This is a genomic window from Pseudomonas sp. ICMP 8385, from assembly GCF_002699915.1.
Lineage (GTDB): Bacteria > Pseudomonadota > Gammaproteobacteria > Pseudomonadales > Pseudomonadaceae > Aquipseudomonas > Aquipseudomonas gessardii.
Genome location: NZ_LKBY01000094.1, coordinates 1 through 55315 on the forward strand (window position 1 = coordinate 1; position 55315 = coordinate 55315).

The window sequence follows — 55315 nt, forward strand, 5'->3', positions numbered from 1 at the left end:
ATTCGAAATCGGAAAAGCTCATCTGGCTCATAGGCGGCTCGGATCAGGTGGTCAGGCGTATTTCAGCACATTTGAAAACTTGTTCGGAGATTCCCTAGAGCCAAGTGTGTGTGAAAGGCGCAGGGAGCGCTTTGCCTGGGGAGATGGAGTTTTGCGCCGAAGTCTGGAAATTTGTCTTTGCGTCTGATTTAAGGGGCTGGGACCCGACACAATTCCGGTCATGTTCGACGACTTCGATGACTTTATGGATAGCGACCGGGCTCTATAACTTTTTAATTTTGAGCGTTCATCACATAAGTGGCGAATGCAGATCCTTCGCGGTTTTCCACAAGGCACTTTGGCCACGATATTTATCTTAAATACAAGTATTTCATAGGATTAACCTCTCCCATTCTGATATGGTTTTTTTCGACTATCTGAGCCTTTTTCGTGAATCAGTAGTCTATAAAGTGCACGCCCGATGTTCTTTAAAACAACAAAAAGCAGCCAACTAATTTTGGCGCTTGGGCACACTGACGCGCTCGAGAACTCAGACCATCTCAGGATCAGAAATAAAACCTTTCTTTATAAAAAGAAATGGCACAAATAACTATTCACTTGATTTGGAGAGGGCGCCGTGCGAAAGCTTGGCTTGGGCTTACTGGTAACTGGCGTTTTAGGGCAACTATCAGCTCTACTATGGACCTACACGTCCACAGGACCAACTTGTGAAAATAACGTCGACAATTCATACATCCAGCAAAAAGTGACAGACTTCGAGCACGTATTTGACGACATCGCTAATAAAGTTTGCGACAGAAATCAGTACAAATCTTCCCGACGAATTCACGCCCGCATTGAATACGCCCAGCCGCCATCGCGCACTAAAAGCCATTCAGCAACTGGAGTTGCCGGTAGCGCGTAAAGAAAACAATTTTGTCGTCATAGGCCCATATAAACATAAGCAGGACGCGGCTCGAGTCGTGAAAGAGCTGAGTGAAAGTCATGGCGTTCGAGGATGGATGATGGCAGGAAATTGACATAGTCCAATTTAGCGCTGGGCCGACCTTGAACAACCAGCTACTTATTGCATGCCACAAGAGAGCATTCATGATCGCAAAAGAACTTAGAGCCGAACTTGCCCTGAAGAAATTCCTGGACGCCAATCTATGGATTCAGCTTGAACTCAGCGAGCTGAATTACAGCCTCGCTGAAAACTGCGGGCTCTCGCCAGAAGAATATCGCCTTAAATTTCTGAAAGAAGCATTTGAAGCAGAAGCCGACGCGCACGGCTGCGATTGCTGGGACTTCATCCTGCAGTGGGCGGCCGAAACCAAGGAAGAACTTGAATTGATGCGCGAAGAACGCATGAAAGAGATTTATGACTTTATGGACAATTAATAGACGCTACAAATTTCGTAACCTTTAAAAGCTCAGAGTTTCAAGATGAAAGACTAACTTAATCGGCGGGAGCATTACCCAATACTCCCGCCCTCCTCTCGGTTCAAACCGCCGTATAACTATCAACCACACGCCGATACTGGCTGGGGGAAGCGCCGATGTGCTGACGGAAAAACCGTGTGAAATGACCTTGCTCGGAGAACCCGAGGTTCTCAGACAACAGGCCCAACGTGCCACTGCGCTCACGCTCCAGCCAGGCAAAAGCCCGGCGCATGCGCGCGTCGTTAAGCAGCAGGGTCGGGGTCATGCCGGTGTCTTTCTTGAACAGCGCAAAGAAGTGTGCCCGAGACAGACCACAGGCCCGCGCGGCGTTGTCGATCGGGTTCGGATCATCGAGGTGCTCAAGCAACCAGGCGGTGCCACGGCGCACGCGCGCATCCCGGAACTCACCTGTGTTGGGCGCACCCAGTAGCGACAAATGCCGCCAGCTGGAAAAGTCCTCGATCAGTTCGATCAGGAAGTCGAACAGCATGAACTCCAAACGCTCTTTCGGCACGATCCCACAACCATGCGCTTCGGCGACCAGGATGTCGGCCAGGGTGCGATTTCGACTCGACAGCTCGATGCATGATTGGGCAAAAAAGTCCGGCCGACCGCTGAGCGCCAGCGATTGCTGGGCAGTGGCCAGCCAGGCGGGCTCTATGTAAAGCGCCAGGATTAGCGTGGCACCGGCACCCGGCTGCGGATCGTAGAAATGCGGCTCCCAGGCGTTGACCAACACCGCGGTGCGATCACTGAGCGGAACCCGTCGACCGTTAACGTTGAAGTAAGTATCCTCGCCGGACACTTTGACCAGCACATGGCATTCGGAATGGGTATGGGTGACCAGCGAATGATCCATATTCAGCAAGGCGACCCGGCCAAACCTGCCGTGGAAAACCCGTTGGGCAATCGACATCAGATTCCTCCTCGCTTGAAGCGATATTGTTATCGGCCTCAATGCATATCATCGGGGCGCTTATCTATTTCTCAAGCCCGTCGATCGGTCCATGGTTCAGCCAGACTTGGCTGGCCACTATCGCGCGCGAATGACCGAGCGTCTACCTCGACTTTCGCAGCCCCCACGTTCGTCGGAAAAACCGCCTTACAAGGCATGGCGTTCTTTGCCGTGATAAACGCGCAGGATATCGGCCACCACCGCCAGAGCGATCTCCGCCGGGGCCTTGCTGCCCAGATCGAGGCCGATGGGCATGTGCAAACGGGCAATCTGTTCATCCGTCAGACCACCGATGCGCTTGAGCCGCTCGGCGCGCTTGGCCGAGGTTGCCTGAGAACCCATGGCACCGATGTAAAACGCCGGGGTGTGAACCGCTTCCATCAGCGCCAGATCATCGATTCGAGGATCGTGAGTCAGCGCCACCACCGCAGTCGCCGCATGGCAACCACCAGCGGCGATGTACATCGAGGGCAGCACGCGTTGCATCTCCACGCCTTCGAGCTGCACATGCTGCATCTCATCCCGGGGGTCGCAGGCGATGACTTCGCAGCCGATGGCGCGGGCGAAACTGGCGCAAACTTCAGCGACCGGCGACAGCCCGGCCAGAATCAGTCGCAACGCAGGGCCAACACTGATGCGCACCGTCTCGTCGACGACTTGCACCCGCTCGCTGCCGTGTCCGATGTCTGCGTCCAGGCGCAAGGCTCCGCTGCTCAACTCGACATGGCGCAGCAGACGCCGCTGACCCAGTAACGCCGCTTGCAGACTCTCCAGGTGCTCGATCCATTCGAGACTCGCAGCGCGGTGCTCGACCAGCACGATCAGCACGCCACCACAGGGTAATCGCAGACAGTGGCGTTGCTCGACGCTGTCGCCATAACTGACGATCTGCGCCGGTTCGCGTAATTCACCGCGCGTCAGGCTTTCGAGAAACTCCTCCTCGACGCAGCCACCCGACAGCGAGCCGACGTGTTCGCCCGAGCCATTGGTCACCAGCATCGCCCCCGGCGCACGCGGCGCCGAGCCATAGGTGGAGAGCACCGTACACAGCCACTGGGCCTGCCCGGCGCGAGCCCATTGCAGTGCCTGGTCGATCACCTGAACATCGAGATGACGCATGTTTTCTGTACCTCAAGCAAAGCGTGGTGCTGCAGACAGGGTTACGTTTACGGTAACCTGCGAGCAACCTTGTTCAATCGTTGATTCAACATGTCGCCACAACAATTTCTGCAACTTGGGCCGCTGCGCCTGGAATATCGCCAAATTCCTGCGGCTGACCCATCGCGACCGACGCTTGTGCTGTTGCACGAAGGCCTCGGCAGCGCCGATCAATGGAAAGACTTCCCCCAGCGCCTGGCCCAGGCCAGCGGTTGCGGTGTGGTCACCTACAGTCGTCAGGGTTATGGGCAATCGAGCCCGGTAACCCTGCCGCGTCCGCTGAACTACCTGAGCAGCGACGGCCCTCGTGAACTGCGGCAATTGCTCGATGCCTTGCAACTGCCGCAAGTGGTTTTGCTCGGTCACAGTGACGGCGCCTCCATTGTCCTCGCCTATGCCGCCGCCAATGATCCCCGCGTATTGGGCAGCATTGCACTGGCGCCTCACGTGATTGTCGAGACCGAGAGCCTCGATGGCATTCGCCATACCACCGAGGTTTGGCATCAGGGCGAATTGCGCGAACGCCTGGCACGCCACCATGGGACCAATGTCGACGGCGCCTTTCACGGTTGGAGCGACAGCTGGTTGCACCCGGACTTTTCCTTGGACGATCTCGAAGCGCAGTTGGCTTATATCGAAAGGCCGCTGCTGGTCATTCAGGGTCGCGAAGACCACTACGCCACGCCCGAGCAACTGATGGTCATCCAGCGACAGGTGCCTGGGCCGTGCCGCTGTGTGTTGCTGGATAACTGCCGGCACTTTCCCCAGACCGAAGCGACCGAGCGGACCTTGCAGCTGATCTGCGAATTCCTGGAGCGCCTCCCCGCCTGAATGCCCCGAATGTGACTCAACCATCGATCACCTCATCCAGCGTTGCTACGCGCTCCGGTCGTTCGCGCCAGCGACGGACGACACCCAGTTCGATATCGAACATATCCAGCACCCTTCCTACAGTGTGATCGATCATGTCATCCAGGCTGGTCGGCTTGGCATAGAACGCAGGCACTGGCGGCGCGATCACCGCACCGAGTTCAGCCAACTCGGTCATGCTGCGCAGGTGATTGCGGTGCAGTGGCGTCTCGCGAACCATCAGCACCAGGCGCCGGCGCTCCTTGAGCACCACGTCGGCGGCGCGGGTCAGCAGCGTTGAGGTCACGCCGCTGGCAATTTCTGACAGGCTGCGTATCGAACACGGCGCGATGATCATGCCCATGGTTTTGAACGAGCCACTGGCAATTGCCGCGCCGATGTCCTGATTGATGTAGCTAACGTCAGCAAGGGTCTTGATCTGAGACCAGGACATCTCGGTTTCATGGGCCAAAGTAATCAGCGCCGACTTGCTGACCACCAGATGGGTTTCAATCGGCGTGTCGCGCAACAGCTCCAGTAGACGTACGCCATAAACGGCGCCGGAGGCACCGGAAATTCCTACGATCAGCCGCTGCGGCCGGCTATTACTGGGAACGCTCATGGTCGCCTTCCTCTATCGGGCCTTCTTTGTAGAAATGGATGGCGTCGAGTGCGGTGGTCATGGTTTTGCCGATCATCTCGATGAACAGCATTGCCGCCGGGGTCAGTGGTCGACGGGCGTCGTGCACACAGACCATGCGCCGGCTGATCCCCGGCGCGGCCAGCGGATAGGCGCGCAACGCGCCTTCGTGCAATCCGCGATGCAAGACGGTTGCCGGCAGCACGCTGACCCAGTCGCTGCGACGCAAGAAGTCCTCAATGACCGCCAGATCGTCCACCTCCAACTGCGGGGTGACTTCAATGCCCTGGGCGGCAAGGTGCTGGTCGATGACCATACGCAGCCCGTGACGACGCGAGGGCAGCACCAGTTTGAATCCCGCCAGACTGGCCAACGGCAAGGGCAACGCTCCGTTAAGGCGATTGGCTGCACCGGTGGCGACCAGTAGCTCCTCATCGAAAATGTCGTGGCCGATCAGGTGCTCATGCTGAAAGCTTTGGTTGATGACCGCGAAATCCAGCACGCCGGTCAGGACCTTCGCGATCAACTCCTGGCTGTAGCCCGAGGTGACGCTCAATTCAACCTGTGGCTGATGCTCGACGAAATGCGCCAGGGTGCTGGCCAACGCGTTGTTGGCGGCAGACGCGATCAGCCCGGCACTGATGCGTCCGCCGATCTGGCCGCTACGGTCGATCAGGGCCTGACGCGCCGCCAGCAGCTGGCCAAGAATCGGCATGAACAAACGATAAGCCTGATCGCCGGCCTCGGTCGGCGCCATGCCCTTGGAGCTGCGCTCGAACAACGTCTGCCCGAGTTCTTCCTCAAGCCTGGCGATCTGCATCGACAACGCCGGTTGCACGATATTCAAGCGCTGCGCAGCCCGGGTGACGGAGCCTTCCTCATAAAGGCAGGTAAAATACTTCAGATGGCGCAGCTCCATGGTCACCCTCGCGTGCGCGCTCAACCGAGCGTGCCGACGTTCTGATAAATGTGTTTGAGCTCGCTGAAATCCAGCAGCGCATCGACGCCATGCAAGCGCCCCAGGCCGCTCTTGCGGTAGCCACCGGTTTCCGCCTCGGCGAACAATTTGTTGTGGTCGTTCAGCCACACCGTACCGTTGCGCAGTGCCCGAGCGACACGCCAGGCGCGAGCGCCCTGCCCGGTCCAGACACTCGCCGACAGACCGAACTCGGTATGGTTGGCGCGCGCTACTGCCTCGGCTTCATCTTCGAAGGACTCCAGCACCAGCAACGGGCCGAAGATTTCCTCCTGGCAGAAGAACGCGCCGCTGTCGCGGTGGGCGATCAGTGCAGGGGCGAGGAAGGCGCCCTGACTCAGCGCGCCATCCGGGCGGCCGCCGGCCAGCAGCACCTCGTCGCAACAGTCCAGCGCCTCGGCGATGCGCCTCTCGACCTTGTCGCGCGACTGCCAGTCGATCAGCGGGCCCATTTGCGTCGCCGCCTCCAAACCGTGGCCCAGGCGGATTTCGCCGAGCGCGGCACTGAGCGCACGTTTCATCTCGGCAAAACGGCTGGCCTGCACCAGCACGCGCCGTGCGGCGGTGCACTGTTGGCCGGAAATGATGGTTGCTGCTGCCGCCAGTTTCGGTGCGATAGCCTCGACGTCGGTATCCTCGAAGACCAGGCAACAGGATTTGCCGCCGAGTTCAAGGGACAGCTTCTTCATGGTCGCTGCGGCGTCTTGCATGATGCGCTGGCCGGTTGCGGTGGAGCCAGTAAAGCTGAGCACATCTACCAGCGGCGAAGCCACCAGGTACGCCGCGCCGACATGCCCAGTTTCAGCGAACAGGTTGACCGCGCCGGCCGGTAGGCCCGGTAGGGCGAATAGCGGCTCGAGCATGGCCGCGTTGAATAGCGCGGTCTGCGGCGCCGGCTTGATCACCGCGGTGCAGCCGGCCGCCAATGCCGGGGCGAGGGCGCGCACCAGCAGCACCGCCGGGGCATTCCATGGAATGATCAGCCCCGCGACCCCGGCCGGTTCACGCAGCATGTTGGAGAACTCGCCAGGCGCCACCTCCATCACATGGCCGGGATTGTGTCGGGCCAGACCGGCATAATAGACAATCTCGGAAATCGCCCCGGCTATCTCGCCGCGCGATTGCACCAGGGCCTTGCCATTCTCGCGGGTGAGCAGCTGCGCCAGTTCCTCCTGGCGTGCCTTGAGGCCTGCGGCCCAATCCAGCAGCAATTGCTGACGCAGGCGCGGATTCTGTGACCACTGCGGGTTGGCGAAGGCGCGCGCGGCGGCGGAGACCGCCGCTTGCGCCTCGGCTTCGCCGCCATCGGCGAAGCGGCCGATCAACTCGCAGCTGGCCGGGTCGAAGCTGTCCGCCCAATGTCCCGCGTCGGTCCATTGCCCATCGATGAAATGTCTGCTTTGCATGAGTCCTCCGGTATTCCGTGGGTCAGCGAGCAGCGGTCGACCACCAGAACCGACCGCTCATTGAGTCGCTGTCAGAGCTGGTGTTCGGTAGCCGCTTTGGACGCGCGCTCGACCTGCTGCGCATCAACGCGAGCCTGGTCCTCGGGTTTGCGCGCCGCATCCGACATGCCATTGAACAGCGTGCCCAGCACGCCCTTGTTCAAGTCGCTGGTGCCAAACAGTGCATCGCAGATCGGAAAGGTCAGGTTGAAATTGCGCGTGTGCATGAAGTCCGGGTTGTGATGCAGGACATGCATGCGGCGCACCGTGTTGACCAGCGGCATGGCATCGAGCAGCGGATGCTCGAGGTGCGACAGCGTGTGCAGGCCTTCGTACATCAGGAAGTAGGCCGCCATCGTCAACATTGCGATATAGCCGGCGTTGGCCGTCCATAACGTGCCCAGCAGCAGGGCCAGCGGCAGCGCGGCCATCACGAACAACACCGGAGCGAATGGGGGAAACAGCAGAGCGCGCCAATCCTGATGGCCGTGATAGTCCAGCGTCTTGTGCGAGAAGAACTGATGGTGGGTGGCGACATGCCGCTTGTAGGCCGGCTTGAGCCAGCTCCTCGGGCTGTGTAGCAAATAACGGTGGCCCGCCCATTCGGCCCAATTGCCGAACAGGAACATCGGCACTACCACCAGCAACCACTCCTGCCAGCTCGCATCGACAATCTGGCTGGCGCAGTACCAGAGCACCCCGCCGGTGAACAGCAGGGTGAAAGCCAGGTGCATTTCGCCGCGATACCAGTTGGGTGTGGACGCACGATAGCTCTCGCGGTATGCGTGCGAACGCTCAACGATTTGTTGTTCACGATTCATAACGGTTTACCCTTTCAATGAAATATCGGCTGCGCATGGACTCCCCCTATCAGTGGGTCACCGAGCCGCCGTCGACCACCACAGTCTGGCCGCTCATGAAATCGCTGTCGGCGCTGGCCAGAAACAGCAGCGCGCCGACCAGGTCTTCCGGTACCGCCTCGCGCTTGATGCAGCGGCTGGCGATGTTGTTGCGCACGATGTCGCCGGCCCAGGCGGCGTTGGCCTGGACGTTGGCGCTCATGGTCAGGCCGGGGGCCAGGCAGTTGCAGCGGATGCCGGCGTCGCCGACTTCGCGCGCTATCGAGCGTGTCAGGGCAATCACCGCGCCCTTCGACGCGACATACGCCGCCATCATCGGCGCGCCTTTGAAAGCCGTTGCCGAGGCAATATTGACGATCTTGCCGTAGCCCTGACGGCGCATCACCGGCATTACCGCCTTCGCGCACTCGAAGGAACCGCGCACGTTGACTGCCATGATCCGGTCCCATTCCGCCGAGCTGGTCTGCTCGAAAGGTTTGAGTTCCAGGGTGGCGAACAACGCCGCGTTGTTGATCAGCACGTGCACACCGCTGAACTGCGCCACGGCTTCCTCGACCATGGCTTGCACCGCGGCACCGTCGGTCACGTCGCAAGCGATTGCCAGGGCCGTACCGCCCTTGTTGCGGATCGCGGCAGCGGTTTCGTCAGGCGCCTTCAAATCGCAGAGCACCACCTTCGCGCCCTCGGCCGCCAGCGCCTTGGCGTAGGTGGCGCCGATACCTTGGGCCGCGCCGGTGACGATAGCGACCTTGCCGGTCAATCTGTTCATTGCCATCTCCTTCACTTGAAGTTGCCTTGGGTTTCCGGAATCACCACGCTGCCGATCAGGTAGATCACCGACAGGCCGGCGGCGAAAATCGCCAGTACCATGGGGATCTGCGCGGGGCTGCTGCTGAACAGGGACACAAAGGTCGGCATGGTTCCACCGAGGGCGAAACCGATGTTCCAGGACAATCCTGTGCCGCTGGCGCGCAGCTCGGTGCTGAAGCGTTCGTTGAGGAAGATCAGGATCGGCGCGATGATCGCCCCGCCCATGAAGGCGATGCCCACGCAATACAGCGCAGTGCGGGTCAGCGAACCCGGCTCGGCGACACCGAGGAACATCATCGGCAAGCTCACCAGGTTAATCACACCCAGTAGCATGAAGGTCTTCTTGCGACCGATCAGGTCACTCAGGTAACCGAAGGCCAGTGCTCCGACAATGGTTGCCACCGACCCGTACATGAGCATCTGCGAAGTTTGCGTATGGGGCACTTTGGCGACCACGTTGAGCAAGGTCGGCAGATAACCGCAGGCCAGGTAATACGTTGCTCCGCCGCCGAATGTAATCAGCAGATTGACCAGCATCACGCTGCGGTACTCGCGACCAAACAGACGCTTGAGCGGCGACACGACCACTACCGCCGGCCCCTTGGTCTTGCGCGCTTGTTGCAGTTGCTGCCAGACCGGGGTTTCTTCCAGATAGCGGAACATCACCAGCCCGAAAAACGTGCTGAGCAGCCCGCAGAAGAACATGAAGCGCCAGCCCCAGACGTCAAATTCATCCCCGGGGAAAATTTCCGACAACACCAGGTAAGTGAACGACGCCAACAGCGCGCCCATGCCGGCACCGGCACCACCGATCAACCCGGACATCAGGCCGCGATAGCGCGGCGAGATGGATTCGGTGCCGATGGTGTGAGTGGAGGCCACGATGCCGCCAACGAAAATGCCCTGAATCACCCGCAATAGCAGAAACAGTATCGGGGCCAATATGCCGGCCTGATGAATGGTCGGCAGCGCGCCAAACAGTGCCGTGGAAATACCGACGCCGACCATCGACACCATCAACGCTCGCTTGCGGCCGTGCTTGTCGGCATACGCGCCGAAGATTGCCGAACCCAGGGGGCGCACCAGCAGGGCCACGGCGAATGAGGCGTATACCGCGGCCAGCGACAGTGTCGGGGTGTCCGAGGGGAAAAACATGCGGCCGATGATCGGCGCCACGTAGAGCAGAATGAACAGGTCAAACAAATCCAGCGCCCAGCCGAATGTCGAGGCAAATGCCGCCAGTAAGGCCTTGCCCGGTGGAATCTGCGGTGTATCGATAGCGGCGCTGGTTGGCGATGCAGTTGTTGTTGTTGTTGTCGTGGTCATGGTTGCCTCACGCAAGACGTGTCTTGAGTTGGTTGGAACTATCGGAAACAGGCCGCTGAACACCAACGGCCGCCGGGTTCAATCGTGCGTCTGGAGCACGCGTTGCCAGTCTTGCGGCGCCGCGTGCGCTAGCTTGTCGAGTTCGACTTCCTGTTGGCCCGGCACCTGGATTCGTTTGAAGCGCATGGTCGGTGCCGACAGCGGCACCGTGGCGTCATAGCCCATCTTCGAGCCGACACCGTCACGGGTGGACGGGTCGAGTTTCGAGCCCTGGGATTCGTGGATCAGCACCAGGTCGCGGTCGGCCTGGAAACGGGTGGCAATCGCCCACTCGACTTCGGTGGGGTCATGAATGTCCACATCCAGATCCACCACGGTGACATGCTTGATGTCGTAGTGACCGCCCAGCGCGCCGAGGATGACGTTCTTGCCCTCGCCTTCGGAGCGTTTGTCGATCTGCACATAAAGGTGATAACGACACACTCCGCCCTTGCTCAGGTGCACGTCACGCACGCACGGAAAACTGCGGCGCAAGTGCGCGAGCATGGTCGCTTCGCGCGGGATGCCGCCGAGCAGCAAGTGTTCCAGGCCGCCGCCGACGATGGTGTGAAAGATCGGGTTGTGACGATGGGTTACGGCGTCGACTTCGATCACATGTCGCTCGGCGCGTTCGCCGTAGTACTGCGGAAACTCGCCGAACGGCCCTTCCATCTCCCGCGCCTTGGCCAGCAACCGGCCCTCGATGACGATCTCGGCGTCGGCAGGCACGCGAATCTGATGGGTCACGCAGCGCGTTACCGCCAGCGGACGGCCATGCAGAGCGCCGGCGATTTCCAGTTCGTCGTGATCGATCGGCACGATGGCCTGGGACGCCAGCAAGGTCAGCGGATCAGCACCAATTACCACCGCCACGTCCAGATCCTCACCCAGCGCCTCGACTTCCTGAAAGAAGGCCAGCGCATGGCGTGGCAGCAGCAATGCACCCAGTCGATTTGGGCTGCTCACCTGCAAGCGGTGAATCGAAACGTTCTGCACCCCGGTGCGCGGGTTGCGGGTAATCAGCAGGCCAGCGGTGATGTAAGGGCCGCTGTCGTACTCGTTGTGGGTGGGAATTGGTAGCAGTTTGTTCAGGTCGATCTCGCGATGCACCACTTGCTGACAAGCTGCATCGCTGACTTCCCGCCACGGCAGCGGATTGAGGCTGGCCGCCTCGAAACGCGCCAACACTTCAGCGGACTCCACGCCCATCGCCTCGGCCATCCACTGCCGGTCGGACAGCAGGCCGGAAACCACCGCAATCGAGTGGCCGCCAGGCTGGGGAAACAGTGAAGCGCTCTTGCCGTCCAGACGATTAGCAATCGCTGCAACGCCGAAACGCAGGTCCACGCCGGGACGTATCATTGCCAAACGCTGCTGGCGCTGCAAATGGTCGAGCCAGCCACGCAGGCTGGCGCCTGCTGGCAAGTCCCCGGCCATGTCGGCTTCGGGGGTGGAAAGGGTCACAGGCTGCATGGCCTTACCTCGTCATTATTGTTTTGGTGGCATGCCCGGTCACCCGGCGGCGGGTTAAAGAACGGCTGATAGAAGTCCTTGAGCAACAAGGTGGCGATGCCCATGGTTAGCGCGGCCATGGTGCCGAACAGCGCCCCGGCCAGTCCTGCAACGGCGATCCCGGCCATCCATTCGTGCATGTGCCCGAAAAATTGCGCAAAGGCCTGCAACGATGGAATCACCGTCGGGAATTCCTTGCCTCCGGAGGTGAAGTTTTTCGCGCTTTGTGTAGAGCGTCGAACCCAGAAACTGATCAACGCCAAGACCACCCTGTAGGCGGCCACGATGGTTAATACCAGCCAGCTAGAAGCCATAAGTGGAACTCCGATTTTTATATTTATTGGACGGATTTCGGTGCAGCCGATCTCACCCTACGAGCCCCGCAACGGGTTTTCTATTAACGAATATTGATGCGCCCTATCAGTTTCAGTGAAGGGGCGGCAGGCCCTGCTCCATAGGGAGGCACGCCGTTGCCGACATGCTCCCGGGCCTGCTCGCCGGTACGCATTTACTCGCCGGTGAACACTGCCGGACGCTTGCTGTGAAACGCTTCGACGCCTTCCTTGAAGTCCTTGGAGCTGCGCAGGCGGCTGTAGCAGTGACCTTCCATTTCGATCGCGACGGTCAGCGGCGCATCTTCGTTGTCGTTGATCAGTTTTTTCGCCGTGCGCTGAGCCAGCGGCGAGAAGCGCCGCAGTTCATCAGCCAGCGCATCGACGGTGTTTTCCAGTTCGGTATCTGGCACGACCTCGGTAGCAATACCCCAGGCATAGGCCTGGTCGCCCGTAATGCGCTTGGCGCGCATCACCATGTGTTTGGTGCGGGTGATGCCGATGATTTTCTGCAGGCGTGCGGAGCCTCCCGAGCCTGGGATCTGACCCAGGTTCTGCTCCGGCAAGGCGTAGCGCGTGGTTTGCGAAGCAACGCGGAAATCGCAGGCCAGGGACAATTCAAAACCGACGCCGAAGGTGTAACCACGGTTGGCGACGATTACCGGTTTTTCGCAACGTGCCGGTGCCGCAACGTTCCAGGCCAGCTTCGAAACGTGCTCCGGCGAAGCTTCAAGGAAACCCTTGATGTCGCCACCGCTGGAGAAGTGTTCACCCACCGAGCGCAGCACGATGACGCGCACATCTTTGTGTGCATCGAGGGCTTCGAAGACCAGGCGCAGTTGATCGCGCTGCCCCATGGAAATGACGTTCAACGGCGCCCGGTTGAGGATGATGTCAGCGCGCTCGCGGGACACATCGACTTCAACCTGGAAGCCATCGAACTGAGTGTCGAGAAATTGCTGGATCGCTTGTTGTTGCATTGGAGTGTCCTCTGGATGATTAGCTGATGGCCTTCAAGGCCTGTTCCTGAAATTGGGCCAGCAGCACGCGCCGCAGCACCTTGCCAACTGGAGATTTGGGAATCTGATCGATGAACTGGTAACGCCGTGGCCGCTTGAATTTGGCCAGGCCCGAAGCGATGCAATGAGCATCGAGGTCGCATTCCGACACCTCGGCGCGCAGCTTGATAAACGCTGCAATGATCTTGCCCCACTGCTCGTCAGGCAGACCGACCACCACCACTTCTTCCACTGCCGGGTGCAGAGAGAGCATGTTTTCGATTTCCGCCGGGCTGACGTTTTCGCCGCCGGTGATGATCAAGTCATCGACACGACCCGTGACGAACAGATCGCCTTCCAGATCGAAGTAGCCGATGTCACCGGTGAAATACCATCCGTCACGCAACGCCTTGGCGTTCGCCTCAGGGCGGTTCAGGTAGCCTTCGAACGCCTCGTCACTCGCCAGGTCGGCGATGATCTGGCCCTCCTCCAATGGGTTGGCCTGCACGTCCACCGTTTCAGCATCGATCGGTACCACGCGCACGCGCTGGTTCATTGCACTGCGCCCTGAGGAGCCGGGTTTGCGACTGGCCTGCTGGTCGATGGTGAAGGTGTAGATTTCCGAGCTGCCGTAATGGTTGACGAACAACTGCGGCTGGAACGCCTGCTCGACGCGACGCATCAAGCCGTCGCTCATCGGCGCGCCGGCAAAGCCGATTTTCTCCACACTGGCTACTCGCTCGCGGGCGAAGGCCGGGTGCTCGATGAGCATGTGGTAGAGCGTCGGTACGAGGTACAGGTTGCTGACCTTTTCCCGCTCGATGGCCTGCAGCGTGGCTTCCACGTCGAACTTCGGCACACAGACGAAATGCCCGTCGATCAGCGCCATGGACAGCAACGAACGCACGCCCATGGTGTGGTAAAGCGGCATGACACCCAGCGTGCACTCGCTCTGGCGGTAGAGGTTTTGCGCTACGTGGGCCACCGCCGCGGCGCGTTCACTACGGTGCCGACGGGGCACGCCCTTGGGCTTGCTGGTGGTTCCGGAGGTGTACAGCAGCAGTGAAAAGTCTTCGGCGTCGGCCTGCAAAATGATGTCGGAGGGGGTCTGCGAACACAGCTCCTCGAAACTCAGGTCGGTGTCGGCGGCACGGATACCGGCGGCGATCCGTGGCAGCCTGGTGGCGGCGCTGCAACCGGCCACCGCGGCCACGGTCGCGTCGTCGTAAGCCAGTGCGCGGATTTGCGCATCTTCGATGCAGTAGCCCAGTTCATCGGCAGTCGAACGCCAGTTCAACGGGGTCATGACCACGCCCGCAAACTGACAGGCCCAATGCAGGGTCGCCATCTGCCAGCGGTTCTGCATCGCTACCAGCAGTCGGTCACCCCGTTGCAGCCCAAGGCGTTGCAAGCCCCGCGCTGCGCTCTGGATATCGACGAACCAGTCTTCATAGGTTTTCTTCAACGCACCGTCACTGACCGCCACGGCGTGCGGTCGGCGTTCAACGGCAGCGAGAAAACTGCGTCCGAGATCGAACATTATTGTTATACCCCTTTGTTCGTTTGGCGCTGGGCAGCGACTTCGAGCACGGCCTGGACGATGCCGGTGTAGCCCGTGCAGCGACATAGATGCCCCGAAAGCATGTCGCGTACCTGGGTCTCGTCCGGGTTGGGTACCCGTTCGAGGAAATCCACGCAGGACATGAGAATGCCCGCAGTGCAAAAGCCGCACTGCAAGGCGTGATGACGGCGAAAGGCTTGTTGCAGGTCGCTCAGTGTGTCGTCGTCGGCCAGGGACTCGACGGTCTCGATACGCCGCTCGTGCCCCTGTACCGCGAGCATCAGGCAGGAACGCATGGCGACCCCGTCCACCAGCACCGTGCAGGCGCCGCAGACACCGTGTTCGCAACCGACATGGACGCCGGTGGCACCGAGGTCGTGGCGCAGGAAGTCGCAGAGTTGGGTCCGCGGTTCGGCCAGCGCTTCGCGGGAGCGGCCATTGAGTTCCAGGCGAATCAGAAAGGTTTGGTCGGCAGTTACACGCATGTTCAGACTCCTTCGATCATCTGATGACCCAGCTCGCGAACCAGTTGGCGGCGATAGGCGGCGCTGGCGTGCACGTCGTCTTGTGCATCGAGCGACCAGGCGGTTTGATTGAGCGCGTCAGGCAGCGCCGCACCCCGTGGCAGGCTGCGACGTTGCGGACGGTCGGCGACCCCGCCGATGCCGAGTTCGACCTGGTCCGTCCCGATGGCCGCGGCCAGGGAGACAATTGCAAAGTCGCCGTGGCGCATGGCGATTTCGCGGAAGCGATAGGTGATGCCTTCGCGCTTGAGCGGAAAACGCACCTCGACGACCAGCTCATCCGCACGCTTGTCGGTGGTGAGAATGCCTTGGAAGAAGTCGGCGGCCTTGACGATGCGCTTGCCTTTTTTGGACTCGAGAACGATCTCGCCGCCCAGTGTCACCAGGCACAGCGGCAACTCGGCGCTGGGGTCGGCGTGAGCCACCGAACCGCAGACCGTACCGCGATTACGCGTCTGGAAGTGGCCGATCCAGGGCATCGCCAGTGCCAATAAAGGCACCTCGTCCATCAGGGTCGAACGCGCCAGCAACTGCGCCTGTCGCACCCCGGCACCTACCGCCAGGCAATCCTTGCGCAGCTCGATATAGGCCAGCTCGGCCACATGATTGATATCGATCAGCAACTTGGGTTGAGCCAGGCGCATGTTCAGCACCGCCATCAGCGATTGGCCACCGGCGATGATGCGAGCCTCCTGGCCATACTCGGCGAGCAACTCAACCACCTGACGACGGGTTTCAGCCCGAACGTAATCGAAAGCAGCCGGTTTCATTGCGCACCCCCATTGCCAAACAGCGCGCCAAGCGAGGCGCGCAGTCGCGCCCACCAGCCGGTGGAGATGGCTTGGCCGCTGACCCGTTGCGACAGGCGAGTAAAGATTTGTCCGATGATCACTTTCGAGGCCCCTTGCAACATTCGGCCGCCGACCGCGGCGACTTTGCCGCTGACCGCCACCTGGTATTGGTATTCCAGACGCGTGTGGCCATTTTCCAGTTCGACGAAACGCACTTTGGCCTGGCCCTGGGCCGAACCCATCGAGCTGCTGCCGGAACCGGACAGACGCAACGAATGCGGTGGGTCCAGATCACTCAGGGCCACCTTGGCCTCGAAGCGCGCACGGATCATGCCGACGCCGACGGTGACGTCTGCGCGGTATCGGTTCTCGCCTTCAAGCACGAGGTCGTGGCAACCGGGAATGATCGCCGCCAGCGTCTGCGGGTCGAGCAAGGTATCGAAGACCTGTTGCGGCGAAGCAGGAATCACCACCGAGTCGTTGGCCCGCAACGCGGGTCCACCGGCAGGTGCTGCGTCCAGGTCTTCGTCGGGCTCCATACCGGCGGGCCGAGGGGGCTCGTCGATCCCGATGAGCGTGCGTACTTTCGATGGTGTCAGTGGCAGACGGATGTCCGAGCGACCGAGGGCGTCGGCCACCGCGTTGGCGATGCACACCGGCGTGCTCATGTTGTTGCCCTCGCCCACACCCTTGGCGCCCAGCGGGGTGAAGGGCGATGGCGTTTCCATGTGCAGGATCACCGGTTCGATCACTTCCGGTGCGGTTGGCACCAGATAATCGGCGAAGGTCCCGGAGAGGAAGCTGCCGTCCTCACCGTAGGCGAATTCTTCCATCAGCGCCGCGCCGAGGCCTTGGGTGAAGCCACCACGAATCTGGCCGTCGACCAGCGCGGGGTTGAGCAGGCGGCCGGCGTCATGGCAGGTGACGTAGCGATCGATGTGGATCTCGCCGGTCATGCGGTCGATTTCCAGACCACAGATGTCGAAGACAAAGCCGTAGCACAGCGAGCTATTGACCTGGTCCTGGTCGTCCGGGGCCACCAATTGCGGCGGGCTCCAGAACGCGGTTTCGCGCAGACCGCCACTTTCACCTTCCGGTAGCAGGCCCGGCGACCAGTGGGTCGCACCGGCAATCCGATGGAATGGCGCCACCGCCCCGCCATTGACCACAAAAATCTTGCCGCCGGCGAAACGAATATCTTCGGGACTGGCCTGCAATTGCTCGCCGGCAATCACGGCGAGGCGATCGCGGATCTTCAGCGCGGCCTTATAGACGGCACCGGCCACAGCGCCGGCGAAACGGCTGGAATAGTTGCCCGAGGCAATCGACCAAGCGTCCTTCTGAGTATCCAGCTCGACGTTGACCACGATGGATTCCAATGCAACCCCAAGCACTTCGGCGACGACCTGAGCGACGGTGGTTTGATGGCCCTGCCCTTGCGGTGCCGAGGACACATGCACACTGACGTCACCCAACGGGCCGACGTTGATGGTTGCGGTGGCGACAGCGCCGTTTTTCGGACCGGCCTTGCGCCGCTCTTCGGGTGTCATCGCGGTGGTGATGTAACCCATGTTGGAAATCGAGGGTTCAATGACGGCGGCATAGCCAATGCCATAGATTCGACCTTCGGCCCGCGCCTGATCACGACGTTTGAGCAACTCGTCGAGTCCACCGTCAGCCGCCGCCAAGGCAATGCCAGCTTGGTAGTTGCCGGAATCGAGCAACGCACCGGCGGCCGCGCGATATGGGAAGGCATCGGCCGGCACCAGGTTGCGGCGGATCACGTCCAACGGATCAAGCTTCAACTGCACGGCGATATGTTGCAGCAGCCGCTCCAGGGCGAAATATACCTGCGGGCCACCGAAACCACGGTTCAGGCCGGAAGGGGTTTTGTTGGTCAGCACCACGCGGTTGCGCACTTGCAGATTGCGGATCGCATAGGCACCCGTCAGGTTGCCGTGCATGCGGTAGAAAGTCGCCGGTTCAGGCGCTCTAAGGTAGGCACCACAATCGTCGATCTGGTCATAACGCAAAGCGGTGATGCGCCCGTCTGCTTCTACCGCCGCTTCAATTTCGGTCACCCGATTGGTCGCCGAAGAAGCCCCCTGAAGATGTTCCAGACGGTCCTCGACCCACTTCACCGGTGCGCCGACCTTGCGTGACGCCAGCCCCATCATCACCACGTAAGGGAAAACCCCTTGCTTGATGCCAAAGCTGCCACCGGAATCTTTCGGTGTGCGCAAACGCAAGCGGTTGCCAGGCACATTCAGAGCCCGGGCCATGACCGTGTGTAATGCATAGGGGCCCTGGAAATTGGCAAGCACGTCATAAATGCCGGTGGCGCGCTCGTACTGAGCCAACACCACATAGCATTCAATGGGTGTGCAGGAACTGCGCGGAAACTTCACTTTGAGCGAGACCTTGTGCGGCGCCTGCTCGAAGGCCTGCTCCGGCTCGCCATAACGAAAGCGTCGTTCGTTGACCACGTTGCTGCCGACGGCTTCGTGCAGGATAGGCGCCTGTTCGGCGGTGGCCCGTTCTGGATCGATGATCGGGGGCAGCGGCTCGTATTCAACGCGCACACCTTCGATGGCGTCTTCGGCCAGATAGCGGCTCTCGGCGATCACCACGGCCACCGGCTCTCCAACGTAGCGCACTTTGTCGACGGCGACGCACCAGTGCTCCATCGGCTGACGTACACCCACCGGAAATGGCAGCGCCCAGCGTTTGACGTCTTCGCCGACCAGCACGCCGTGCACGCCTTTCATCAGCAGCGCACTGGAAAAGTCCACCGAGGTGATCCGCGCATGAGCGTGGGGTGAACGGATGATCGCCGCATGGAGCGTCCCCGGCGGGATCGCAGCGTCATCGGCATAGCAGCCGAGACCGCGCAACAATGCGGCGTCCTCGACACGGGCCTGACGGGCGCCGATGTGGCCGGTCTGATTTTCGGTAGCAGGTTGGAAACTAGTCATTTTTTCGCGGCTCTTGTTGTTATGCAGCGCGATAGCGTTAGAGCCGAGTGTGTGAGAAAGGCGCAGGGAGCGCCTTGCCTGGGGAGAGGGAGTTCTGCGTTGGAGTCTGACAATTTGCCTTAGCGTCTGATTTACAGGACTGGGACCCGACAGAATGGCCGCTCAGGGAAGGGACGCGGGATGGCTCAGGAACGCTTCGATTTCTGCGTAGGGCATTGGTTTGGCAAAGTAATACCCCTGAAAAATATCGCAGCGACTGCCCTTCAGGAAATCCACCTGAGACGCCGTTTCCACGCCTTCGGCGACCACCGTCAGGCTGAGGTGATGGGCCATGGAAATAATGCCTTGGGTGATCGCGGCATCGTGATTATCGGTGGTGATTTCCTGGATGAACGAGCGGTCAATCTTGATCTTGTCGATGGGCAAACGCTTGAGGTAGCTGAGGCTGGAAAAACCGGTGCCGAAATCATCAAGCGCAATGCGCACCCCCAACATCTTGAGCCGGTGCAAGGTTTCAATTGCCTGTTCAGCGTTATGCAACAGAAGCGACTCGGTGATCTCCAGCTCCAACTGCTCACCACTGAGACCATGTTTCTCCAGGGTGGCCTGGACACACTGGACGAAATTGCCACGCTGAAAATGCATCGGCGAAATATTCACCGCCATCGAGATGCCGGTGATGCCCTGCTCGCCTAACTGACGCAGCTGCGCGCAGGCCGTATCGAGTACCCAAAGGCTCAGCGGGATAATCTGACCACTGTCCTCTGCCACCGGTACAAACACCGCTGGCGAGATAAATCCTTTTTCGGGATGCTCCCAGCGCAGCAACGCTTCGATCCCGACCACCTGTAACGTTCGCGCGTCTATCTGCGGTTGATAATGCAACTTGAACGACTGGGTTTCGATTGCCTTCTGCAGGTCATTGCGCAGGCTCGCGTGCTCGCAAACACGCTGATTGAGATCGCTGGTGTACCACTGAAAATTGTTGCGCCCTTGCTGCTTGGCTTTGTACATGGCCATGTCAGCCTGCTGGATCAGCTGCATCGGCTGCTCGATGTGACCATCGCTCAGGGGGATGCCGACACTTGCACTTACGTGCAGGTCAATGCCCTGGATGCAGTAGGGTCTGGCAATGCTGGCCATCAATCGCTCCGTCACCGGAACGACGTCTTCATCACGAAGCAGGTCCGGCAGCAGAACGATAAATTCGTCACCGCCCATGCGCACGATGGTGTCACCGGGACGAACCTGCTGGGTCATACGCTGCGCCACCTCAATCAGCACCTGATCGCCGAAGTAGTGTCCGATCGAATCGTTGATGGATTTGAATCCATCCAGATCAATGCAAATCACCGCCAGACGACGCTTACGCCGACGACTGATGTGACAATCCAGCATAAGCCGGTCTTCAAGAGAGACACGGTTAAGCAAACCGGTCAGCCGATCATGGCAGGCGTTGAAGCTCAACTGGCGCTCGTAGTGCTTCTGCTCGCTGATGTCCCTGGCAACTCCGAATACCCCGACGATCTCGCCATTGACCATGATCGGCAGGTTGGAAATGTCCATGGTCAACAGCTTGTCGCTCACGTCGCGAACCCGTGCCTCGAAGCGCTGGGGCTCTCCGGTGCTGGCTGCAGAGAAATGCCGACTGACCCGTTGCAGGTCTTCTTCGACCACCAGATTGGCAAAGTGATGACCGATGAAGTCGGTTGCGGTAAGCGGCTTGAGCTTCAGGCCCGCTGGATTCACACTCTGGATGTTGCCGGCCAGATCGAGGGCGAACACCGGGTTTGGGTTATAGGTGAACAAAGAACGAAAACGTTGTTCGCTTTCCTCCAGACGTTGGCCGTCACGTTCATGGCGGATCGCAATGGCTGCCAGTTGGGCCGCGCAGGCCAGTCGCTGAATCTGCGCCTCGTCCGGCGCATGGGCGCGGTTCTGGTACAGGGCAAATGTACCCAACACGCATCCTTGATGGGAGAGCAAAGGCACCGACCAGCAGGAACGCAGGTTATGCCCCAGCGCCAGGCCGCGAAAACGCTCCCAGCTTGGGTCCCGGGGGATGTCTTCGGTGACCACCAGCTCGCGACGGAACGCTGCGGTGCCGCAGGTTCCTTCCTGTGGACCAATGGCCATTCCATGAATGAAATCTCGTGCGGCGGGTATTCATGGTGGTTCCTGAGGACTGCCGAGACCATCGATCTTCAAAGAGTCTGAAAAAGTGGCCGGCCGGGCACAATCCGCTCGCACTCCGGTCGCGCACTTTATAAAGCACCGACCTAACCACAAAAAAGGCTCAGATCCACCATAAGAAACCGTATCAGATTGCTCCCATTCGGCCGGCTTCGCTGTCCTCAAGTCGCGGCAAAATTTCTCGGCCAACTTCTTCCACCACCTGAGCGGCATCGCGTTCGCCGTACTTGAAATTCAAAACCACATGGTTGACACCGGCCGCACTGAGTCCTTCGAGAAACTGCAGGATCACATTGCACCCGGCGCGCAATATCAAGTGAATTGGGCTCGGTGAATGGTCGGGATGTTCGGCCATTTCGATGTAAAGCGACTGCACGAAAGGCTTGAACACACCCGGTGCATAAGCTGTTACCGCTGCCTGCCAGCGTGCGATCATTTCCGCCTGCAATTGAAGACCGCGTGGGTAAGTGATCCAGCCATCGGAATTACGCGCAATCCCCATCGGCTGACCGCTGTCTCGGTCACCAGCGTCGGCAGGTGACTGGCGGGCTTGGGTATCTCACACCGAACATTTCGCCGTAAGGGGATTGCAGGAACTCCACGGCCCGGTTCCCCAATTCCACGACCAACACCAGGCGGCCACCGGACAGGCAATACACTGAGGCCGAAGCCTTGGCCGTGGGCAGCGGGTGGCGCAAGGTGAGTATGGAAGGGCCGCGTGGGATCTACTCTGCTGGTATTGATCCACTTACGGCATTAGGTATTGAGGCATGGTTGGCTGACGAGTGCAGGCGTGACGTAAAACTGTAGATCCAAGCCGAACGATAGCGACTTCGCGCCCCTAAGCCTGCTCGCCGACGTCAGCTGCACACGAAACCTGCTCAATTAATGACCAGCACATTGCAAGCCCTGTATTCCGCAGTGCCTGGGTCATTATCCACAGATATACCCACGCCCTTTGTTGATAGCTTTGACGCCTATACGCGCACTCCTAAGAAAAGCAGAGGCACTCTGCGGCCTGCGCAGCTCCCAATGGCTATTCGATCCTGGTATCTCCAAGAAGACTACCTCTACGCGGGAAGGCTCCGTCGGCCTGACGAGTACAAACCGATGGGTACCCTGTCGATGGCTTGTAAGAGAAGAGCACCTTAGATACTGAAAGCACCAAGAAAGGGCGACAACGTCGTCCTAAAAAACGTGCTAGAGAGCGCCAAAGCTGGCTTCAGCTCTACACGGAAACAATGAGGATTCCACCGAAAGCCAGACGATTTGTGGGAGTAAAACCGATAGAAAATAAAAAGGGGTCGCGAAATAAAATCTCGCAACCCCTTGAATTATATGGTCGGGACGGAGTGATTCGAACACTCGACCCCTAGCACCCCATGCACGCAGTACTTCTGTAACGCATTGTTAAATGGCTGTTTTTATTGGCGCTCGCTGCAATCGAATGCCCACAAGAGCTTGCAAGTGCGTGAGAGAGTCACGCAAATGTCACGTACCCTTCCCCGGCGTCCTGCCGACCGAACACAACCCCTACTGACACGCATCAACCGCAGTTTCCAATTGCCGTTCGTACCCGATCCGTTGCCGACGCTCAGCCAGCAGTGCGCGAACCTTCAGCTCCAGGCTATCGGACTTCTTCAAGCTTGCCGCTGCCCAGGGCGGCACCGACACCTCCTGCATTTTGCAAGGAACCAGCACCGGAACCTCAACTCGCACAGTACGCACCTCTGGCTCGAGAGCCGCACACCCAGACAGGACCAGCAGTAAACAGGCCATGAATAGTTTCTGGAATATTTTGCAGTCAGTTTTGTAGTTCACAGGCCCAACTCCTGATCGATGATCAATGCTGCTGCCTGGGCAGGATCGCCGCCGGTTCGCTCCTGCAATAACCGGTTTGCTGCGGCATAGTCAGGCTTGGCCAACTCTCTGGCGTCGGCCTGAGCTTGAGCCGCGAGCGTCTCCCTCTCCTTTCTAGCCAGGACCAACTCGCCTAGCTTCCTTCCCTGCTCGCCTGCCAGCGCTTCCAGGTTGTCGCGGGCCGACTTGGAGTTGGCAAGATCTGTGTTCATGGCATCAAGCAATGGCCGGTAATGCCGTGACGCCAACCACACCCCGCCAGCGGTGCCCAAGAGCAACAACAGGATCAATGCTAGGCCGACACTGATCAGCTTCGCCTGAGTCATGCCAGCACCTTCAGCGCAGCGTTATAGAAGGAAACGCGCTCGGCCAGGCCGTTGACTCCCCCATTAATTCGCCGCGTGATCATCTCGAACGAACCCGAGTCAGCCAGCTTGTTCAGGTCGCGTGAGTTCCAGAACCAGGCTGCAGACTTCGCCGCCCACTCGGCCTGCTCTAGCAGTTCAGGCGTACGAAGCAGCCGGTCATCACCAAACAGCGCCTTGCTGCATGCCAGGTAGTTGTCGCGCCCAGTGATCTGGATCAGGCCGCGCCCGCGGTACAGCTGCCCGTCACCGTCAGCCTCTGGCGTATTGCCCAGGCGCTTAGCTAGGGTGCCAGTGTCGTACTTGCTCAGGTACTGGTCGCCGCCCAGCTCGCGCACGTACCGGAACTGTCCAGACTCATGCCCGACCTGGGCAATGAAAGCCGCCATGCGCAGCTTGGTGTTGATCTGGTAGCGGTCCATGGCCAGGCTCAGCGCAGATGCAAAAACGCCGGCTTGGCGGCCGGCGTTAGGGAGGATGCGCAGCAACTGCTGCTCGGTGATCGGCATGCTTTTCTCCAGGCAAAAATAAACCCGCTCAATGGCGGGCATTCGTAATCAAGCTATTCAGTAAGCGCTTATCCAATAATCAGCCCTGAAACGTCAGGCGTTTGATTGTAGAATCCGGTCTTTGACCTGAACCTAGAAGCTTGCTCTGGTGAACGAAGCAGCTTCGCAATGGTCACTTTGGACATTGGGGCCATCTGAATGATGGCAGAAGGAGCGACATGAAATTGATTTCAAGAGGTGATCCTGCAAGTGAATGAGCGTTTTTTAAGTATTTTTATCGTTGTAGCAATGGCTACAATCGTCGCAGCGCTCTTAATTCTTACTGACTTGCTCCTACAATATTTGGGGGTTCGGTCTAATGCATGGCCCGATGGATTGTTTATTTTCCTATCGGCTTACGTTTTTTTCTTCGCTGCCTCTCCATTGCAGCACTCAATTAAAAAGAGGCTGCGTAGGGCAAAAAAAGGGAAGGTATCGCAGGATTGCTGACCAGCACCGGCCATCACAGAGAAAGAATCATGACTACTAGAAAACGCCAATCATCGTTCCACATGGTAACTCCTGAGACGCCATCAACTGACCGGAAGCTTATTCGCCTTACAAAGGTGATTATGCTTTCAACCTTCGCGATTTTAATTTGCGCAATGATTGGGTTTTCAATTTTCGGAACGCCGTAACGAAAACGCGCCAAAATCTGGCGCGTCTACTTCCAATCTCCGAAACTACTAACTATGGATTACCTTGACTTAGCGACCGTGAACATAAAGTCACTGTCTTGATATGGGGTAGTCGTCGGCCCACGGAACGCAAACTGGAATTCATTGGCGCTGTTTCTGGTTATGTAGGCAAGACGAACGTCCGCAACAAGACCAATCGGAACCACGTCGGGAACGTAACCATCTGTCGTGCTTGCATATCCATCTGGCGTGGAAATCTTGTACTCGCCAGGATTTATACGCGTTACAAAAGTATTGAATGGTGCGTTCAGGATTACGCCATCACCAGTAGCTGACCCACTTACTGTTGCGCTTGCTGCTGAGTTAAATCCGTTCCCTACAGATACCACCTCATTGGTCGTGCAAGTGTCCCATCCAATAACCCTACAGTTAGCTCCGGCGTCTATAAAAGGCCTAGTTATGCTTGGTACATAATCACCACCACTCACAAAGCCACAGCCCTGAAGGATAAGAGTAAGCGAACCACCGCCCGAAGATCGAAGGCGAATGTTGCAAGTGGTAAAATGAGCGTTAGAAAGTCGATGGAATTGGGTGTTACGGACTATGACCAGTACAGGAGACGTTCCTACGTTGTCCAATTCGAGATCGGCTACACCCGCGTTACTTTCAAAGTACCCCGAACTCATATCTAGACAGGCTAGACCGTTATCTCCCAGTAGGTTTGCCTTGAAGCCAAACGAGCTAGGGCTACCCGGTGTTCCGTTGCCCTCAATGCTGCCACCAGTCCAAGAGTTACCGGCACCCATAAGATCAAAGTAAACGCCAGTAGTACTATTTCCAGTAGCTACGACCTTAGAAAAGATCATCGCATTAGGTAACGTGCCACCCACTACTGATCGCGCTACAACAAGACCTATGTTGTTCTCGCGTGCGTAGAGATTGGTGTACTCGTTACTCAGGCAGTCGCGAATGCTGAAACCAACATCCATGTGCTGAACGGAGATGTTCGACAGGTGATCGTAGCCAAGCGACTTATGATCAATCCCTACACCGATGCGCTCAGCCGGCACCATGCTCCGCGCCTTACCGATAATCGAAAGGTTCCCGAATCGGCTGTACCCCCATCCGCCCTGGCTTCCCGCAGAAATACCGCCTTTGAGTTGAAACCCAAAAGGGACTCCGGGCGCAACCTCAAATATCGTGTTGCCAAGGGAGTTTCCGAGGAATGTCAGGCGCTTAGATGGCTCACCAGTGTGCGGAAAGTCCACCGCTGAATGGTCATACGAGACGGTGGACCCCAGCAGGTACACGCCATCGGCGGCGCTCTTGGTCCCGCCGTCGTCGAATGCCTTTTGGATTTGCGGACTGGAAGAAGTGGCCGATCCATTTCTGGCGCCAAACTGACGGATGTCGACCACATCAACTGTCGCCAACTTCCAGCGGGCTCCATCGGTGGCCACGATCACTGTGCCGCCGTTGTCAGCAGTAGTGGTATCGGTCAGGTCCGCGTAGTAAACACCTCCGCCGCCATCGCCCTTGGCGTAATAGCCAATCACAGTAGCTCGCTGGATGTTTGAGGAGTCCAGCGCCTTAAGAGCAGCAATGCTGTCGACTGCGCGCGCACTATTGATCGCAGATTCATGGGCAGCCAGGGCAGATGCTTCTGCTGCGTCTGCGCTGTCCTGGGCCGCGTTAACAGCATCTTCTGCCGCCTGAGACGAGAGAGCGCGCTTACCGGTGTCCACCGCGACACCACCGACCTTTCTCCATACGACGTAGACCTCATCGTCTTCATCGGACTGCACAAGAAACATGCCGCCCTCAGATGTAGCAGCCAGGCCTGCCGCAACAGTCGTATAGATAGAGGTTGATACGCTGGCCTTATCTTCGATCTCCTTGATAATCAGCTTCAGGTTTTTGATATCACCCGATTCGGTTGGGATTCCGCCTGCATCAATTGCGTCATTATTGAATCGGTAGGTGATGTTGCTGCCGATCTCCGCGCGAACTGTGGCGATCTCAAGACGCTGAGCCTGGTCAGTCATGTCATTTCCTTGGGGCGTGTTTAATGAGCGCAGCCGGGTTCGGCCAACGAAAGTCGGGGCGTGTTAGGGGGTTGGGTTAAAGCCAGTTGCCGGAGAAAAAGTCGCCGCTGTTGTTGATGAGCATGTCCGCGACAGCGTCGAAGATGGTGTCCACCTGGTCGTCGTGGTCGTGACTATCGTCAGCCGTGAAGGCTGATGCTTCCGTGAGAAACGGTGCGACCCAGTCGGTGCTGGCGATCGTTTCGCCGCGGTGATCCTTGACGTGATCAATTTTGCGACCCTGATCATCGAAAATAGCTGGAACGAACACCCGGCCAGATTTGAGCCACGGCACGGCATCCATGCAACGAGTCACCTTATTTGCTGCGGGGCCACGCGGCTGTGGCTCAATGGGGATCGCGCCTTTCTTGCTGATGGTTTGGATTAGCCCGGTACCGGACGATTTATCCTCTACCCTCATGTATCGCAGCGCCGCAGGCCTGAACTGGTCCCAGTCCTTCCACTTCTGCCAGATGCGCAAGGCTTCCGTTTCCAGGTCACCCGCGTCCCATTTACCGCGATGCACATCAATGATGTAGAGGTTTCCGTCAACGCCCAGGCCGCAGTGGCTGAACACAGAGAAGTCGTGCTGCTCACCGGTTTTCTGTGCGGTATCGACGTACACCCCTCGCCAAACCAGAAACGGCAACTGCTCGTAGGTCTTGAACCAGTCGGCATCAATCATGCCGCCGGTGAGAGCTACGGGCTCCTGCTGGTACTGGCTGACCATGGTGTATGGGTCGCGATCCCACAGCGCCATGAGGTCAGTAACGGACTCCTTGGCAGGCCAGTAGGACCAGTACTCAACGCCGCCACGGACGATGGATGGACCTCCGAAAACGTCACGCTCGGCGTGTTCACGGATCTCCGCAGGCAAGCTCGCGATGTAATCCCGCGTTACCAGTGCCGGAACCTTGATGTGCGCGAAGTCCAGACCCATGCCTCCCTTGAGCAGGAATCCAGACACATCGTCCGTGTGCAGGCGTTGCTGGGTGCAGATGACAGGGGTATCTGGTGAGGCCCTTCGACTGCGCAGGGTATTGGTGACAATGCGCTGGGCCTTGGCGCGCATAGTCGCGCTGAACGCACTGTCGGCCTTCTCTGGGTCGTCCAAGTTGACGAACCCTGTAAAGCCCTGGGATATGTAACCGCCACGAACACCGGTGATCTGGCCCCCAGTGGAGCGGCTGAATATCTGGTGTTTGTTGCGGCCGTCCTGGTCGGTGATGATCCAGTTGGCCACATCGGCCTTGCCGAGGTCGCAGGGCCACAAATCCTGATATTCAGAGCTGGTTATTATCGACTTGATGCGGTTTGAGTTCTCTTCGACCAGTGACTTCGAGTAGGAAACACTGAGGTTTCGCGTACGCTCGAACTTGGTCATCACGTAGGCCGGCAGGTGGATAGACCAGTATTCAGTCTTGGTGCCGCCAGGGGGCATGTTGAAAACGACGTTCTTGAGTTGACCAGACAAGACCTGGCGGGCCGTGTGGTCCATGTAGCGGTGGTGCCAGTTACAGAGAAACTTCATTCCTTGGTTGAGTTGAAACCAGACGCGCATGAAGGCAAGCGGCGAGTGTTCGCTTACTAACTTTGCTGCTTGCTTTTCTTCGCTGCTCATTGAATCCCAATCGAGCAGGTCACTCATAGGCGGTCAATAATTGAGTTCATGACCTTTTCAGACACCGTGACCGTGGAAGTGGTCTTGATGTCGCCGCCATTCTTTCCGGTGATTTCAACGATCTTCTTGTCCAGGCCCAACAGCTTTGCCTTGCCCATGGTGGCCGATACCGCCGCAGAGGTTTGCGGTGTTTCAGCGTCGAGCGCTGCCTTGCGCGCCTCTTCCAGCTCAGCAAGGAGCGTGTCCACGGTTATTTCGTGACGCTCCATGACCTTCTTCCTTAATTCTTCGAGCCTGGCTTGAACCTGGGGCTTCTGCAGGGTGTTGTAGCCTTCCCGGCCGATGGTGGCGGTTGCCATATTTTCGGTGTTGTAGGCGATTCGATAGGACTCAGCGGCGTTGGCCGTCTCGACATAGGCAAGACAGAACTTTTCCATCTTGTCGCTGAAGTGGCGCTTGCGCTTACGTTCCATGCTTCACCTACATACTGGTTATCTTCCACTTGTAGCCGGCCCATTGAGGGCGATTGCTACCGGTAAAAGGTGGTGGTTTCATTTCTACGCAGCCGGCCGGCAGAAGCCAGTGGCCCGGGTTTTGAGGGTCTGGGTCTGCCACTGTTTCGCCGACATAGAATTGGTCGGAGTCGGTCTGGTAGACGATCTTTTGTGAATCTCTTGGTTGAGTAGCCATCAGTATCTAATCCAGCAGTTCACGGTTTTGTTTCTTGGGCGCGTTTCAGATCCACCAGTGGTTCCGGTCAAGCCAATGTCATCTATGGAGAAAAGGCTTGCATTGCCCATCCCCCTGTCGATGTCATTCACTCTCAATGGCACGTTGCCATGTGAGTGAGCCTGAACCTCGAAACTCTGGAATGATCCAAAAACCCTGGATGGGTCAACTCCTTTTCCATCGTCAAAGACGCGAAGAAACTCCCCGCGAAAATCAGGAAGTCGAAACTGTAGGGAGCTCTCACCGCCGGTGTTCCAGGTTGTCCCGATTTGATCAAAAAGACGCGGGTAAGAAGCACGAAGTACTACGGCTCCGTTGCACTTCAGCCACCCAGCTGACGGTGGATTGTTGTGAGCCACCGTTTTTAGGTCGCCTGGGTCCGCCCCTGAAAAGAACGATGAGCCGACAAACCTCCAGAACCCGGAAGTGCTTACAGGGTCATTCCCGGTATTCCCCGAGGCAATGCTTTCGTAATAGTTGCCATCTGATGCATAAGTTGGTGCACCAGCGGAATAAACCGCCTGAGGGTGGAACGGCATGACGCCCATCCGCTCCAAGCCCTGCAAAGCAGAGTCAACGCGGTTGTGCCAATAGTTTTCGTGCCCTGCAGGTGGGGCATCCTTGTCTTGTCCGCCCTCCCAGCCAGTGCTGATGCGTACTGACCCAGGGTCTTTGAAGGTGTTCAGGTTGTCTTCTGACTCAACACCTTGCGCCCAGCGCGTATTGAAAGGCTGTCTTGGCATTAGGCTAAATCTCCGGGAAGAGTAAAGTTTCCGTACTCGTAGATGCGCCCTGACGCATGCTCAATTTCGGTGATGTTTACTGGAAGAACGAACACCTGGCCGATTCTTGTGCCCTGCGGCCTCGGGACCAGATCGAAATTTTGGATGAGGTAGAGCGTGGTGTTATCCAGCTGGGTTGCTACGCCAATATCGAACGACTTATCGCCGTTATCTACCAGGGCAGTTACCTTTGTATCGATGATGATTTCCAGCAGCTGGATAATGCTGTCAGCGGTTCCGTCGCTTATGTTTCTGGCAATCTTCGCCTTTATCAGCTTTCGGTAGAGGTCGTTATTCAGCGGGGCATCAAAGGCTTCCCCATCTCCGATATAGGGGGCGATGTTGTAATTGGTATAACTGTCGTTGCCGGCATACCCGAAAACATCAAACTCGGCCCCCCGCAGAATCGGACGGTCAACCCCAACAATTCTCCCTATCACGTCAAGCATTTCGCCCGAGACCGTATCCACGTCATAGCTGCCGTAGATCACATCCAATGGTGCTTCGAGGTGTTGATTTGCGATCTCTGGAGTGATTGTCAGCCACCGAACCATTCGGCTCTTATCGCGATACTCGTTGATGATCCTCGACTCGGCCTTTTCAACATGATTCATTCTCATGGGATCACCGTAACCGCGATATTGTCGGCATCAAAAGTGGCGATCTGCGCGATTGTCGGCTGAATCGGCGTAAGACCCTGGGCGCCGGCGCTTAGGCCAATAGTCAATGAGGTGACGTAGCTATCGCCGTACTTTCCGAGAATCTTGTTCACTGGCGTGTACAGGCGCCCAGGAACTACCTTCTCCCCTATGTCGTAACCGCCCTTGTTGAAGCCGGTGGTGGTTTCGCCGTTGAAAAGGCTTCGCGTTGAGTCTGCGACAATTGCGGCCTTTATCTGGTCTTCTATATCGCTTGGCAGGTCGCCTTCCTTCTGAACGGACAACGCCACGAAGATCGGCAACCCTGTAACTCGCTGAAAGGTCATTACTGCTTTATTGCCGGTAACTGGCGATACAACGTCTACCTTTACTCCATTAGCTCCAGGGGCATCAATCCAGGTGTCGGTCTTTGCACTGTAGCGCGGGAGCATTGGCGTTCCTGGGTTGTGCTTCTGGTACATGGCCAAACCAATATCAGCGTCTGAGCCGCCGTTCACAATCACAGCGATCCCGGTATAGGGAACCCCATCAATGTCGAAAGGCGAGTCGCTGCTGTTCTCCAGGACCTTTACGTCAGTGACGCCAGTGACGCTAGCGATGTTGGCCTCCATGTTGTCCCGCATATTGCTGCCGGCCCTGGAAACTGCATTGGTTCGACGGATTCGAAAGTCTTCATCGCTCTCTGCGTTCTCTCCAGGCGCCGCCTCTCCATTGGTGACGGATGACCAACCACCGATAGGCGTACCAATGATGGTCAGCTCGCCAGGCGAGGCCAAAATCCGGCCAGGGGTAGAGCAGGTAGCAAAACCGGTTCCTGTCTGACTAATGCCAATGACGATAGATGCCGTGGTAAGCCATAGTGTGTTATCGATACGGCTCCTGATCTGAGATCCAGCAGGGATTGGCGACCCTGATTGTCCTGAAAGAGTGATGGGCGCAATCGAGTACGTTGCATCCCGAATGGGAACCCCTGATATCTTGCCGATATCACGCAATGCCTCCCCTGTAGCGCTGTCAGGATCTTTGCTGCGATAAGCGGCGACTACGGCCTCATCCAGGTTTGCCAGTATCTCGGCTTCGATCCCGATGCGCTGCCCGTCCGGACTATCCGCATCGATATTCCATTCGGGATCGATCGCAAGCGTCTTTTCCTTAAGGTCGCCCAGGTACTCATTCAGCGAGCGCCCGGTGATTCCTTGATCTGTTATTTGAGCCATTAGACGATCGCCTGAACAAAATTGATTTCTGCGTTATCGCCTGAAGTACTAACGATTGACGCGGTGACGTTTAGCTCGCGCGTGGCAATGTCCGTGGTGAGACTGAAGGCCGTCATTCCCGCACAACCGGGTGTTAATAGGATGCGCCGGCGAATTACTGACTCCCGAGACGCCAGAGCGGAACCTTTTCCCAGCACGCTGCCAAACCAGTCGGTGCCATCCGTGGTATCGAGGAACCATTCGCCCAAGAAGAACTTGAGGCGGGTCACCACGTTCTGCGCGACTTCCTCGGCGGTGTAGCCGGTCAGGAATTCCTGCGAGCCGAGGGCCAGGTCACCGTCTGCGTCCAGTTTTCGTACCGTCATGGGTTCACTACTCCAGAGTTCCCGCTTCCTGACTGAACACCGTTATGGGTGTGCGTTCTGCCGATGTTCACACCCTGGTTATGGATCGTGGTCGCAGTGGTGACGGCCTGTTCAAAGTTGGCTGGACACTTCACGTTGAGCGAAACGCCGCCAATCTCCAGAGCCTTGTTGTCGTGGATCCAGAAATAAGCTGATCCATCGTTGCTGCGCAGGCGTATGCCATCATTTGAGAAGTCGCTGATCGCTCCGGGGATTGATCGAACTCCCGGGATGAAGTAGGCATCGTTGATCGAGAAGCGCCGAGGCTCTGACTTGACCGCTACACCACCCTGGTCGACCCATGAGTCGATGCACTCTTGCGAGAAGAACAGAACGCCCTCAGTGCCGTTGTCCACCCGGCATTCCAGCGTACCGCCGGCGGCACCCCAGAACTGAACCGGCACATGGATGATTGGCCGGCGGGGCTGTTGCGAGCCAAGGCGGTCTTCCAGCATCAGGCCGATTTGAACCTCGGCCATCTGCGTGTCCGGAGCGAAGCTCAGGACGTGCCCGGGCACGCTGGTGCGCATGTTGTCTTTGAGATACTCACCGAATACCCCGCGCAGCATCTTGGAGTACTCAGCTTGCGTTCTTGAAGAAAGCGGGTCGCTCATCGGGTTGCCCTTTCTGAAATTCCTGCCTGGGCCGCTGCGCTGAGGCGTAGGCAGCTGATCTGGCTTTCCCACTGGTCACCGTGGGAGTCGCCCGCGAACACCAAAGAGTTGACCTTGTAGTAGCCCTCGCCAATGGTGCGCGGCACGTCGTAGAAGAAAGCGCCGGAAAACTCGAAGCGCGGGGCCATGGATTCGAGCTTGATCGTGTCGCCCAGCTTTATCTTGGGATTCAGGGTGTAGCGGATGCCGACTTCGGTATCGCTGACCACCGGAGAGCCGATCATTCCAGTGCCTGCGCTGATTACATAGACCTGATTCGGCAGTGCGAAATCGCGCTTGATGATTTTGATGGCGCCGTTCTCAACCATCCAGTCGAACTGGAATGTTTCAGCCAGGGCATTCATGCAAGCGGTCGGACTCCCCTGAAGAACAGTTCCTCGCGATCTGCGCTTTAGGGTGGAGAAATCACCATAAAATTGGATCTCCGCATCGAACGCAAGTGCACATTCTTCAATTATCTGAACAGGGTCAGTTTCCGGCGAAAGAGTGATGTTGATCAGGTTTTGATCTCGCTCTTTTGCCGAAGACTTACAGAAGAAGCGGATACCCTTGGTCGCGCCGTCGTCCTCAAGATGACGCTGCACGTTGACGATCTGTCCGACAAACACCGCGCCAAATAGGTTGTCATAGCCCGCTTCCAAGGAAATGAACTCATAGCGCTTGGTGATCCCTCCGCCGATCATCTGCCGCTCAGCGTAGGGTGACACGTTGAAGATGGTGATCTCGGCAACACTAAAGGCGCCGCCCGCGAAGTGGGTCGCCTGAAAGGTAATGCGTAGGCCGTCCCCAGCCGGATCGGCAGCGTTCGGATGCATTTCGTACGTGCGCGATCCAGTATCGCGCCCAACCTTTAGCCTGTAGCGGCGCAGAAAGATTTCATCATTCATCGGACCACACCAGAATGTTGTCGATTCCCAGGTTTTCCGGGGTCGGTAGGTCGCCCTCCAGTGTGAGGGAGCCATAGTCAATTTCGGGCGGCGGGTACAAGCCGGCGAGCAGATCGACATCCGGCAGAAGGTAGCGGCCAGCGGTTAGGGTTGCGCCAAGGGAGTTCAGGATGTTCACGCGGAACACCTCGTTCCTGGTCATCCACTGCATCTCAATGGTCAGAGTGTTCTTTCCCAGGCGAGCGCTAAGAGTCTGCGCCGGCAGGGCCTGGATGGTTACCTTGTATCGGCTCATTGGATAACCTCAATGGCGGCGTCACCGGTGTGAACCATCGGGGCGCCCTGAGTTGCGACCGGGTCGTTTTTCAGCAGTTGCTCGGCGGATGTCACTCCCTGCCCGAGACTCACAGCGCCACGACGAGCCTCTTCAAACTCGATAATGAATATCAGGCCGTCTTCATTTTCCGGAACTGTCCTCTGATCAAGGCGTACCACCATTAGCTCTTCGAAATGGTCAAATTCCGTAATAAGCTCGACTGGCATGCGATTCTTCAGCATCGCCGTCAAGGCCTTCCATGCTGTACCAGCTCGGGTCTCATCACTACCAGACAACAGGTAGGCCGACACGGCGCTGATCGCTGCCCCACCAACCCCGCCGACTGCCGTAGCAATGGCGCCCGCACCCATCATGCCAACGTCATTCAGCCCAAGCCCGAGCGGGGTGTTTGAGATAGCCCCGGTCAACAAATATCGATCAGGCAAAATAATGGCGTGCTCATTCATGGGGGCGCCGAACTCGACCGGATAACGCGTCATCTGAATGGCTTTACTGGTGACCCCTTCGAGCTTGGCGTCAAATTCAATCACGCCGATTGCCGGCAATGACTTACTAAAAATACTCATCAGGCTCATAGTTCTGGGCTCTTGAAGTCCTGCATGGTCTGCTCGGTCATCTGACCCATCTGCTCGTTGAGCACCTGCTTGACCTTCTCTGTGTCGGCGCCATTGATGTGGTACACGCGGTTGTCGGTGTAGCCCGCCGCGCTTGCACCGCGCCTGGACGCCTCGCCCGCAGCATCTGCAGGCCGCTCGTACTCTCGAGAAACGATCGAGGCGGCATCGTAGGCGCTGGTTGCGGCGCGCAGCTTGTTGCCGGCCGATTTCTCGTTACCGCGGGTGAGTTCGTGATTAATGAACTCAAGCTGCTCGGCGCCAGTAGAATTGCGAATGTCCTTGCCATACTGCTTGGCGAACTCAGCCTGTCGGTCTGGGTGCCACTGAGCCAGGCCATAGGCTTGACCGCCATCGCCAGAGGCATTTGCCTTGAAGGCGCTTTCTGCCTCGATGTTGGCGGCAATCCCCTCGGCCTGGTCCTGAGTCCACCCTTTCGCCATGAAGTAGTCCACGACTGCGCCAACCGCCTCTCCACCGCCCTTCTTCAGGCGGTTGTTGAGTAGTTCCGTGTCTTCGCCACTGTTCAGGCTGCTGGAGTAAATAAGAGCGGCAGCGCCGCCTGCTGCCACGCCGAGCATAGATGCTCCCGCGCCGGCTGCCGCAGCGCCACCCGCAGCACCTGCACCTGCTGCTCCCAGGCCAACCACGGCACGCAGCGCGGCCAGACCTTTCAGCGCTCCAGCGCCACCCATGAGGATCAGCGCCGCAGAGACCAGTTCGATATTGTCGGCCAGCCCCCCAAAGAACTCCTTCAGGCCAGAATCGATCAAATCCTTGTTGTCTCGGTAGAAGGCCACGAAGTCTTCGGCCATTTCCGCCAAAGCCGGGGTAAGCTCGCCGGCGATGGTGTTGCCCATGTCGGTGAATACCTGGTCAAGCTCGCTGGTGGCGTGTGTGAGCCTGGCTGCGTCCTCGATCTGCTTCTGCGTCATAAGGGCAAGCTTGCCGCGCGAGTCCAGCTGCTTCTCCACCTCATCCCGGCCGCGCATCAGCAGGCGAACGGTAGAGTCGTCCAGCCCCAGGGCCTGGCCTGCCAGTCGCTGGTTGAGCGAGCTCATGTGCTCGAACTCGCCTGCAATACCCGCCAGGGCGTCCGCTGTGTTCTGTGCGCCGATGATCACGTCAGGGTTAAGCCCGAGCTTGGCCACGTCGCCAAACCACCCTGTATCACCGGTGATCGGCGATGCCATCAGGTCTTGAATCTTCTTCATTGCAGAAAAGGCATCAGAGGCGCTGCCGCCCTGGGCCTTCAATGCCTGGCCGAGGGATTGCACGTTTTGAGTGCTCAGCCCGGTCAGCTTGTTGAAGTTGTTCAGCTCTGTGCCGGCCTGCTTGAAATCGCCCACTACCTTGTCGATTGCCAGCTTCCCGGCAAACACAGCGCCAAGCTGTAGGGCTGATTTGGTCAGACCGCCAAACGCTGCGTCAGCTTTCTGGAATGATTTTTCGTCGACCTTCATGCCGAGCGCGATGAGAAACGATTCCAAGACCTTCACGGGCTGGCTCCTTGAAAAACAAAAGCCCCGCGAGTGCAGGGCTATTTCGGTCGATTGGATTCAGCCAGGTGACGGGCGTAGATCATTTCGTCCATGACGAGGTTGGCCCGCTTAACCCATCCAAGCGAATGGGTGCCGTCTGTGAGCTGGCTATAGGTGCATAGCGGCGGGCAAAGCCCAGGTATACCAACGCACGGGCGCCATAGCTCCCAATCGACAGCCGGGTTTAGGCGCTCTCCTGACTCGAATCCGGCGCCTCGGCTGAAGCGGTAGATTTCTGGAAGGGGGTCAGGAGTCCGGAAAAATCCTCGAAGGCGTTCCCGAGAGCCAGAACCACAATGGTGAAGTAGGTCTTCAGGCGCCCGGAAAAGTCCTCCATGGTCAGCGGCGTTTGGCTGCCTTCCTTGAACAGCTTGCCCAGCATGGAGTCGCAGACGAAGTTGAAATCGTCCTCTGGCATGCGCGAAAGCATTGCACCAACGATTCCACCGGCGACGATGAACGAAGAGGCGCTACCCAGTTCGGCCAGGGCCAGGCCCTTGATCATTGGCTCTACGCCGTATTTCCCCAGGCGGAACAGAACTGCACGCTGCTTCTCGGCGCTGGGCATACCGAAACGGTAGGTCACCCCGTCATGCTCAATGGTCCGGATATAGGATTCAGCCTGACTCATACAATCACGCCTTTGTTGAACTCCATGACGAAGGTGGCGTCATTCATGCCGGGGCCGCCGCGTGCCATCGACTTACCGCGGGTAATTACGCCCTCGGAGAACACAGCTCCCTCCAGGCCTGCAATTGAGGCATAGGAGCCTGACATCTCGGTTCGAGCCAAGATAAGCGCCTGCATGGCCAGGGCCTGAGGGCTGCCTGGCATAAGGTTGGCGGTCACGCGAAGGCCAGGGTTTTTACGATGGAACCGCACAGCGTTCCCGCCCAGGCCTCGACTCAGGTTTGCCTGATCGTCGATCACCTCAACGGTGAATGGCGGATCAGTGCGGCCCCAGTCATCCAGCACGCCGACGCCAGTGATGACCATGATTGTGTTTTCTACGGAAAGATCAGCTACAGACATGGGTCAGAGCTCCTTATTCAACGTTGGCGGTCAGGTCGACAGCATGGATAGCGCCAGCGCGGAAGATGCGCATGCGGATTGGTGCGGAGTCACGATTGGCGCGCTCAGAATCAGAAATCCGAAGAATTTCCTCCGCTTTGGTGAGCATCTCGTAGCCGCGGCTGATTTTTTCTTCACCGGTTTCGTCATCGGTGAAGATCCGTTCGCCCAGATAGCCGTTGTCGATGAATACCTCGCCGACCTGAGAGCCTGCGTTGATAAGCACCTGCTGGCCTGGCGGGGTCTGACGCAGCTTCGTGGGCACCTTAGTGAGGGCGCTGTACAGCGCCACACGCTCGAAGTTTACGAAGGCGTCAAGGTTGAACACGTCGTCGATGTACTCGCCGAAGGTGGAGGTGGTCTTGGAGTTGATGATCCGCCCCATGTCCTTCTCGCCACCGGTCTCGACAACCGTGTAGAAGATCGCGCCCTTCGACTTCATGGTGCTGTAGGCGGTAGGCGTCAGGCTTTCGGCGTCGATGCCCGGAAGTTTTTTGAATTCACCGGTGATGGTCGAGTTGGCCGCATTGAAATTCACTCGACTGAACACGGCCGCCAGCTCGAAGCCAGCATAGGGCTCGGTAGCGTGGCTCAAGATGAGCATGCGGCGAGAGCCCTGCACGAATGCCTTGCTGACGATGTCGGTAGTTACAGACGGGTCTCGAACGGTTGCCTGGTTGGTGGTGAAGGCAAAGAACTTGCTTGCGGCATCGCCAGCAGACGCCAGGGCCAAAACATCTGCATCCACGGCACGGATAGAGGTTTCGAACTCGTACCAGTAGAACCAGATGCCCTTGCTGATCGCGTCATTCAGCGACTCGACAGGGGTGTCTTCCTCGATGCGCAGGTAGATGCGCAGAGTTTTCGGTTTTGGAATAGCCGAGAACCATGCCAGTGCGGCCGCGTACGGATCAGAAGCAATATTGAAGTCTTCCGCTACCTGGGCCGGCGTGCCGTAGTCACGGTAGGTGCCGGTCACAAATGTCGCATCGCTCGATGAATCGAAGTCCGCAAACACCATGCCAGCGCCGAAGTTGGAAGTCCCAAGCCCGGCCGAGTTGATCAGGACGTTGATGTTGATGATGTCTTCAGCCGGATAAGCCATTTACTTCCCCTTGCGCGACAGCGCCAGATTGTTCGGTTTGCACGGAGAAGCCCGCGCGATAGATCCGCTGCACGCGGTCTTCGGCGATGGATTCGCCATACAGGTAGAGGGTGAGCTGGGATCGCTCTTCCATGGCGGCCTGATATAGGCCGGTCAGGTTGTTGATTGGTGACACGCGGGACCAGCCAAGCTTTGCAGCGCGCAGGATGGTCTTCACCGGCTCCCGCTTGTTTGCCTCGCACAGGGACGCGGCATACATCAAGGCGCCGGCCCGGTAAAAGTTGATGCTGAACCCCAGCGTGAACTGGGTAGCCACCTTCGCGATGATGTCCTTGTACTGAGGGTCATCCTGGGCCGGCACGTTGGTTTGCGAGTTGAGCGCTTGGCCGAATTGCTCAGGGTTTTGCAGTCGTACGGCGCAATAACTGCCCGATGGCGCAGCGGTGTTGTTGTCCGCGAGGATCACCTTGTCGGCCGGCAGGCCAGTAACAGCCACGACAATCCGGCAAACCGCCTTGGATAGCGCTTTGGAGTCAAGCATCTGTGTGCGCCTCCAGACTGGCTATCTCGGCAGGGTCAAGCTTGGCCACCACGGCCCGGCAGAAGTTGTGCCAAGGCCTAAAGTCTCGGTTGACCGCCTTCCACCAGGTAACAGGCTTATCGGGCGTCTCGGCAAAGATCAGGATGTCGGACAGCTTCCCTTCGGTTGAGAGCTCTATACCAAGACCATCGTTACGATGGATCACGCGGAAGTCATCTATCCGCTCGGCACCGATCTGTAAAAACTGGATCTCTACATCTCCGACAGGCTGAACGTTGGCGTCAAAAGTGTCCGTGTAGGTGATAGCCAGTACCGGTTCAAAGTCCACAATTGCGCTGGAATACCGGTTGAGCACCACGCCCTTGTGGGTGATGAATGGCCCGCTGACGTGACCGCGCATGTTGAGGCCCATTACAAACCCTCTTCGAGTGGTTCCGTGCTCTCGTCGATGACGTAGCGGATGGATTGGCGAAGAGCCCCCGTATCAATCAGCGGGCTGCTTGAGCCCTTTCTGTCGATGGTGGACTGAGCGTTTGGCGGCGTATCCAAGTCGGTGATTTCTTGCTTTACATGCCCTTCGGCCAAGTTACCCATCTGTTCAAGCAGGGTCGTCATGGCCATAGACCCGGAAAGCACCTTGGGAATCATTATCTCGGCGAGTCGCTGGTACTGCGGCGCGCCCTTTGTGATTGCAGGCTCAAGGAAAGGTCGAGCCGGTATATGACCGTCAGCCGATCCGAAGTTGTTCACTGCGGCGATGGTAGCGATGGTCAGACCGTCTTCGTATGAGCCGGCGCCTTCTGGCACCCCGACCAATACGCGGGTCTGGCCTTCAAGTCGCTTGGCGAGCTGCTTCAGTGCTTGTTCAACCTGCTGCGTCCCGACCATGCTTATGGTTGGCTCGATCATACGCAGATGGCTCCCATGCCGGCTCGAGAGCGCAGGTGCAGGTACTCGACACCGTATGGAGTCAGGGCCAGGGCCGCTTCCCATGTCGTCAGCGAGTCGTTCGCGCCTGGAATGGCGTAGGACACCGACTCATCACGGACGCTCTTGCTGGACTGGGCGTAGGGCGTTGAGGCGCTGCCGTCTGCCGAGGTGGCATCAGTCGCCAGTTTGTTCCAGGTCAGGTAATGCGCTGCGAGGGCGAACCAGCCTCGCTGGAGGAATGAGTAGGGCTTGTAATCCCCCCAACCAGCACAGCCACAGCCGCCAAACTCGCCGCGTGCGATGTACAGCGCCCGGGTGATGGAAGCATCAGGCCAGGCGGTGACATCAGAAAATTCAGGGTAAAACGCTCGGAAGTCCGCAATGATCGCCGGCGTCACTTCAATTGTCAGTTCAGCCACGGGTCAGACTCCAGAATGAAACAGCCCCGCACTGGGCGGGGCTATTAGGCTTTGCTCAGATCACTCTTTGACAGGGATCTGTTTTTTCAGCACTTCGACTTCAGCCAGCAGCGCCTCTTTATCACTGCCAGCGGTAGCCAGCTGACCACGGAGGGTTTCGACTTCAGCCGTCAGCGCCGCGATCTGGTCGGCACCATCATCCATGAGCAACGGCGCGCCGGAGACCAGAATGCCGTGGTCTTCCCACAAGGATCCCTCGGCGAACTCAGCCTGCTCTGGGGTGGTGCGCTCACCAACCCCCACAGTGCTGCCATCGCCCAGGATCACCGGGTTCTTGCTGACGTTGGTCCAGACAACGAGGTCCGCCGAAGCGGCCTCGCCTGTTTTGCCTTGTTTGCGAGCCATATGGCCTCCTTAAACGCCGTCGACGTACAGGTGGGACATCGGGACACGCAGCTCGGTACCAGCCGTGCGCACTACGCCAGCCGCTTCGAACTTCAGGCCGCCATGCGATGGGATCGGCGCGTTCAGGGTGAACGGCATCGGCAGGTGGAACTTGGCGAACTGGGCGTTCTTGGTGTAGACCATCATGCGATTGACGCCGCCCACGCCGGCGGTGGCCGCCTGCAGGATTGGCTCGATGGTGATCTTCAGCACGCGCTCCAGGTAGCTGATCAACGTTTCCGCAGTGTTCGGGATACGGAAGGTGTTCAGCAGGCCGTATTCGATCAGTGGCAACAGAATGTGCGTTGGGCGGAAAACCGAATTGGTCTGGGTGCCATACACACGCAGGATCGCGTTGTTAAGCAGGGTCAGGATTTCGTTTGCCGCAGTCTCGCCGCCGGGCGCCAGAATCTGGGCGATGGTTTTGTTCGCGCCGCCCAGCAAGGTGCCAGTGGCCACGACTGGAACGCCCGGGTACTTCAGCAAGCCACCGGTGGCCAGGGAAGGCCAGCGAGCGTCACCGGTCATCGCAACGCGGTCCAGCCATTGCTCGGTCAGGGTGCGAGTGGCGATTGGCTTCTCGGCCAGGTAGTTGATGGCGCCGCCGAAACCGACGGTGTTCGCCATTTCCTGGGCCTTGCCGACTTCGATCTGGCTGTATGCGTAGCCCAGACCAGCCTGGACCACATCTACACCGCCGACCTTGGCCGCGATCTCGGCCAGAGGGAAGTCGTGCGAGGTATCACCGATTGGAGCCGGCTCACCCTTGTAGTCGAGCACCTTGAACGCGATCGACTCAACGTAGTCAGGCGCCGAGGTGTCCACGGTCAGGATCGAAGGGTATTTGATTTCTGGGTAAGGCTGGCGCAGGACTTCCTGTTCAACGTAGGTCAGTTGACCAATCAGGAAGCCCAGTTGCGCCTGGGGGGAAGCGTCGAAAGTCTTCATTCGATCTGATCCTTAAGCGGCGATGGTGGTGGTGACGTCGGACTTGACCTGTACCAGCGCCAACTCACCCGCCGCCGCGGTGGTCTTGAATACGCAACCCGGCAGCAAATGATTGCCTGCGGTGGAAGCGTTGGTCAGCTCGCCAGTCAAAGGCACGGCGTAGACCTGGGCACCCTTGGTTGCACCGGCCAGGGTCTTGACCCAGATACGGCCAGTGCTGAGCAAGCTGACTTCTTCGTTCAGGCGATAGCCGCCAACTGCGTTACCGCTGTCGGAGACTTGGCCGGTCATGTAGCTGCCGCTCACTCCCACAGGCTTACGCACGGAGATGCCCAGGAAGAAACCAGCACCAGCAGCAGGCAACGCGCCTTGCTTGTCGACAGCGGCGGACATCACAGCGCGCGCAAATGGAATGGCAACCGAGGCCACAGCGGTGGTTACATCCGCCATGCTCAGGTCATTGATCTGGCCTTCGTAGGCCTTACCGGCGTACTGGCCGAAGGTATCAATTGCAGTAGCCATTACTTGCCACCTCGCAGGAACGTGTTGTAAGCGTCAGTGCCGTCAGTGGTTGGCTTCAGGCCGCGCGAGGCTGCGTCCTTGGCGAACTGCTTCAGGCTGTCGTTGACTTTCGATTTTTCGTCATCGTCGTCATCCTTCTCGTCCGCTTCATCAGCGGCGGCATCGAATGCGGCGGTCACGTACGCTTCGGACTTCGAGGCCCAATCGCGAGTCGGCTTGAGTTGGGCCATCGCGGCACGCTTGATCTCCAGGGGGGAGACCAGGCCTTTGGCGTCGAAGGACTTCACGACCTTGGATGCCAGTGCGATAGTGTCGAGAGTTGCTTTCACTCGCAGGCCGATAGCGGCGTCGGAAGTTTCCTTCTTGGCCTCTTCCAGCTTCTCTTCGGCTTCGTCCTTGGTGGCTTCAGCTTTATCTGCGCGTTCCGCTTCTTCATCCGCGAACTTTTGCAAGGCTGCCACGGCGTCTTCGACTACCGTTGCTGCCTCTTCGTCCAGGATGATCGAGCGGCTTTTCTTGGAGTCCAGAAAGACTTTCCGGGTCGCCATATGGGTAATACCTTTCGGTTTGTGATCAAAAATGCGGGCGACCTTTCCGGCCCGCGCTGCTGCTACAACGGCGTTGTGATTGATTTGGATGTCACGCTGCTCGTATTCGTAGGCGCTGCCGTCGGGGGCGATGCCAGGGGCTTCCACGTATTCAGCGAGGTAGCCTGGGGATAGTTCGGCCTTACCGGACTGGATGTCGTCGATGGCCGATTGATCCTTGATGATCATGTCCACCACCAGGTTGTCGCCGTCACGCTCAACACCGCGCACATGACCTACCGACACTTCCTTGAAGGTGGTCGAGTCGACCAAGTCGTCCGGGTGGTCGTTGGTCACGTCCTTGTCGAGGTAGGTAGCCATCGACTCAGGCTTGAACACTTCTTCCGGCGACCGGTAGACGTTCACGATTCGCTCGGGGCCGTCCAGATCCAGCTCGCTCGACAGGTACTGATAAACCCCTGTGCGGGCCGCTACGCCCTTCACGCAAAGGAATCCTTCAGGCGTGAGTGTTCGCGACGTAGGCTTGAAGGCCTCATCGATGGTCATTCTTTGCATTGGGTTACCCGTCTTTGGGGAAGTAGTTCACGCCCGGGATCATGGCGATGGCGATGCAGCGGCAGAGCGGGTGGTGTTTGCCCGGCTTCAATCCGGTCTTGCCACCCCATGACGCGCCGACGCCGACCTTGTAGATGCCAGGGCCGTAGCCGATGTCTTTGCGAGCAATGCCGTAGCAGCTGATCTTGGCGTTTGGGTATTTCCCACCTGGCGCACCGGAGACACGCTGATCGCCGGCATCCTCAGACTTGTAGAACTCGATACCTGCAGCGGCCTGGCGCTTCTCGGTCAGGTCAGCATTAAGCTGCGACACTTGATCCCGAGCGATCAGCTTGGCCCTCCTTGCGCTAACGCCGGTCTGTTCCTGAATCTGCTTGGCGATGGCGGTTGGCGCTAGGCCGTCCTTCATGCCGCCCAGTACGATCGTCTCGACGTTTTTGAAGTACTCGTCAGGTATCGACTTGATCAGGTTTACGTTTTCAGCGGTGGAGGCTTCCAGATAGTCCTGCATACCCCTGGGTCGGGTGATTAGCTGGAAGTCCACGCCGACTGCCTGATTGACAGACTTGCGGAAGTCATCGGCGTTATCGGCCTCGGCGCGACTGACAGTGCTGGCCGCTACTCTCTGTATCTGGGATTCAAACAGGGACGAACTGAACCGTCGCGAAACCCCGCGTATTGCTGCAAGGATGTCATCAGTCCAGCCATCCATTGTCGGCTTAGCGTCGGCGGTGTAGTCGCGCTTGAGGCGTTTCAGTTCAGGCTCAAGCGCCTTGACCAACTCACCAGCCATCAGCCTAACCATGCCTCGAAGCTGGCCGCTGTAGTAGCGCTCAGCCTCTTGGCTTGGCAGAACAGGCTTTGGAGCCTTTGGCGTCTTCTTCCGGCTATCCAGCAGCGCCTTGTTGGCTGCCGCCAAGACTTGTACAGGCTTCAGCTTTTTACTGGCTTCCATTCTTCACCGCCAAGAACGATTGATGTCAGGGGTAGTGGGTTGGCGCGAATCGCCGCCAGGTCTTCCTCTGTCGGGTCGTACTTGAGGCTCAGATGAGGCAAGTAGCTCGGATAGCTGTGCTCAGCGCCTGTTGCGCGGATCTCGTCGAAGCGAGCCTGTAGCTGAGGCGAGTCCAGCTTGACCACTAGAGCACGCCATGGGGCTTGACCGATGATCTCGTATTCAGCTGTCAGGTCAGCGAAGTACGTGGCGCTTGATGCCGATCCAGACGGTATGCCGTTTCGCGCATAGAACAGCGTGACGTGCAAGTCATACATTTTAACGGCACCAGTGATGCCGATCGACCTCAGGTGACCGGCAACTGCTAGTGCTGAGTGGTTGTCAGGCTCTACCTTCACATAGCCAATAGGAGCTGAGTCGGTAGTCTCGGATCGCTGCGACGGTTTTGGCTTGTCGCCTGGCTTACCGCCAAGATCAAAACCCGGCATTCCTTCGCCGTCGTCGCCAATTCCATTGTCCTGATCCTTCTCGATCTTCTCTTGGGCGGCGATCTGCTCGTCGGTGATGGCGTACGTGCCTTTCGATTGCACGCGGCGCATGGCGTGACTTGGGCGAATGACGCCAGCCTCAATGCTCATCGCGTCAGCTTGGGCATCAGCAAGATCTTCCTGGGCCTGCTCAGTCCCTGTAGGGAGTGATAAAGGCTTCCATTCAAATTCAAGATCTTCGGGGTAGTCGCCCAAGGCCGACCGGATAAGCACCTGGTCAAGCGCTTCAAGGTCCAGACGCATTTGGCCGTCCTGCTTACCCTTGATCGTGCCCTCGTAGGTCTTGCGGTCACCTTCGCCGGTAGCGCTCAAGCCCGAAGCTGACTGCCCCCACAACTCAGTGACAGGCATCTCAGCAGCGCCCGCCGTCCACACCATGAACTGTTCCATGATCTGGCTCAGGCCGGAGAACGAGATGCTGTTGCGCTCGTACTTCTCGTTATCCTGATCAAGCAGTCCGAGGTTAACCAGCGACTTCATCATGCCGAACAGGCGGTAACGCTCGGTAACCTGATCACACTGGGCGCTTGCTAGAGCGCCTTGGAGACCTTTGACACTAACCGTGTCGACGTTGGCTTCAAGCACCAGGGAGGCAATCCCACCCTTGGTAGCTACCACATCGCGCAGGTCAGACATGCAGCGACGTAGGCGACTGTCACCCCAGCCTTGCTCGAACATGCGCATGCGGCGAGGCAGGCGAGCCCCAGTGCGGCGGATGATGTGGCTGTAGTGAATGCGCTGCTGCCCGTTCACCATCATGTAGTACTCGGGGAGCATCCAGTTTGGCTTGAGCGGGTCGGTCAGGTTGAATTCTGTTGGCTGGATGTCCCAGCGGTCGAGGACGACAAGGTTCTTCAGGTCACCCTTCTTGATCTTCTTCAGGTCGAGGGGCTCACTCAGGTCCTGGCCGGTCACCATCAGTAGCGCGGCACCACCGTACAGGTCAGCCCAGCAGCACGTATCAAGGTAGGCCTGTTGCACGCCAAGGCGGCGTTCTTCGTTTGCGATGTCCTTGGCTTGCTTGCCATTGAACGTGCGCCACTCACGCAGCGCATCTTCGTTCGGCTTGTCCACGATACGACGGGCAATCCAGTTCGACTGGTACGCCGCCTCAAGCTCAATCTGGTTGACGAACTCAAAGCCGAATACGTTGTGGGTGCGCTTGTCGCGATTGGTGCCGATGTTGGCAACCATGTTCGACAAACTATCAGTTGACACGACCTTGCCGGCCTGAATCTGAATTCGCGGTTTTGATGTGGTCATAAATTGATCTATCTCGCGCCACGAAACGGCGGTTGTGAAAACGTGGCGCGGATTAATCGACCTTGCGGCCTGGCAGCTTGAAGTCAGTCACACGGTCAGCAATAGACCGGATCTTCTCCACGCCCAGGAATCCGACCCACCCGCCGACGAAGGTGGCCATGCTCTGCGGGAGGGAGAAGAACTCAAGCCCACTGATAATTGTCAGGGCCAGGCCACCACAGATAGCGCCCTCCACGATCATCTGGCGCCGGGTACCCCCACCGTAGGTGATTCGCAGAACAGCCATCGCACAGGACAACGCAGCCGCATAGAGGATTGGCGAATGCTGGCTCAACCACGCAAGCGCTATCGCCCAGGTGTCTGGTTTGTCTGGCATGTTGGACATCTCGGTTCCTCCCCGTCAGGGAGTTAGGGATACGACAGGCCATGACCTGCGGAATTGAATCGGCTCACACAGCACTCCCAGCTCGGAGCAATGGGCGTGGTGGAGCCGAAAACGAAAAGGCCACGATCATGTCGAGGCCCTGAATAGGTCCCTCATCAGCGTGACAAGTCAGGGGCTCTGAGGGCTTGTGGAAACTTAGGCAATAAAAAGCCCCGCACAGTGGCGAGGCTCTAAATGGGTGCAGATGGCCGGTGCTGATATATTTCCGGCATTAGACAGGTTGACAACAGTCCAATTCTTGCCCCAGCGCATCAGCCTGCGCATTCATCTGCATAAAGCAAAAAGCCCGACACAGTGGCCGGGCTTTCTTCCTGCATCACCTACATGCGCAAGTACGACAGGATGGGCACATAATCGGCGAACCGGCAGGCCCTGTCAAGGCCCTCTAAGCTGCATCCTGGTCATCGAAGAATACGCCTTCCTTGGTAAGGATCTCGGCAGCTTCAAGAAGTGCCTCGTTGACCAGCTTATCCAGGCCCTTGAAGATCTTCCGGCGCCAGTCCCGCCGGGTGCGCTCCGGCGTGCCGTCCAGATCCCAGGTGTTCATGTCGTAGTTATGGGCCGGCAAGATGATCACCCCTTCGCACGGAGCCTCCTGGCGCTGCTTCAGCTTGGCGTTGATCGCCTTCTGCGCCTTGGCTACCGCTGCCTTCCTCCAGGCGGGAGCATCATCATCAACCTCTAGCGATACCTTCCCAGCGGTCGCGCGCTCGGCGCCGCCCAACTGCGGATAGGCCCAGGCCGTGACTGCCTTGGTCAGGAACAGGCGCGGCGCCGGTGACGACACATGCGAAACGATCCGGCCAATGGCTCCCACCTTTGAGGCCATGTGCGTCGAGTAGCAGGCGTTCAAGGCCATCCAGTGTTTCGGCGCGAGGCAAGAGTGAAGCCGACCAAAAACCCAGCAATCAGTGAGGAAGGCCGCCTCCTTGCCCACGATCTCACCCTTCAGCTTGTTGGCCTGGACCTTTGGCGTGTAGTCGCAACCGCCGGCGCTGTTGATCGTCTCGGACGCCAACGCACGGATCACTGCGGAAATAACGTCTCGATAGATCATGCTGCAGCCCTCTTGAGTTCTCTGGTCTTTGCCCGGTAGTCGGCCTTGATGGCCTTGATCTCATCCACGGTGTACTTGCGAACGCTCTGGTCGGATTCCAGGGAGTCGACCGCCTCCTGGCCAATGCGCGCGATCAGGCCGATCCGGTAGTCCACGGCGTTGCCAGACAGGAACCGGTTGTCCTGCTTGCTCTGGGCATGGCAGTTGCGCTCATCAAAGCGCAGGTGCGGCGCAGAGCCGACGCTGCGGTAATGGCCTGCATCTACCGCGTTGCCGGTCCAGTCCAATGGCTTGCCGCTGGATATGCATAGGTGGCCGGCGGCCTGGTCCCGGGTGCGGATGTACTCGTTGAACGCCTGCTGGGCTTCGCGCATGTGGTCGCCGCGGGTCTTGAGCGCCTCCTTGCGCACTTTGATGTCCCGGCGCCCGGCCTGGGCCAGCGACTTCTTCTCCTTGGCCTTCTGCACCTCTACGATGGCCAGCGCACACTTCGGACTGCACACCGCCTGTCCCAGGCGCTGCGGGACGAATGAGGCCCTGCATGCTGGGTTGCGGCATTTTTTCGGCTTGGGCTTTTTCCGCTCGATAGTCATGCAACCTCCTTGAATGCTTCGAACTCGGCCATTTCGGTCAGGCGCTCTTCCGTTAGAGTCGGCCAGTCATGCAGCACCAGGTACGCGCAGCACTGGCGCCAGAAGTCTTGGAAGACCTCTTCGCCCATTGAGTCGTAGGAAAGGCTGCGCGGCGTCTTGCGGGTGAGCTGTCCCAGGCCAGGGATGTCGAACAGCTCCTCGTCGCAGTACACGCCAGACTCCAGTTGCAGGGCCTTGATAGCGTCGTGGGACTGCTTGCCAGAGAAACGATCGATGTTCTGGCTCAGTACGCGGCCAAGGCCGTGGACCAAACCGTTAAACCGTGGATTGCGTGGCTGCTTGAGGTCCGCCCGAATCTTCGCGTTCATCTTGAATTCGCGCTCGCGGAGGATCGACCGGTCGGCGTCGGAGGACGGTACGAATGCGGCAACCTCCCTGCCAGTGGCTGGATCGACGAGGCGGCGCAGCACGAGGTACACGGGCATTGGGCGGGGCTTGGCTGGCTTGGTCATTGCGCGACCTCCGTGCAACTTGCAAATCGCGCCCGGAGTGCCGCCGCAATGCGCTGATCGGACTGAAGCGCTGAATACATTTCAGCTAGTTCTTGCTTCCTCCGCCTCCATGCATCGTGGGATTCCTGCTCATTGACGAAGTATCCAAGATGCTCTTGCTTCCCAGTGAATGGATTACGGCACTGGGGATTAAACATTCCACTGCTCTTCTGAAAGTGAGTTCCAGGCAGAAGCTTTGATCTTGAGGTTTCGAGGCCGACCAAAAATGAATTCAGTTTCGCTGAGATGAAAACGCAAAAGTCAGGCCCGTAAATCTTGTTTCCAGGCAGTAAAACATCTTTATCTAGATGCTTACCCTGCCAGTCCTGAAGGACCATCCAGGCCCTGAAGTTTGAAAATGTCAGCCACTCCTCGGCCACTTCACACTTGGCATATGTTGGCTTTCTTACCTTGTATTTTGGGCAGTAGCTGCGCTCAAGCATATTTGACCACGCCTGATAAAATGGGCAGCGCCAGTTTGTTTTCTGATGGCCGTCGACCACCTTGGTAGAGCGGGTGACATAATCAGCATCATTGATGCCGACTCCGAAAATCAGGGTTTTACGAGCACTCATTGCTTTCGCCTCCCTGGCCCAGGGCGGCGCCCAAGATAAAACCAGACCCTTCTTGTGGCGTGATTCCGCCATATTGGTCAATCCGACTTCCCAACTCTGTGTACTTTGAGCCTGAAAGAAGGTTGTAGCGTGGGTCCTCAGACCAGCCACACGGGCATCCCCATGGGCCATAGATGACGCCGACTCCCACGTCCGCCGAATCACGTGAGCATCCTTGTTTGCAGACCGGGCATTCATGTCTTTCCGTTCCGCTCATGATTTAGCCCCAATTGCATCCTCGATTGCTCGACCTGCCAGCTCGGCACCCTCGACCCCCTCATCAAAAGCAAAAGCTACAAACCGGAGAGCGCCAGCACCAGCACCTCGCAGCCCCTCAACCTCAGCCTTCAGCTCAGCATTCACCCGCTCGTAGGCTTCGTAGCCGGTCTTGAGGCCGGCGATTTCGGCGCGTAGCTGGTCGCGCTCAGCGAGAATCTCCTGTGCTTTCCTAACGCTCTGCCAATCGCCATAAACACGCAGATTCCCATCCAGCGTCATCCCAACCGTGAAAAGCTCAGTGAGGCGCGCGTTTTCGCGCTGCGCTTCCTGCATGTCCTCGATGTAAGTGATGGCCGCCGACTCAATCTCGCTATTTTCCGTGGAAAGACGCTCGTTCTCGGCCTTGAGCTGGTCGCGCTCCGCAACTACCGTCTTTACACGGGATGGTAGGTCGTGGAATCCATGGCGCTTCAACGGTTCTTCCGGGCCGCGCACTTCGATTGCGGTGTTGCGGAGCAGATCAGACAGACGATCACAAAGGTCTGCCGCCTCCTGCTCGTCTTCCGCAAGACGCTCGTTCTCGGCGATCAGGGCCGCGATTTGTTTCTTGCATTCTTCACACATGATCCCAAGTCCTTCTGGTCTGTACCTGCTGAACTGCGGTCTGCACAACGCCATACAGCGCTGCAAATTGGCGCTGAGACATGCGCTTTGTTCTGATATCCAGGACGGCATCCAGCGTCAGCTTCCCGACCTTCACAGCGTCACCGCGTCGAGGATTGAAAGGGGTTTCCATCCGGTGGCAACGAGCGCATAGCCATTCCACATCCAAAGGCCTGTCATACCCTTTGTGGTGGTGACCCTGGATCAGGGATCGCCCATCTACGCCCGCTCCTGGCTCGTCTCCGCACTTTTCGCAAATTGATGGCCGCACAAGATTTCCTGACAAAATCGCATCCCGGACTTTGCCGTGGGCTCTGGTTTTCAATGGGTCCCGCACTTTCGGTGCAGCCTCGGCCAGCCGCTTCAGTTCGGTGTTGTCGGTCATGGCTTCACCTTCAGGCCTGCGGCTTCGATGGCCGATTGTTGAGCCTTGATCAGTTCCGCAGCCTGAATACCAATCGAGAGTGCCTGAGGATTTTTTTCATCCTGCTCAAGCATCTTCGCGATGTGGAATGCATCCTCCGGGGAGATCGGCCCCGCAAGTTCGGTGCCCATGTAGTGATCAATCTCTTCGCTGGCGCCGTATTCGGTCAGCGTGTAATCGAGCAGGCGCCCGCAGGTTTCGCAGTGACAGCAGCCGTCATTTTCTTGCTGCCATCCGCCATCGACGTATTCAGCACGCCCTGCTGCGACCTCTGCTTCCGCGCATGACCGGCAGTAGGACGGACCCTGGTCAGCGTCAGCACCACCAATCCAGTGAGGGAATGGAACATCCAAGGAGTTTGCGTGAGCGTTCAGAACCAGCAGCGCCGCGCCCGACAGGTCCTGCGTCTTCTCTTCTACGAATTCGCTCATGCCCGCTTCTCCCCTGCTTCTGCGATCACTGCCATGCGCTCCAGGCGCTCGGTGGCTTGCGTGGCCAAGTTCAGGTGGTCCGCCTCATCAACAACCGGGACACACACAAAAAGGATTCCGAGCTTGACCATCTTGTTTGCCAGCTCAATGGCTTGGCGTAGCTGGGCTGGGTTTGCTCGTTTCATCACGCGGCCTCCTGTGCGTTCCAGCACTGGATGATTTTTTGAGAGAATTGGGACAGCGCCCATTCGGCACGACTAGCTTGGCGATGCTGGGCCAGCTTCCGCTGGTTGATTGGCCCGTGGAGGCCCTTCAGGTACGTCTCGCGCGCCTGACGATCCATCCATCCCGTGATGACCTCTTCGACGATGTCGCCAATACACACAAAGTCAGGTCGGCGCTGATGCTCGCCGGCGGCCAGGTAGGCGGCGTAAGTGTGAATCCCAAACCAGCGCCGCACCGCTGCGCCAACTTCCGCGGTGGAGTAGCTGACCTCGCCTCGCTCGCTGAAATAGCTCAGCATTCCGTGGAATAGCTCGCCGCCAATCATCTCGGCTCGGCCGTAAGCGAACACCACTGGAAAGCCGGTGATCTGCTGGGTGTCCCATGCCTTTTCGCGTTCGATTTGGCTCGGGGTCGGCCCCTTGACCTCGACGAATGCACCGACGGCCGGCAGGAAGAAGTCAGGCATGTAGCCGCCGTGACGAGTAACCACGGTGCGCGACTCGTACACCCAAGCCACGCTCATCGCATCCATCATCGCCGCCCAGCGAGTTTCTGAGTGGGAGCGCATTTCGTAGCCGCCGTAGCGGAAAATCGTTTGTTTGTCTCTCATCAGAAATTCGCCTTCACTACGTTGTCTTGGCGGGCGTGGTTAGCCAGCGGTAGGAAACGGGACTTGGCACCCTGGAAGGCCGTCGGGACCATGCCGATCTCTCCATCCCGGTTTTTTCGGATGAGAATTTCGCCAATGCCCTTGTCCTGGGTGTTCGGGTGATAAACCTCGTCGCGGTACACGAACATCACGATGTCAGCGTCTTGCTCGATGGCGCCGGATTCGCGCAGATCGCTGAGGACCGGGCGCTTATCTGGGCGTCCTTCGCAACCGCGATTGAGCTGGGACAGGATGACCACCGGGCAATCCAGCTCACGAGCCAGCAGCTTGATCTGACGGGACATGGCGGTAACGTCTTCGGTACGCCCTTTGCCCTCGCCTTCCACGAGACCGAGATAGTCGATGACCACAAGACCGAGAGAGCCCATACGGTGCGACTGGCGGCGCGCAATGGAACGGATGCGAGGCATGGTCATAACTGGCACGTCAGACACCGCTATGGGCGCGTCACGAAGCCTCAGCACCGCTGCGTTCAACTCTGTCGAGTAGTCGTTGCTGCACTCGCCTGTTTTCAGCGAAGGAAGCGGTATACCGCCTACTGCCGCCAGCAGCCGATCCATGAGCTGGGTCTTGCTCATCTCCAGGCTGATGACCAGCACAGGCTTTTTCTGGTTGATCGCCACGTCGGCGGCGATGTTCATGGCCAGGGTTGTCTTGCCCATTGCGGGCCGGCCGGCAACCACGATCATCTGGCCGGGCTTGAGCCCCTGGGTGTAACCGTCCAGATCAGGGATGCCAGTGCCGAGACCGTCGATGGTCACGCCTGCCGCGAACTTATCCAGCCGGACCTGAAGCACCTCAACGTGATCGATGAGGATGTCGCCGATCATCTGGCACTCGCCATCACTGCCGCTGCTGTCCAGGCCCAACACAATGGATTGAGCGAGGGAAATCTTGTCCTCGATGCTCGCCTCTTCGTGGGCTACCTCGTTGATTCTGGCGGCGGCGGCCGACATCAGGCGGCACACGGCGCGCTCCCGGATGATCTTCGCGTAAACCATTGCGTTGGCAACGCTGGCCGTATTCGACTGGATCTCTGCGGCATACGCGGCAACACGAACGCCACTGGCAAGTTCGGCGCGGCGGTCATGCAGGGTCACGATATCGACCGGCTGCCCGTCGGCGTGCATTTCAAGGATCAGGCGGTATAGCTCGGCGTTGTCTTCCCACGAGAAGGCGTCGGCCGATAACTGGTCGCTGAGCACGTCGATCAGATGAGGCTGGCAAAGCATGGCGCCGATAACGCCGTGCTCAGCCTCGATACTGTGAAGTTCCATCATTGGGTCGCCTCCGAGATTTCACGGAAGACGGCACGATTTACCAGGGATTCAAGGCGCGGAGCCACGTTGGCACCACGGAAAAACACCTGGCTGCGGTTGTTGGCCTTCTGGAAGAACGGGAGCCAGAAGCCCTGGCCGCTTTGGTGCGACGGTGATTCATTCCAACGCTCGGCGATCATGCTGCGTAGCACTCTGTCGCTCGTCACGGTAACGGCTGGCAGGTTCGGGCAGACCTTGTGATACAGGTCGATGATCTTGTCCACCGGAACACCTGCCTCGGACGCGCCCCATGGGTTTTTCTTGAATTCGCGCCCAAGCCAGTTGACCAGGAAGCGGCGCCAGTCCTTTTTCGGTTTGCTCCCGCTGGCCCAGGCGGCGGCACGTTTGATCTCGGCCTCAACGTCAATCGGCGAGTAGGCTTCTGCCCATTTGGTGATCAGGATGGCATCGACTTCGAAATCTTCGCCATCGAACGAAACCAGCGCTTCCGGTTTTTCGATTTTGATTTCAGGCTGAGTGGGTTGAGCCCCCTGGGGGGCAGTAATCTGTTCCGTAGGAACAGTTACTAGGGGTTTTTTCTTTGTATAAAGAAGGGAGTCGTCGGATTTGGTCTGTCTCGCAATGCTGACGACTCGGCCTGAATGATCCGAGTCGGACGATATGGTCTTATTCGGACATTCTTTTTTGTTGTCGTAGAAGACCCATTCGGAAGGATCGCTGATACCGATATCGCCACGCGCACCGCCAACCCGATACAGGACACGGCGCTTCAATAGGTGGCTGATGGCCTTGGAAGCCACGTCAGGGTGAATATTTGTAGCCTTGGATATCTCGGTAGCCTGGATGCGCGCTTCGGCCACCTGATAGCCTATGGTGGCTCTGGCAACGTACAGCGCAACCTTCAGCTCGCGCCCAGGCAAATCGATAACCATCAAGGCCTCGATGAGCTTGTTTTCCATCCGGGTGAAACCCCCGGTGATTTTGAGAGGAATGACGTTGTTCATGGGCGGGCGCCTTTCGACGACGCCAGGAATTCCCGGAGCTGATCAAGGCATTCGCGCACGAGCTTGGTCTTGGATGGCTTGGAGTACTGGGAGCGGATTTGCTTCGCGGCACTCATTGCTGCGGAAAGGTGAAAATCATTCCGCGCCACGTTTTGCGATTGCAGAAAACGTGGCGCGGATTCGTTGGTGTTGACGATTGATTGGGGAATAGGCATTATTCGCTCCAGAACGTTTTTGAATGTGCTGCACGAAAAGCCACCATTGCCCGGTGGCTTTTTTGTGCGTCCGATTTACTGCTTGGTTGTTTCACTGGCAGATCCTCAATAGTCCCTGGGGGACTTATCAGCCCTTGCGTCCTATAGAAGCGACGTTGCTCCGGCTCTTTGGTGGCCGGGTCATTCGATCCAGCGCCCGGTTCATGATTGTTGCGGCCAGCTCTTCGGGGGTTACTCCGTTGCGTCTGGCCAACAACTCCAGATCAGCGACTCCCTGCCAATCGAGCTGGATTTCCAGCGGTTTTCTTTCAGGCACAGTCCCTCCCTAGCCACTTCAGGCCACGTCTGTTTTCGCGTTAAGCTCTTCCATCATCTGGTTCAGGCCGCGCTCGAGGATTTCCCGGGCGAGTACTGCTTTCTGGGTCCGCTGGAACCTGGCCATGGCGGTCAGCAGGTCGTCGGCCACCTCATCCAGGCGGACCTTTGTGGGCTTGTCGTGCATGTGGCTTGGGTCAAAGTGCATCGTTTGTCTCCAGTGGCTGATGAATTGGTTTAAGCGGCTGATTTTTTAAGCTGGTTTTGGCTTGGGAACGGACGAACCTCTTCGGCATGAAAGGTGCCGTCCGATGCCTCGGTCACGAAAATGTCCCGGCCAACCCTGAGTGCTTTGTTCAGCGCACCCTGGGACATACCGAGCAACTGAGCGGCCTTGGTTTGGCCCTTGCTGATAGCGAACTGATTGAGAGTGA

63 protein-coding genes and 1 pseudogene (1 of these 64 cut by a window edge) are annotated in these 55315 nt (G+C 58.3%); 4 read left to right on the plus strand and 60 right to left on the minus strand.

Annotation, left to right across the window (positions count from 1 at the left end; all coding sequences use genetic code 11):
* Window positions 1–767: 767 nt before the first annotated feature.
* Both AO268_RS33155 and AO268_RS12280 read left to right on the plus strand, forming a co-directional pair.
* Entirely contained in the window at window positions 768–1019 is a 252-nt protein-coding gene (locus tag AO268_RS33155; protein ID WP_232243876.1) for an SPOR domain-containing protein, read from the plus strand.
* A gap of 70 nt (window positions 1020–1089) precedes the next feature.
* On the plus strand, window positions 1090–1380 hold the full coding sequence (locus AO268_RS12280; protein ID WP_017737784.1) for a DUF6388 family protein: 291 nt from the start codon (window positions 1090–1092) through the stop codon (window positions 1378–1380).
* A 103-nt stretch (window positions 1381–1483) separates the two neighbouring features.
* On the opposite strand, the gene AO268_RS12285 is transcribed toward AO268_RS12280, so the two are convergent.
* Together AO268_RS12285 and AO268_RS12290 are read right to left on the minus strand one after the other, a co-directional pair.
* Window positions 1484–2338: a helix-turn-helix transcriptional regulator gene (locus tag AO268_RS12285; protein WP_017737785.1), complete on the minus strand. Its 855-nt coding sequence runs from the start codon at window positions 2336–2338 to the stop codon at window positions 1484–1486.
* A gap of 186 nt (window positions 2339–2524) precedes the next feature.
* On the minus strand, window positions 2525–3496 hold the full coding sequence (locus tag AO268_RS12290) for an XdhC family protein (protein WP_099168834.1): 972 nt from the start codon (window positions 3494–3496) through the stop codon (window positions 2525–2527).
* Window positions 3497–3586: 90 nt separating this feature from the next.
* Between AO268_RS12290 and AO268_RS12295 the strand changes: the two genes are divergently transcribed.
* Window positions 3587–4366 carry an alpha/beta fold hydrolase gene (locus AO268_RS12295; RefSeq protein WP_017737787.1) on the plus strand — a complete coding sequence of 260 codons (780 nt, stop codon included), beginning with the start codon at window positions 3587–3589 and terminating at the stop codon, window positions 4364–4366.
* 16 nt (window positions 4367–4382) lie between these two features.
* Here AO268_RS12295 and AO268_RS12300 read toward each other — a convergent pair whose 3' ends face one another.
* The 15 genes from AO268_RS12300 to AO268_RS12370 all read right to left on the minus strand — a co-directional run bounded on the left by AO268_RS12300 (window position 4383) and on the right by AO268_RS12370 (window position 21868).
* On the minus strand, window positions 4383–5006 hold the full coding sequence (locus AO268_RS12300) for a UbiX family flavin prenyltransferase (RefSeq protein WP_026136920.1): 624 nt from the start codon (window positions 5004–5006) through the stop codon (window positions 4383–4385).
* Complete coding sequence (locus AO268_RS12305; protein WP_017737789.1) at window positions 4990–5943, minus strand: LysR family transcriptional regulator; 954 nt, start codon at window positions 5941–5943, stop codon at window positions 4990–4992. The genes AO268_RS12300 and AO268_RS12305 overlap by 17 nt, the downstream gene beginning before the upstream one ends.
* A gap of 20 nt (window positions 5944–5963) precedes the next feature.
* Window positions 5964–7406, minus strand: a complete 1443-nt coding sequence (locus AO268_RS12310) for an aldehyde dehydrogenase family protein (protein ID WP_017737790.1) — start codon at window positions 7404–7406, stop codon at window positions 5964–5966.
* A gap of 71 nt (window positions 7407–7477) precedes the next feature.
* Complete coding sequence (locus tag AO268_RS12315; RefSeq protein WP_099168835.1) at window positions 7478–8266, minus strand: fatty acid hydroxylase; 789 nt, start codon at window positions 8264–8266, stop codon at window positions 7478–7480.
* Window positions 8267–8315: 49 nt separating this feature from the next.
* The gene (locus AO268_RS12320; RefSeq protein ID WP_017737792.1) at window positions 8316–9074 is read right to left on the minus strand and encodes an SDR family NAD(P)-dependent oxidoreductase; all 759 of its coding nucleotides are present in this window, start codon (window positions 9072–9074) and stop codon (window positions 8316–8318) included.
* Between the two features lie 11 nt (window positions 9075–9085).
* A complete protein-coding gene (locus tag AO268_RS12325) occupies window positions 9086–10441 on the minus strand; it encodes an MFS transporter (protein ID WP_099168836.1) in 1356 nt (451 codons plus the stop codon).
* Between the two features lie 78 nt (window positions 10442–10519).
* The gene (locus tag AO268_RS12330; RefSeq protein WP_017737794.1) at window positions 10520–11953 is read right to left on the minus strand and encodes a UbiD family decarboxylase; all 1434 of its coding nucleotides are present in this window, start codon (window positions 11951–11953) and stop codon (window positions 10520–10522) included.
* Window positions 11941–12306: a hypothetical protein gene (locus AO268_RS33160; protein ID WP_232243875.1), complete on the minus strand. Its 366-nt coding sequence runs from the start codon at window positions 12304–12306 to the stop codon at window positions 11941–11943. The genes AO268_RS12330 and AO268_RS33160 overlap by 13 nt, the downstream gene beginning before the upstream one ends.
* A gap of 194 nt (window positions 12307–12500) precedes the next feature.
* A complete protein-coding gene (locus tag AO268_RS12340; protein WP_052229556.1) occupies window positions 12501–13304 on the minus strand; it encodes an enoyl-CoA hydratase/isomerase family protein in 804 nt (267 codons plus the stop codon).
* Between the two features lie 19 nt (window positions 13305–13323).
* Window positions 13324–14862: an AMP-binding protein gene (locus AO268_RS12345; RefSeq protein WP_034113328.1), complete on the minus strand. Its 1539-nt coding sequence runs from the start codon at window positions 14860–14862 to the stop codon at window positions 13324–13326.
* A gap of 5 nt (window positions 14863–14867) precedes the next feature.
* Window positions 14868–15368, minus strand: coding sequence for a (2Fe-2S)-binding protein (locus AO268_RS12350; RefSeq protein WP_099168837.1), 501 nt, complete (start codon window positions 15366–15368; stop codon window positions 14868–14870).
* A gap of 2 nt (window positions 15369–15370) precedes the next feature.
* Window positions 15371–16177: an FAD binding domain-containing protein gene (locus AO268_RS12355; RefSeq protein ID WP_017737798.1), complete on the minus strand. Its 807-nt coding sequence runs from the start codon at window positions 16175–16177 to the stop codon at window positions 15371–15373.
* Window positions 16174–19173: a xanthine dehydrogenase family protein molybdopterin-binding subunit gene (locus tag AO268_RS12360; protein WP_099168838.1), complete on the minus strand. Its 3000-nt coding sequence runs from the start codon at window positions 19171–19173 to the stop codon at window positions 16174–16176. Before AO268_RS12360 ends, AO268_RS12355 begins: the two co-directional genes overlap by 4 nt.
* A 162-nt stretch (window positions 19174–19335) precedes the next feature.
* Entirely contained in the window at window positions 19336–21309 is a 1974-nt protein-coding gene (locus AO268_RS12365; RefSeq protein WP_232243874.1) for a putative bifunctional diguanylate cyclase/phosphodiesterase, read from the minus strand.
* 184 nt (window positions 21310–21493) lie between these two features.
* Window positions 21494–21868: a hypothetical protein gene (locus AO268_RS12370; RefSeq protein WP_141562810.1), complete on the minus strand. Its 375-nt coding sequence runs from the start codon at window positions 21866–21868 to the stop codon at window positions 21494–21496.
* Between the two features lie 203 nt (window positions 21869–22071).
* On the opposite strand from AO268_RS12370, the pseudogene AO268_RS33730 reads away from it, so the two are divergent.
* A pseudogene (locus AO268_RS33730) lies at window positions 22072–22161 on the plus strand (TIGR03759 family integrating conjugative element protein); the annotation flags it as partial.
* A gap of 738 nt (window positions 22162–22899) precedes the next feature.
* Here AO268_RS33730 and AO268_RS12380 read toward each other — a convergent pair.
* From AO268_RS12380 to AO268_RS12600, 43 genes are all read right to left on the minus strand, one after another.
* Window positions 22900–23145 carry a hypothetical protein gene (locus AO268_RS12380; RefSeq protein ID WP_099168906.1) on the minus strand — a complete coding sequence of 82 codons (246 nt, stop codon included), beginning with the start codon at window positions 23143–23145 and terminating at the stop codon, window positions 22900–22902.
* A 38-nt stretch (window positions 23146–23183) separates the two neighbouring features.
* Entirely contained in the window at window positions 23184–23552 is a 369-nt protein-coding gene (locus AO268_RS12385; protein WP_099168840.1) for a hypothetical protein, read from the minus strand.
* A complete protein-coding gene (locus tag AO268_RS12390; RefSeq protein WP_099168841.1) occupies window positions 23549–24100 on the minus strand; it encodes a glycoside hydrolase family 19 protein in 552 nt (183 codons plus the stop codon). The genes AO268_RS12385 and AO268_RS12390 overlap by 4 nt, the downstream gene beginning before the upstream one ends.
* Before the next feature lie 736 nt (window positions 24101–24836).
* Window positions 24837–26822, minus strand: a complete 1986-nt coding sequence (locus AO268_RS12400; protein WP_099168843.1) for a hypothetical protein — start codon at window positions 26820–26822, stop codon at window positions 24837–24839.
* 76 nt (window positions 26823–26898) lie between these two features.
* Window positions 26899–28509, minus strand: a complete 1611-nt coding sequence (gene terL / locus AO268_RS12405; protein ID WP_099168844.1) for a phage terminase large subunit — start codon at window positions 28507–28509, stop codon at window positions 26899–26901.
* Window positions 28506–28955, minus strand: coding sequence for a terminase small subunit (locus AO268_RS12410; RefSeq protein ID WP_092238895.1), 450 nt, complete (start codon window positions 28953–28955; stop codon window positions 28506–28508). The genes terL and AO268_RS12410 overlap by 4 nt, the downstream gene beginning before the upstream one ends.
* Window positions 28956–29171: 216 nt before the next feature.
* Complete coding sequence (locus AO268_RS12415; protein ID WP_092238893.1) at window positions 29172–29954, minus strand: phage tail protein; 783 nt, start codon at window positions 29952–29954, stop codon at window positions 29172–29174.
* The gene (locus AO268_RS12420; protein ID WP_170286818.1) at window positions 29954–30607 is read right to left on the minus strand and encodes a DUF2612 domain-containing protein; all 654 of its coding nucleotides are present in this window, start codon (window positions 30605–30607) and stop codon (window positions 29954–29956) included. The genes AO268_RS12415 and AO268_RS12420 overlap by 1 nt, the downstream gene beginning before the upstream one ends.
* A gap of 2 nt (window positions 30608–30609) precedes the next feature.
* Window positions 30610–31869 carry a baseplate J/gp47 family protein gene (locus AO268_RS12425; protein ID WP_099168845.1) on the minus strand — a complete coding sequence of 420 codons (1260 nt, stop codon included), beginning with the start codon at window positions 31867–31869 and terminating at the stop codon, window positions 30610–30612.
* The gene (locus AO268_RS12430; protein ID WP_099168846.1) at window positions 31869–32234 is read right to left on the minus strand and encodes a hypothetical protein; all 366 of its coding nucleotides are present in this window, start codon (window positions 32232–32234) and stop codon (window positions 31869–31871) included. Before AO268_RS12430 ends, AO268_RS12425 begins: the two co-directional genes overlap by 1 nt.
* Window positions 32231–32887, minus strand: a complete 657-nt coding sequence (locus tag AO268_RS12435; protein WP_099168847.1) for a Gp138 family membrane-puncturing spike protein — start codon at window positions 32885–32887, stop codon at window positions 32231–32233. The genes AO268_RS12430 and AO268_RS12435 overlap by 4 nt, the downstream gene beginning before the upstream one ends.
* On the minus strand, window positions 32884–33834 hold the full coding sequence (locus AO268_RS12440; RefSeq protein WP_099168848.1) for a baseplate hub protein: 951 nt from the start codon (window positions 33832–33834) through the stop codon (window positions 32884–32886). The genes AO268_RS12435 and AO268_RS12440 overlap by 4 nt, the downstream gene beginning before the upstream one ends.
* Window positions 33827–34129 carry a phage baseplate plug family protein gene (locus AO268_RS12445; protein ID WP_099168849.1) on the minus strand — a complete coding sequence of 101 codons (303 nt, stop codon included), beginning with the start codon at window positions 34127–34129 and terminating at the stop codon, window positions 33827–33829. Before AO268_RS12445 ends, AO268_RS12440 begins: the two co-directional genes overlap by 8 nt.
* Window positions 34126–34746: a phage baseplate protein gene (locus AO268_RS12450; protein WP_099168850.1), complete on the minus strand. Its 621-nt coding sequence runs from the start codon at window positions 34744–34746 to the stop codon at window positions 34126–34128. The genes AO268_RS12445 and AO268_RS12450 overlap by 4 nt, the downstream gene beginning before the upstream one ends.
* Complete coding sequence (locus AO268_RS12455; protein ID WP_099168851.1) at window positions 34743–36284, minus strand: phage tail tip lysozyme; 1542 nt, start codon at window positions 36282–36284, stop codon at window positions 34743–34745. Before AO268_RS12455 ends, AO268_RS12450 begins: the two co-directional genes overlap by 4 nt.
* 226 nt (window positions 36285–36510) lie before the next feature.
* Window positions 36511–36957 carry a phage tail assembly chaperone gene (locus tag AO268_RS12460; protein ID WP_099168852.1) on the minus strand — a complete coding sequence of 149 codons (447 nt, stop codon included), beginning with the start codon at window positions 36955–36957 and terminating at the stop codon, window positions 36511–36513.
* Window positions 36954–37358, minus strand: a complete 405-nt coding sequence (locus AO268_RS12465) for a hypothetical protein (RefSeq protein WP_092238873.1) — start codon at window positions 37356–37358, stop codon at window positions 36954–36956. The genes AO268_RS12460 and AO268_RS12465 overlap by 4 nt, the downstream gene beginning before the upstream one ends.
* Window positions 37359–37371: 13 nt before the next feature.
* Window positions 37372–38502 (minus strand): DUF3383 family protein, encoded by a 1131-nt coding sequence (locus AO268_RS12470; RefSeq protein WP_099168853.1) that lies wholly within the window; start codon window positions 38500–38502, stop codon window positions 37372–37374.
* Window positions 38486–39043 (minus strand): phage neck terminator protein, encoded by a 558-nt coding sequence (locus AO268_RS12475; protein ID WP_099168854.1) that lies wholly within the window; start codon window positions 39041–39043, stop codon window positions 38486–38488. Before AO268_RS12475 ends, AO268_RS12470 begins: the two co-directional genes overlap by 17 nt.
* The gene (locus tag AO268_RS12480) at window positions 39036–39455 is read right to left on the minus strand and encodes a hypothetical protein (protein ID WP_099168855.1); all 420 of its coding nucleotides are present in this window, start codon (window positions 39453–39455) and stop codon (window positions 39036–39038) included. Before AO268_RS12480 ends, AO268_RS12475 begins: the two co-directional genes overlap by 8 nt.
* Window positions 39455–39952: a hypothetical protein gene (locus AO268_RS12485; RefSeq protein ID WP_099168856.1), complete on the minus strand. Its 498-nt coding sequence runs from the start codon at window positions 39950–39952 to the stop codon at window positions 39455–39457. The genes AO268_RS12480 and AO268_RS12485 overlap by 1 nt, the downstream gene beginning before the upstream one ends.
* Window positions 39949–40392, minus strand: a complete 444-nt coding sequence (locus tag AO268_RS12490; RefSeq protein WP_257154371.1) for a DUF4054 domain-containing protein — start codon at window positions 40390–40392, stop codon at window positions 39949–39951. Before AO268_RS12490 ends, AO268_RS12485 begins: the two co-directional genes overlap by 4 nt.
* 60 nt (window positions 40393–40452) lie before the next feature.
* On the minus strand, window positions 40453–40797 hold the full coding sequence (locus tag AO268_RS12495) for a hypothetical protein (protein ID WP_099168857.1): 345 nt from the start codon (window positions 40795–40797) through the stop codon (window positions 40453–40455).
* 9 nt (window positions 40798–40806) lie between these two features.
* Window positions 40807–41784, minus strand: coding sequence for a major capsid family protein (locus AO268_RS12500; protein ID WP_099168858.1), 978 nt, complete (start codon window positions 41782–41784; stop codon window positions 40807–40809).
* Window positions 41785–41796: 12 nt separating this feature from the next.
* The gene (locus tag AO268_RS12505) at window positions 41797–42306 is read right to left on the minus strand and encodes a structural cement protein Gp24 (protein WP_099168859.1); all 510 of its coding nucleotides are present in this window, start codon (window positions 42304–42306) and stop codon (window positions 41797–41799) included.
* A complete protein-coding gene (locus AO268_RS12510; RefSeq protein WP_099168860.1) occupies window positions 42306–43409 on the minus strand; it encodes a DUF2213 domain-containing protein in 1104 nt (367 codons plus the stop codon). Before AO268_RS12510 ends, AO268_RS12505 begins: the two co-directional genes overlap by 1 nt.
* 4 nt (window positions 43410–43413) lie before the next feature.
* Window positions 43414–44364 carry a phage head morphogenesis protein gene (locus AO268_RS12515; protein ID WP_257154372.1) on the minus strand — a complete coding sequence of 317 codons (951 nt, stop codon included), beginning with the start codon at window positions 44362–44364 and terminating at the stop codon, window positions 43414–43416.
* Window positions 44343–46175, minus strand: coding sequence for a phage portal protein (locus AO268_RS12520; protein WP_099168861.1), 1833 nt, complete (start codon window positions 46173–46175; stop codon window positions 44343–44345). Before AO268_RS12520 ends, AO268_RS12515 begins: the two co-directional genes overlap by 22 nt.
* Window positions 46176–46227: 52 nt before the next feature.
* The gene (locus tag AO268_RS12525) at window positions 46228–46560 is read right to left on the minus strand and encodes a phage holin, lambda family (RefSeq protein ID WP_054898887.1); all 333 of its coding nucleotides are present in this window, start codon (window positions 46558–46560) and stop codon (window positions 46228–46230) included.
* Window positions 46561–47005: 445 nt separating this feature from the next.
* Complete coding sequence (locus AO268_RS12530; RefSeq protein WP_099168862.1) at window positions 47006–47677, minus strand: hypothetical protein; 672 nt, start codon at window positions 47675–47677, stop codon at window positions 47006–47008.
* A complete protein-coding gene (locus AO268_RS12535) occupies window positions 47674–48270 on the minus strand; it encodes a recombination protein NinG (RefSeq protein WP_099168863.1) in 597 nt (198 codons plus the stop codon). Before AO268_RS12535 ends, AO268_RS12530 begins: the two co-directional genes overlap by 4 nt.
* Window positions 48267–48782: a hypothetical protein gene (locus AO268_RS12540; RefSeq protein WP_099168864.1), complete on the minus strand. Its 516-nt coding sequence runs from the start codon at window positions 48780–48782 to the stop codon at window positions 48267–48269. Before AO268_RS12540 ends, AO268_RS12535 begins: the two co-directional genes overlap by 4 nt.
* A complete protein-coding gene (locus AO268_RS12545; RefSeq protein ID WP_102642899.1) occupies window positions 48779–49396 on the minus strand; it encodes a hypothetical protein in 618 nt (205 codons plus the stop codon). The genes AO268_RS12540 and AO268_RS12545 overlap by 4 nt, the downstream gene beginning before the upstream one ends.
* A gap of 252 nt (window positions 49397–49648) precedes the next feature.
* Window positions 49649–50278, minus strand: coding sequence for a hypothetical protein (locus AO268_RS12550; protein WP_099168866.1), 630 nt, complete (start codon window positions 50276–50278; stop codon window positions 49649–49651).
* A complete protein-coding gene (locus AO268_RS12555) occupies window positions 50271–50702 on the minus strand; it encodes a hypothetical protein (protein WP_099168867.1) in 432 nt (143 codons plus the stop codon). The genes AO268_RS12550 and AO268_RS12555 overlap by 8 nt, the downstream gene beginning before the upstream one ends.
* Window positions 50699–51172 carry a hypothetical protein gene (locus tag AO268_RS12560; RefSeq protein ID WP_099168868.1) on the minus strand — a complete coding sequence of 158 codons (474 nt, stop codon included), beginning with the start codon at window positions 51170–51172 and terminating at the stop codon, window positions 50699–50701. Before AO268_RS12560 ends, AO268_RS12555 begins: the two co-directional genes overlap by 4 nt.
* On the minus strand, window positions 51169–51357 hold the full coding sequence (locus tag AO268_RS12565; RefSeq protein WP_099168869.1) for a DUF1382 family protein: 189 nt from the start codon (window positions 51355–51357) through the stop codon (window positions 51169–51171). The genes AO268_RS12560 and AO268_RS12565 overlap by 4 nt, the downstream gene beginning before the upstream one ends.
* Complete coding sequence (locus tag AO268_RS12570; protein WP_099168870.1) at window positions 51357–52007, minus strand: hypothetical protein; 651 nt, start codon at window positions 52005–52007, stop codon at window positions 51357–51359. The genes AO268_RS12565 and AO268_RS12570 overlap by 1 nt, the downstream gene beginning before the upstream one ends.
* Window positions 52007–53347, minus strand: coding sequence for a replicative DNA helicase (gene dnaB, locus AO268_RS12575; RefSeq protein WP_099168871.1), 1341 nt, complete (start codon window positions 53345–53347; stop codon window positions 52007–52009). The genes AO268_RS12570 and dnaB overlap by 1 nt, the downstream gene beginning before the upstream one ends.
* Window positions 53344–54351: a replication protein gene (locus AO268_RS12580; RefSeq protein WP_099168872.1), complete on the minus strand. Its 1008-nt coding sequence runs from the start codon at window positions 54349–54351 to the stop codon at window positions 53344–53346. The genes dnaB and AO268_RS12580 overlap by 4 nt, the downstream gene beginning before the upstream one ends.
* Window positions 54348–54566, minus strand: coding sequence for a hypothetical protein (locus tag AO268_RS12585; RefSeq protein WP_099168873.1), 219 nt, complete (start codon window positions 54564–54566; stop codon window positions 54348–54350). The genes AO268_RS12580 and AO268_RS12585 overlap by 4 nt, the downstream gene beginning before the upstream one ends.
* 334 nt (window positions 54567–54900) lie before the next feature.
* Entirely contained in the window at window positions 54901–55089 is a 189-nt protein-coding gene (locus tag AO268_RS12595) for a hypothetical protein (RefSeq protein ID WP_010568074.1), read from the minus strand.
* Window positions 55090–55118: 29 nt separating this feature from the next.
* Window positions 55119–55315: the 3' portion of a Cro/CI family transcriptional regulator gene (locus tag AO268_RS12600; RefSeq protein WP_044274852.1), read on the minus strand. It continues 10 nt past the right edge of the window; the window shows 197 of its 207 coding nt (coding positions 11–207); its start codon lies beyond the right edge, outside the window; the stop codon is at window positions 55119–55121.

Excerpts from the sequence above, each read along its gene's own strand:
- AO268_RS12280 (WP_017737784.1), top strand. The coding sequence starts at position 1,090 with ATGATCGCAAAAGAACTTAGAGCCGAACTTGCCCTGAAGAAATTCCTG.
- AO268_RS12285 (WP_017737785.1), bottom strand. The coding sequence starts at position 2,338 with ATGTCGATTGCCCAACGGGTTTTCCACGGCAGGTTTGGCCGGGTCGCC.
- AO268_RS12290 (WP_099168834.1), bottom strand. The coding sequence starts at position 3,496 with ATGCGTCATCTCGATGTTCAGGTGATCGACCAGGCACTGCAATGGGCT.
- AO268_RS12295 (WP_017737787.1), top strand. The coding sequence starts at position 3,587 with ATGTCGCCACAACAATTTCTGCAACTTGGGCCGCTGCGCCTGGAATAT.
- AO268_RS12300 (WP_026136920.1), bottom strand. The coding sequence starts at position 5,006 with ATGAGCGTTCCCAGTAATAGCCGGCCGCAGCGGCTGATCGTAGGAATT.
- AO268_RS12305 (WP_017737789.1), bottom strand. The coding sequence starts at position 5,943 with ATGGAGCTGCGCCATCTGAAGTATTTTACCTGCCTTTATGAGGAAGGC.
- AO268_RS12310 (WP_017737790.1), bottom strand. The coding sequence starts at position 7,406 with ATGCAAAGCAGACATTTCATCGATGGGCAATGGACCGACGCGGGACAT.
- AO268_RS12315 (WP_099168835.1), bottom strand. The coding sequence starts at position 8,266 with ATGAATCGTGAACAACAAATCGTTGAGCGTTCGCACGCATACCGCGAG.
- AO268_RS12320 (WP_017737792.1), bottom strand. The coding sequence starts at position 9,074 with ATGAACAGATTGACCGGCAAGGTCGCTATCGTCACCGGCGCGGCCCAA.
- AO268_RS12325 (WP_099168836.1), bottom strand. The coding sequence starts at position 10,441 with ATGACCACGACAACAACAACAACAACTGCATCGCCAACCAGCGCCGCT.
- AO268_RS12330 (WP_017737794.1), bottom strand. The coding sequence starts at position 11,953 with ATGCAGCCTGTGACCCTTTCCACCCCCGAAGCCGACATGGCCGGGGAC.
- AO268_RS33160 (WP_232243875.1), bottom strand. The coding sequence starts at position 12,306 with ATGGCTTCTAGCTGGCTGGTATTAACCATCGTGGCCGCCTACAGGGTG.
- AO268_RS12340 (WP_052229556.1), bottom strand. The coding sequence starts at position 13,304 with ATGCAACAACAAGCGATCCAGCAATTTCTCGACACTCAGTTCGATGGC.
- AO268_RS12345 (WP_034113328.1), bottom strand. The coding sequence starts at position 14,862 with ATGTTCGATCTCGGACGCAGTTTTCTCGCTGCCGTTGAACGCCGACCG.
- AO268_RS12350 (WP_099168837.1), bottom strand. The coding sequence starts at position 15,368 with ATGCGTGTAACTGCCGACCAAACCTTTCTGATTCGCCTGGAACTCAAT.
- AO268_RS12355 (WP_017737798.1), bottom strand. The coding sequence starts at position 16,177 with ATGAAACCGGCTGCTTTCGATTACGTTCGGGCTGAAACCCGTCGTCAG.
- AO268_RS12360 (WP_099168838.1), bottom strand. The coding sequence starts at position 19,173 with ATGACTAGTTTCCAACCTGCTACCGAAAATCAGACCGGCCACATCGGC.
- AO268_RS12365 (WP_232243874.1), bottom strand. The coding sequence starts at position 21,309 with ATGGCCATTGGTCCACAGGAAGGAACCTGCGGCACCGCAGCGTTCCGT.
- AO268_RS12370 (WP_141562810.1), bottom strand. The coding sequence starts at position 21,868 with ATGGGGATTGCGCGTAATTCCGATGGCTGGATCACTTACCCACGCGGT.
- AO268_RS12380 (WP_099168906.1), bottom strand. The coding sequence starts at position 23,145 with ATGGCCTGTTTACTGCTGGTCCTGTCTGGGTGTGCGGCTCTCGAGCCA.
- AO268_RS12385 (WP_099168840.1), bottom strand. The coding sequence starts at position 23,552 with ATGACTCAGGCGAAGCTGATCAGTGTCGGCCTAGCATTGATCCTGTTG.
- AO268_RS12390 (WP_099168841.1), bottom strand. The coding sequence starts at position 24,100 with ATGCCGATCACCGAGCAGCAGTTGCTGCGCATCCTCCCTAACGCCGGC.
- AO268_RS12400 (WP_099168843.1), bottom strand. The coding sequence starts at position 26,822 with ATGACTGACCAGGCTCAGCGTCTTGAGATCGCCACAGTTCGCGCGGAG.
- terL (WP_099168844.1), bottom strand. The coding sequence starts at position 28,509 with ATGAGTGACCTGCTCGATTGGGATTCAATGAGCAGCGAAGAAAAGCAA.
- AO268_RS12410 (WP_092238895.1), bottom strand. The coding sequence starts at position 28,955 with ATGGAACGTAAGCGCAAGCGCCACTTCAGCGACAAGATGGAAAAGTTC.
- AO268_RS12415 (WP_092238893.1), bottom strand. The coding sequence starts at position 29,954 with ATGCCAAGACAGCCTTTCAATACGCGCTGGGCGCAAGGTGTTGAGTCA.
- AO268_RS12420 (WP_170286818.1), bottom strand. The coding sequence starts at position 30,607 with ATGAATCATGTTGAAAAGGCCGAGTCGAGGATCATCAACGAGTATCGC.
- AO268_RS12425 (WP_099168845.1), bottom strand. The coding sequence starts at position 31,869 with ATGGCTCAAATAACAGATCAAGGAATCACCGGGCGCTCGCTGAATGAG.
- AO268_RS12430 (WP_099168846.1), bottom strand. The coding sequence starts at position 32,234 with ATGACGGTACGAAAACTGGACGCAGACGGTGACCTGGCCCTCGGCTCG.
- AO268_RS12435 (WP_099168847.1), bottom strand. The coding sequence starts at position 32,887 with ATGAGCGACCCGCTTTCTTCAAGAACGCAAGCTGAGTACTCCAAGATG.
- AO268_RS12440 (WP_099168848.1), bottom strand. The coding sequence starts at position 33,834 with ATGAATGATGAAATCTTTCTGCGCCGCTACAGGCTAAAGGTTGGGCGC.
- AO268_RS12445 (WP_099168849.1), bottom strand. The coding sequence starts at position 34,129 with ATGAGCCGATACAAGGTAACCATCCAGGCCCTGCCGGCGCAGACTCTT.
- AO268_RS12450 (WP_099168850.1), bottom strand. The coding sequence starts at position 34,746 with ATGAGCCTGATGAGTATTTTTAGTAAGTCATTGCCGGCAATCGGCGTG.
- AO268_RS12460 (WP_099168852.1), bottom strand. The coding sequence starts at position 36,957 with ATGAGTCAGGCTGAATCCTATATCCGGACCATTGAGCATGACGGGGTG.
- AO268_RS12465 (WP_092238873.1), bottom strand. The coding sequence starts at position 37,358 with ATGTCTGTAGCTGATCTTTCCGTAGAAAACACAATCATGGTCATCACT.
- AO268_RS12470 (WP_099168853.1), bottom strand. The coding sequence starts at position 38,502 with ATGGCTTATCCGGCTGAAGACATCATCAACATCAACGTCCTGATCAAC.
- AO268_RS12475 (WP_099168854.1), bottom strand. The coding sequence starts at position 39,043 with ATGCTTGACTCCAAAGCGCTATCCAAGGCGGTTTGCCGGATTGTCGTG.
- AO268_RS12480 (WP_099168855.1), bottom strand. The coding sequence starts at position 39,455 with ATGGGCCTCAACATGCGCGGTCACGTCAGCGGGCCATTCATCACCCAC.
- AO268_RS12485 (WP_099168856.1), bottom strand. The coding sequence starts at position 39,952 with ATGATCGAGCCAACCATAAGCATGGTCGGGACGCAGCAGGTTGAACAA.
- AO268_RS12495 (WP_099168857.1), bottom strand. The coding sequence starts at position 40,797 with ATGGCTCGCAAACAAGGCAAAACAGGCGAGGCCGCTTCGGCGGACCTC.
- AO268_RS12500 (WP_099168858.1), bottom strand. The coding sequence starts at position 41,784 with ATGAAGACTTTCGACGCTTCCCCCCAGGCGCAACTGGGCTTCCTGATT.
- AO268_RS12505 (WP_099168859.1), bottom strand. The coding sequence starts at position 42,306 with ATGGCTACTGCAATTGATACCTTCGGCCAGTACGCCGGTAAGGCCTAC.
- AO268_RS12510 (WP_099168860.1), bottom strand. The coding sequence starts at position 43,409 with ATGCAAAGAATGACCATCGATGAGGCCTTCAAGCCTACGTCGCGAACA.
- AO268_RS12515 (WP_257154372.1), bottom strand. The coding sequence starts at position 44,364 with ATGGAAGCCAGTAAAAAGCTGAAGCCTGTACAAGTCTTGGCGGCAGCC.
- AO268_RS12520 (WP_099168861.1), bottom strand. The coding sequence starts at position 46,175 with ATGACCACATCAAAACCGCGAATTCAGATTCAGGCCGGCAAGGTCGTG.
- AO268_RS12525 (WP_054898887.1), bottom strand. The coding sequence starts at position 46,560 with ATGTCCAACATGCCAGACAAACCAGACACCTGGGCGATAGCGCTTGCG.
- AO268_RS12530 (WP_099168862.1), bottom strand. The coding sequence starts at position 47,677 with ATGATCTATCGAGACGTTATTTCCGCAGTGATCCGTGCGTTGGCGTCC.
- AO268_RS12535 (WP_099168863.1), bottom strand. The coding sequence starts at position 48,270 with ATGACTATCGAGCGGAAAAAGCCCAAGCCGAAAAAATGCCGCAACCCA.
- AO268_RS12540 (WP_099168864.1), bottom strand. The coding sequence starts at position 48,782 with ATGACCAAGCCAGCCAAGCCCCGCCCAATGCCCGTGTACCTCGTGCTG.
- AO268_RS12545 (WP_102642899.1), bottom strand. The coding sequence starts at position 49,396 with ATGAGTGCTCGTAAAACCCTGATTTTCGGAGTCGGCATCAATGATGCT.
- AO268_RS12550 (WP_099168866.1), bottom strand. The coding sequence starts at position 50,278 with ATGTGTGAAGAATGCAAGAAACAAATCGCGGCCCTGATCGCCGAGAAC.
- AO268_RS12555 (WP_099168867.1), bottom strand. The coding sequence starts at position 50,702 with ATGACCGACAACACCGAACTGAAGCGGCTGGCCGAGGCTGCACCGAAA.
- AO268_RS12560 (WP_099168868.1), bottom strand. The coding sequence starts at position 51,172 with ATGAGCGAATTCGTAGAAGAGAAGACGCAGGACCTGTCGGGCGCGGCG.
- AO268_RS12565 (WP_099168869.1), bottom strand. The coding sequence starts at position 51,357 with ATGAAACGAGCAAACCCAGCCCAGCTACGCCAAGCCATTGAGCTGGCA.
- AO268_RS12570 (WP_099168870.1), bottom strand. The coding sequence starts at position 52,007 with ATGAGAGACAAACAAACGATTTTCCGCTACGGCGGCTACGAAATGCGC.
- dnaB (WP_099168871.1), bottom strand. The coding sequence starts at position 53,347 with ATGATGGAACTTCACAGTATCGAGGCTGAGCACGGCGTTATCGGCGCC.
- AO268_RS12580 (WP_099168872.1), bottom strand. The coding sequence starts at position 54,351 with ATGAACAACGTCATTCCTCTCAAAATCACCGGGGGTTTCACCCGGATG.
- AO268_RS12585 (WP_099168873.1), bottom strand. The coding sequence starts at position 54,566 with ATGCCTATTCCCCAATCAATCGTCAACACCAACGAATCCGCGCCACGT.
- AO268_RS12595 (WP_010568074.1), bottom strand. The coding sequence starts at position 55,089 with ATGCACTTTGACCCAAGCCACATGCACGACAAGCCCACAAAGGTCCGC.